This is a genomic window from Pseudomonas sp. NBRC 111133, assembly GCF_001320605.1.
GTDB classification, from domain to species: domain Bacteria; phylum Pseudomonadota; class Gammaproteobacteria; order Pseudomonadales; family Pseudomonadaceae; genus Aquipseudomonas; species Aquipseudomonas monteilii.
In genome coordinates this window covers 1-55594 of sequence record NZ_BCBJ01000054.1, presented here as the reverse complement: position 1 = coordinate 55594, position 55594 = coordinate 1, and the positions used below count along the sequence as shown (strand labels likewise).

54 protein-coding genes, 4 tRNA genes and 1 pseudogene (1 of these 59 cut by a window edge) are annotated in these 55594 nt (G+C 62.1%); 21 read left to right on the top strand and 38 right to left on the bottom strand.

Features of this window, described 5'->3' with window-relative positions:
* The 3 genes in view from APH36_RS10990 to dapA are tightly spaced (at most 15 nt apart) and all read right to left on the bottom strand, a layout consistent with a single transcriptional unit that may run on beyond the window.
* Positions 1–551, bottom strand: the 5' portion of a protein-coding gene (locus APH36_RS10990) for an MBL fold metallo-hydrolase (protein ID WP_060498635.1). Its footprint begins 208 nt before the window's first position; only the first 551 of its 759 coding nucleotides appear in the window; its start codon is at positions 549–551; its stop codon lies off the left edge, out of view.
* Complete coding sequence (gene bamC, locus APH36_RS10985) at positions 552–1673, bottom strand: outer membrane protein assembly factor BamC (protein WP_060498634.1); 1122 nt, start codon at positions 1671–1673, stop codon at positions 552–554.
* A 15-nt stretch (positions 1674–1688) separates the two neighbouring features.
* Positions 1689–2576 carry a 4-hydroxy-tetrahydrodipicolinate synthase gene (dapA, locus tag APH36_RS10980; RefSeq protein WP_060498633.1) on the bottom strand — a complete coding sequence of 296 codons (888 nt, stop codon included), beginning with the start codon at positions 2574–2576 and terminating at the stop codon, positions 1689–1691.
* Positions 2577–2835: 259 nt separating this feature from the next.
* Between dapA and APH36_RS10975 the strand changes: the two genes are divergently transcribed.
* Together APH36_RS10975 and APH36_RS10970 are read left to right on the top strand one after the other, a co-directional pair.
* A complete protein-coding gene (locus tag APH36_RS10975) occupies positions 2836–3396 on the top strand; it encodes a glycine cleavage system protein R (RefSeq protein WP_003254741.1) in 561 nt (186 codons plus the stop codon).
* Between the two features lie 10 nt (positions 3397–3406).
* Positions 3407–3880: a peroxiredoxin gene (locus APH36_RS10970; RefSeq protein WP_060498632.1), complete on the top strand. Its 474-nt coding sequence runs from the start codon at positions 3407–3409 to the stop codon at positions 3878–3880.
* 34 nt (positions 3881–3914) lie between these two features.
* Here the strand turns inward: APH36_RS10970 and APH36_RS10965 are convergent, their stop codons facing one another.
* Together APH36_RS10965 and APH36_RS10960 are read right to left on the bottom strand one after the other, a co-directional pair.
* Positions 3915–4985: an AI-2E family transporter gene (locus APH36_RS10965; RefSeq protein ID WP_019098477.1), complete on the bottom strand. Its 1071-nt coding sequence runs from the start codon at positions 4983–4985 to the stop codon at positions 3915–3917.
* A gap of 20 nt (positions 4986–5005) precedes the next feature.
* On the bottom strand, positions 5006–5245 hold the full coding sequence (locus APH36_RS10960; RefSeq protein WP_008097503.1) for a sulfurtransferase TusA family protein: 240 nt from the start codon (positions 5243–5245) through the stop codon (positions 5006–5008).
* Positions 5246–5366: 121 nt separating this feature from the next.
* Here APH36_RS10960 and APH36_RS10955 point away from each other — a divergent pair, with 121 nt between their 5' ends.
* Positions 5367–6803: a M48 family metalloprotease gene (locus APH36_RS10955; protein ID WP_016711983.1), complete on the top strand. Its 1437-nt coding sequence runs from the start codon at positions 5367–5369 to the stop codon at positions 6801–6803.
* A gap of 109 nt (positions 6804–6912) precedes the next feature.
* Here APH36_RS10955 and nadA read toward each other — a convergent pair whose 3' ends face one another.
* Both nadA and APH36_RS10945 read right to left on the bottom strand, forming a co-directional pair.
* Positions 6913–7971, bottom strand: coding sequence for a quinolinate synthase NadA (gene nadA / locus APH36_RS10950; protein WP_016711984.1), 1059 nt, complete (start codon positions 7969–7971; stop codon positions 6913–6915).
* A gap of 233 nt (positions 7972–8204) precedes the next feature.
* Positions 8205–9713, bottom strand: coding sequence for a YdgA family protein (locus APH36_RS10945; RefSeq protein WP_060498631.1), 1509 nt, complete (start codon positions 9711–9713; stop codon positions 8205–8207).
* A 441-nt stretch (positions 9714–10154) separates the two neighbouring features.
* Between APH36_RS10945 and APH36_RS10940 the strand changes: the two genes are divergently transcribed.
* The 4 genes and pseudogenes from APH36_RS10940 (at position 10155) to APH36_RS10930 (ending at position 14754) form a co-directional block, all read left to right on the top strand.
* Positions 10155–11507, top strand: coding sequence for an APC family permease (locus tag APH36_RS10940; protein WP_060498630.1), 1353 nt, complete (start codon positions 10155–10157; stop codon positions 11505–11507).
* Positions 11508–11573: 66 nt separating this feature from the next.
* Positions 11574–12782: pseudogene (locus tag APH36_RS33145) on the top strand (HAMP domain-containing protein); the annotation flags it as partial.
* Between the two features lie 102 nt (positions 12783–12884).
* A complete protein-coding gene (locus tag APH36_RS33140) occupies positions 12885–13640 on the top strand; it encodes a methyl-accepting chemotaxis protein (protein WP_374754789.1) in 756 nt (251 codons plus the stop codon).
* Positions 13641–13794: 154 nt separating this feature from the next.
* Positions 13795–14754: a cation diffusion facilitator family transporter gene (locus tag APH36_RS10930; protein ID WP_060498628.1), complete on the top strand. Its 960-nt coding sequence runs from the start codon at positions 13795–13797 to the stop codon at positions 14752–14754.
* A gap of 75 nt (positions 14755–14829) precedes the next feature.
* Here APH36_RS10930 and APH36_RS10925 read toward each other — a convergent pair.
* The 18 genes from APH36_RS10925 to APH36_RS10840 all read right to left on the bottom strand — a co-directional run bounded on the left by APH36_RS10925 (position 14830) and on the right by APH36_RS10840 (position 28493).
* A tRNA-Lys gene (locus APH36_RS10925) sits at positions 14830–14905 on the bottom strand.
* Positions 14906–14968: 63 nt separating this feature from the next.
* Positions 14969–15643 carry a 7-cyano-7-deazaguanine synthase QueC gene (gene queC, locus APH36_RS10920; RefSeq protein ID WP_060498627.1) on the bottom strand — a complete coding sequence of 225 codons (675 nt, stop codon included), beginning with the start codon at positions 15641–15643 and terminating at the stop codon, positions 14969–14971.
* A gap of 17 nt (positions 15644–15660) precedes the next feature.
* The gene (queE, locus tag APH36_RS10915) at positions 15661–16308 is read right to left on the bottom strand and encodes a 7-carboxy-7-deazaguanine synthase QueE (protein ID WP_060498626.1); all 648 of its coding nucleotides are present in this window, start codon (positions 16306–16308) and stop codon (positions 15661–15663) included.
* A gap of 168 nt (positions 16309–16476) precedes the next feature.
* Complete coding sequence (ybgF, locus tag APH36_RS10910; protein WP_016711991.1) at positions 16477–17283, bottom strand: tol-pal system protein YbgF; 807 nt, start codon at positions 17281–17283, stop codon at positions 16477–16479.
* A 6-nt stretch (positions 17284–17289) separates the two neighbouring features.
* Positions 17290–17790 (bottom strand): peptidoglycan-associated lipoprotein Pal, encoded by a 501-nt coding sequence (gene pal, locus APH36_RS10905; RefSeq protein ID WP_012273762.1) that lies wholly within the window; start codon positions 17788–17790, stop codon positions 17290–17292.
* Positions 17791–17844: 54 nt separating this feature from the next.
* Positions 17845–19116 (bottom strand): Tol-Pal system beta propeller repeat protein TolB, encoded by a 1272-nt coding sequence (gene tolB / locus APH36_RS10900; protein WP_019098470.1) that lies wholly within the window; start codon positions 19114–19116, stop codon positions 17845–17847.
* 26 nt (positions 19117–19142) lie between these two features.
* On the bottom strand, positions 19143–20261 hold the full coding sequence (gene tolA / locus APH36_RS10895) for a cell envelope integrity protein TolA (RefSeq protein WP_016711993.1): 1119 nt from the start codon (positions 20259–20261) through the stop codon (positions 19143–19145).
* Positions 20261–20713, bottom strand: a complete 453-nt coding sequence (tolR, locus tag APH36_RS10890) for a protein TolR (RefSeq protein WP_003254760.1) — start codon at positions 20711–20713, stop codon at positions 20261–20263. Before tolR ends, tolA begins: the two co-directional genes overlap by 1 nt.
* A 14-nt stretch (positions 20714–20727) precedes the next feature.
* Entirely contained in the window at positions 20728–21423 is a 696-nt protein-coding gene (gene tolQ, locus APH36_RS10885) for a protein TolQ (protein ID WP_010952367.1), read from the bottom strand.
* Between the two features lie 2 nt (positions 21424–21425).
* Positions 21426–21878: a tol-pal system-associated acyl-CoA thioesterase gene (gene ybgC, locus APH36_RS10880; RefSeq protein WP_016711994.1), complete on the bottom strand. Its 453-nt coding sequence runs from the start codon at positions 21876–21878 to the stop codon at positions 21426–21428.
* A 125-nt stretch (positions 21879–22003) separates the two neighbouring features.
* Positions 22004–23050 (bottom strand): Holliday junction branch migration DNA helicase RuvB, encoded by a 1047-nt coding sequence (gene ruvB, locus APH36_RS10875; protein ID WP_060498625.1) that lies wholly within the window; start codon positions 23048–23050, stop codon positions 22004–22006.
* Positions 23047–23664 carry a Holliday junction branch migration protein RuvA gene (gene ruvA, locus APH36_RS10870; protein WP_016711996.1) on the bottom strand — a complete coding sequence of 206 codons (618 nt, stop codon included), beginning with the start codon at positions 23662–23664 and terminating at the stop codon, positions 23047–23049. The genes ruvB and ruvA overlap by 4 nt, the downstream gene beginning before the upstream one ends.
* Before the next feature lie 109 nt (positions 23665–23773).
* A complete protein-coding gene (gene ruvC, locus APH36_RS10865; RefSeq protein WP_003254769.1) occupies positions 23774–24298 on the bottom strand; it encodes a crossover junction endodeoxyribonuclease RuvC in 525 nt (174 codons plus the stop codon).
* Between the two features lie 122 nt (positions 24299–24420).
* Entirely contained in the window at positions 24421–25167 is a 747-nt protein-coding gene (locus APH36_RS10860) for a YebC/PmpR family DNA-binding transcriptional regulator (protein WP_060498624.1), read from the bottom strand.
* Between the two features lie 113 nt (positions 25168–25280).
* A complete protein-coding gene (aspS, locus tag APH36_RS10855; RefSeq protein WP_019098464.1) occupies positions 25281–27056 on the bottom strand; it encodes an aspartate--tRNA ligase in 1776 nt (591 codons plus the stop codon).
* A gap of 93 nt (positions 27057–27149) precedes the next feature.
* A complete protein-coding gene (locus tag APH36_RS10850; protein ID WP_003254776.1) occupies positions 27150–27371 on the bottom strand; it encodes an FmdB family zinc ribbon protein in 222 nt (73 codons plus the stop codon).
* 92 nt (positions 27372–27463) lie between these two features.
* Positions 27464–27793 carry a ribbon-helix-helix domain-containing protein gene (locus tag APH36_RS10845; protein ID WP_060498623.1) on the bottom strand — a complete coding sequence of 110 codons (330 nt, stop codon included), beginning with the start codon at positions 27791–27793 and terminating at the stop codon, positions 27464–27466.
* Positions 27794–28019: 226 nt separating this feature from the next.
* On the bottom strand, positions 28020–28493 hold the full coding sequence (locus APH36_RS10840; protein WP_003254783.1) for a Dps family protein: 474 nt from the start codon (positions 28491–28493) through the stop codon (positions 28020–28022).
* 281 nt (positions 28494–28774) lie between these two features.
* Between APH36_RS10840 and APH36_RS33005 the strand changes: the two genes are divergently transcribed.
* Positions 28775–29368, top strand: a complete 594-nt coding sequence (locus tag APH36_RS33005; RefSeq protein ID WP_060498622.1) for a cold-shock protein — start codon at positions 28775–28777, stop codon at positions 29366–29368.
* A gap of 60 nt (positions 29369–29428) precedes the next feature.
* Here the strand turns inward: APH36_RS33005 and APH36_RS10830 are convergent, their stop codons facing one another.
* The gene (locus tag APH36_RS10830; protein ID WP_016712002.1) at positions 29429–29635 is read right to left on the bottom strand and encodes a SlyX family protein; all 207 of its coding nucleotides are present in this window, start codon (positions 29633–29635) and stop codon (positions 29429–29431) included.
* A 1-nt stretch (position 29636) separates the two neighbouring features.
* The gene (locus APH36_RS10825; RefSeq protein WP_060498621.1) at positions 29637–30056 is read right to left on the bottom strand and encodes an HIT domain-containing protein; all 420 of its coding nucleotides are present in this window, start codon (positions 30054–30056) and stop codon (positions 29637–29639) included.
* 693 nt (positions 30057–30749) lie between these two features.
* On the opposite strand from APH36_RS10825, the gene APH36_RS10820 reads away from it, so the two are divergent.
* From APH36_RS10820 to APH36_RS10810, 3 genes are all read left to right on the top strand, one after another.
* On the top strand, positions 30750–32018 hold the full coding sequence (locus tag APH36_RS10820) for an OprD family porin (protein ID WP_060498620.1): 1269 nt from the start codon (positions 30750–30752) through the stop codon (positions 32016–32018).
* Positions 32019–32177: 159 nt separating this feature from the next.
* Positions 32178–33893, top strand: a complete 1716-nt coding sequence (locus tag APH36_RS10815) for a proline--tRNA ligase (protein WP_060498619.1) — start codon at positions 32178–32180, stop codon at positions 33891–33893.
* 20 nt (positions 33894–33913) lie between these two features.
* On the top strand, positions 33914–34867 hold the full coding sequence (locus APH36_RS10810; protein ID WP_060498618.1) for a hypothetical protein: 954 nt from the start codon (positions 33914–33916) through the stop codon (positions 34865–34867).
* A gap of 27 nt (positions 34868–34894) precedes the next feature.
* Here APH36_RS10810 and dinB read toward each other — a convergent pair whose 3' ends face one another.
* Complete coding sequence (gene dinB, locus APH36_RS10805) at positions 34895–35953, bottom strand: DNA polymerase IV (RefSeq protein ID WP_164525228.1); 1059 nt, start codon at positions 35951–35953, stop codon at positions 34895–34897.
* 220 nt (positions 35954–36173) lie between these two features.
* On the opposite strand from dinB, the gene APH36_RS10800 reads away from it, so the two are divergent.
* The 5 genes from APH36_RS10800 to APH36_RS10780 all read left to right on the top strand — a co-directional run bounded on the left by APH36_RS10800 (position 36174) and on the right by APH36_RS10780 (position 40866).
* Positions 36174–36250 (top strand) — tRNA-Met (locus tag APH36_RS10800).
* Between the two features lie 134 nt (positions 36251–36384).
* A tRNA-Met gene (locus tag APH36_RS10795) sits at positions 36385–36461 on the top strand.
* Positions 36462–36594: 133 nt separating this feature from the next.
* Positions 36595–36671 (top strand) — tRNA-Met (locus tag APH36_RS10790).
* A gap of 260 nt (positions 36672–36931) precedes the next feature.
* Positions 36932–39574 carry a bifunctional lysylphosphatidylglycerol flippase/synthetase MprF gene (gene mprF / locus APH36_RS10785; RefSeq protein WP_060498616.1) on the top strand — a complete coding sequence of 881 codons (2643 nt, stop codon included), beginning with the start codon at positions 36932–36934 and terminating at the stop codon, positions 39572–39574.
* Entirely contained in the window at positions 39574–40866 is a 1293-nt protein-coding gene (locus tag APH36_RS10780; RefSeq protein ID WP_060498615.1) for a virulence factor family protein, read from the top strand. Before mprF ends, APH36_RS10780 begins: the two co-directional genes overlap by 1 nt.
* A 34-nt stretch (positions 40867–40900) precedes the next feature.
* On the opposite strand, the gene APH36_RS10775 is transcribed toward APH36_RS10780, so the two are convergent.
* The 3 genes from APH36_RS10775 to APH36_RS10765 form a co-directional block, all read right to left on the bottom strand.
* Entirely contained in the window at positions 40901–42811 is a 1911-nt protein-coding gene (locus APH36_RS10775) for a potassium transporter Kup (protein WP_060498614.1), read from the bottom strand.
* 152 nt (positions 42812–42963) lie between these two features.
* Entirely contained in the window at positions 42964–43290 is a 327-nt protein-coding gene (locus APH36_RS10770) for a helix-turn-helix domain-containing protein (RefSeq protein ID WP_060498613.1), read from the bottom strand.
* On the bottom strand, positions 43274–43528 hold the full coding sequence (locus APH36_RS10765; protein WP_060498612.1) for a type II toxin-antitoxin system RelE/ParE family toxin: 255 nt from the start codon (positions 43526–43528) through the stop codon (positions 43274–43276). Before APH36_RS10765 ends, APH36_RS10770 begins: the two co-directional genes overlap by 17 nt.
* Before the next feature lie 310 nt (positions 43529–43838).
* Between APH36_RS10765 and rimO the strand changes: the two genes are divergently transcribed.
* Positions 43839–45170 (top strand): 30S ribosomal protein S12 methylthiotransferase RimO, encoded by a 1332-nt coding sequence (gene rimO / locus APH36_RS10760; RefSeq protein WP_060498611.1) that lies wholly within the window; start codon positions 43839–43841, stop codon positions 45168–45170.
* Positions 45171–45227: 57 nt separating this feature from the next.
* Here rimO and APH36_RS10755 read toward each other — a convergent pair whose 3' ends face one another.
* From APH36_RS10755 to APH36_RS32080, 4 genes are read right to left on the bottom strand one after another with little or no spacing between them, the layout of a single operon-like run.
* A complete protein-coding gene (locus tag APH36_RS10755; protein WP_060498610.1) occupies positions 45228–45977 on the bottom strand; it encodes a hypothetical protein in 750 nt (249 codons plus the stop codon).
* Positions 45978–46031: 54 nt separating this feature from the next.
* A complete protein-coding gene (locus APH36_RS10750) occupies positions 46032–47681 on the bottom strand; it encodes a DUF5666 domain-containing protein (protein WP_060498609.1) in 1650 nt (549 codons plus the stop codon).
* Positions 47678–48472: a DUF6502 family protein gene (locus APH36_RS10745; protein ID WP_060498608.1), complete on the bottom strand. Its 795-nt coding sequence runs from the start codon at positions 48470–48472 to the stop codon at positions 47678–47680. The genes APH36_RS10750 and APH36_RS10745 overlap by 4 nt, the downstream gene beginning before the upstream one ends.
* Before the next feature lie 57 nt (positions 48473–48529).
* A complete protein-coding gene (locus tag APH36_RS32080) occupies positions 48530–49186 on the bottom strand; it encodes a hypothetical protein (protein WP_082426369.1) in 657 nt (218 codons plus the stop codon).
* A gap of 197 nt (positions 49187–49383) precedes the next feature.
* Between APH36_RS32080 and APH36_RS10735 the strand changes: the two genes are divergently transcribed.
* From APH36_RS10735 to tsaA, 4 genes are all read left to right on the top strand, one after another.
* A complete protein-coding gene (locus tag APH36_RS10735) occupies positions 49384–49836 on the top strand; it encodes a GNAT family N-acetyltransferase (RefSeq protein ID WP_060498606.1) in 453 nt (150 codons plus the stop codon).
* Between the two features lie 77 nt (positions 49837–49913).
* The gene (locus APH36_RS10730) at positions 49914–50624 is read left to right on the top strand and encodes an rRNA pseudouridine synthase (RefSeq protein ID WP_060498605.1); all 711 of its coding nucleotides are present in this window, start codon (positions 49914–49916) and stop codon (positions 50622–50624) included.
* A gap of 47 nt (positions 50625–50671) precedes the next feature.
* Positions 50672–51133 (top strand): DUF1456 family protein, encoded by a 462-nt coding sequence (locus APH36_RS10725; protein ID WP_060498604.1) that lies wholly within the window; start codon positions 50672–50674, stop codon positions 51131–51133.
* Between the two features lie 6 nt (positions 51134–51139).
* Positions 51140–51832 carry a tRNA (N6-threonylcarbamoyladenosine(37)-N6)-methyltransferase TrmO gene (gene tsaA / locus APH36_RS10720; protein WP_060498603.1) on the top strand — a complete coding sequence of 231 codons (693 nt, stop codon included), beginning with the start codon at positions 51140–51142 and terminating at the stop codon, positions 51830–51832.
* Positions 51833–51895: 63 nt separating this feature from the next.
* On the opposite strand, the gene APH36_RS10715 is transcribed toward tsaA, so the two are convergent.
* The 3 genes from APH36_RS10715 to APH36_RS10705 all read right to left on the bottom strand — a co-directional run bounded on the left by APH36_RS10715 (position 51896) and on the right by APH36_RS10705 (position 55547).
* Positions 51896–53218: a dicarboxylate/amino acid:cation symporter gene (locus tag APH36_RS10715; protein WP_060498602.1), complete on the bottom strand. Its 1323-nt coding sequence runs from the start codon at positions 53216–53218 to the stop codon at positions 51896–51898.
* Positions 53219–53526: 308 nt separating this feature from the next.
* On the bottom strand, positions 53527–54873 hold the full coding sequence (locus tag APH36_RS10710; RefSeq protein WP_016712022.1) for an ATP-binding protein: 1347 nt from the start codon (positions 54871–54873) through the stop codon (positions 53527–53529).
* The gene (locus APH36_RS10705) at positions 54870–55547 is read right to left on the bottom strand and encodes a response regulator (RefSeq protein WP_060498601.1); all 678 of its coding nucleotides are present in this window, start codon (positions 55545–55547) and stop codon (positions 54870–54872) included. Before APH36_RS10705 ends, APH36_RS10710 begins: the two co-directional genes overlap by 4 nt.
* Between the last annotated feature and the right edge of the window lie 47 nt (positions 55548–55594).

The window sequence follows — 55594 nt, the reverse complement described above, 5'->3', positions numbered from 1 at the left end:
TGCATGCCACCCACCCGCTGCTTCAAGAAGGCCGGGTAGTGACCGCGTGCCAGCAGGTCGCGGCAGTGGTTGGCCTCGATCAGCAATGCATCCAGGCCCTGGTAACGCTCCAGCAACAGCGCGTCATAAGAGCCCAGGTCGGTCAGCATGCCGAAGCGCCGCTGGCCATCGCTGATGACGTATTGCAACGGCTCGTAGGCATCATGCTCGACCCGCGCGGCGGTCACTTCCAGGCTGCCGATACGCAGGCTTTGGCCACAAGCGAGAAAACCGGCCACCTCCACCGGCCTGCGCATACCGCGCAGCGTGCCTTGGCTGAGGTAGACCGGTACATTGTAGCGCCGCGACAGCAAGCCCACCCCATGCACGTGGTCGGCATGTTCGTGGGTCACCAGCACCGCACTGAGCTGAGCCGCCGACACACCGAGCAGCGCCAGGCGCCGCTCGGTTTCGCGCAGGGAAAAGCCGCAATCGACCAGGATGAACGTGTCACCACTGGCGATCAGCGTGCCGTTCCCTTGGCTGCCGCTTCCGAGTACCGCGAAGCGCACTTAGCCCAGGTGGTCCTGAATGGCGCTCAGCACGCGGCGGGCAACATCGGCCGGGGCCACGGTGTTGATGTTTTTCTCGACTGTGACCTGCACGCTCTCACCCACCTTGCTCAGGCGAACCTGATAGCGCTCGGCACGGGCTTCACGCTCTTCCTTGGTTGGCTCGCTGCCGAACATGCGGCTGAAGAAGCCAGGCTGGTTCTGCTTGTCGTCCGGTTTTTCCGACAGGTTGATGTAGTACAGGCCCAGGCTGCGGTTGATGTCTTCAACACGCCACTCGCCCCCCTGCTCCAGGGCACGGCCTACGCCAGACCAGGCACGGTCCAGGTCGGAACCCAGGTACAGCACCGGGTTGCCGCTGCCGTCTTCGCTCAGGCTGACGCGGCTTGGCGCGTCGAAATCGCGCGCAGCCAGGAGCGATACCGAACCGCCTTTCTCGGCGCTGCGGTTCATGCTGGCAAGCATTTCGTCGACCAGCAGGGCATCGGCGCCCGTGTTGCTGGAGGTGGACGGGAAGTCAGGCTCGGCGGTGCTGCCGGCCGGGCGCTCGACGCTAACCACATACACCTCGGAGGTGTTGCGCTGCACGCCCGGCTCCATGCGCACACGTACGCGCACTTCGCTGTCACCGCTGCTGGCGGTGCTCGCCAGGCGCTGGCCAAGCGATGCCGACAACTCGTCGAAACGCTGCCAGGTGGTGTTGAACTCACCGGTCTGCGGGCGCTCTTCAGCGATGCGGAAGCCGTTGTCCTCGAAGAACTGGCGAGCCACCGGCCACACTTCGGCTGGCGAGTGCTGGGCCAGCACCCAACGGCTGCTGCCGCTGCGTTGCAGGCTGTAGTCGGTGACCTGGGCGGCACCGCCAGTCATGGGTTGCGGGCGCGGCACTTCGAACTCGCCCGTGACGTGATCGTCGGCGACGTTACGCGGAATGGGCAGCAGCGGGTCAAGGCGCTTGACGTTGCTGGCGTCCGGCGGCAGCTGCATCGGCGCAGTCGGGTGCGCCTGCAGGTAGTCGCTGCCGCGGTCGCGGAAATAGCCATCCTCGCCCCACAGCCAGCCACACCCACTGGTGCTGGAGATAATCAGGGCAAGGGCGGAAAGACCAGCCAGTCGCTTCATGCGGTGTACTTCCTCTTAAACCAGTACGCCGGACTGGCGCAAGGCAGTACGGACTTTTTCGTGGCAGCCTTCGCTCAGCCAGGTCAGTGGCAGGCGAATACCCTTTTGCATCAGGCCCATTTCGACGAGCGCCCATTTCACCGGGATCGGGTTGGCTTCGCAGAACAGGTCTTTGTGCAGCGGCATGAGTTTTTCGTTGATTGCGCGGGCCTTCTCGGCATTGCCCTCAAGGGCGGCCTCGCACAGATCGGCCATTTCGCGCGGGGCGACGTTGGCGGTAACAGAAATGTTGCCCTTGCCGCCCATCAGGATCAGCTCGACGGCAGTCGGGTCATCGCCGGACAGGACGATGAAGTCCTTGCTGACGCCATCGAGGATGGCCTTGGCGCGGACCAGGTCGCCGGTGGCTTCCTTGATGCCGATGATATTCGGCACGGTCGACAGGCGGATCACGGTCTCGGCCTGCATGTCGCAGGAGGTGCGGCCGGGTACGTTGTAGAGGATCTGCGGAATCTCGACGGCTTCGGCGATGTGCTTGAAGTGCTGGTACAGGCCTTCTTGCGTCGGCTTGTTGTAGTACGGTACCACCAGCAGGCAGGCGTCGGCGCCGGCATTTTTGGCGTTCTGGGTCAGGTGCACGGCTTCGGCAGTGGAGTTGGCACCGGTGCCGGCGATGACCGGGATCGGTTTGTTGCTGCGCTTGACGCGCTCGACCACGTGCTTGATGACCAGGATGTGTTCTTCGACATCCAGCGTGGCGGACTCACCAGTGGTGCCGACAGCGACGATCGCATGGGTGCCGTTTTCCAGGTGGAAGTCTACAAGTTTGTCGAGGCTGCCCCAGTCCACACGCCCTTGTGCATCCATGGGTGTGACCAATGCCACCATACTGCCCGCAATCATGTAACTGCTCCTGCCGGAAAAAGAGAGCCGTAATGGTACTGGGGGCATCGGCCTTGCACAAGCGAAGCAGGCAGGCGGAGCATTCCCCTCGGCGCCTTATTTCGCTACCCTTGATCCTTTGATCGGTGCAGCGCGGCCCGCCGGGCCGTCGACCTTGCTCCCCGCCAGCGTCCACGACCTCGCATGCGAGCCCCGGGCCCTGCCGACAGGAGGCTTTCGCCCGTCCTGTACCGACCGCTCATCGCTTTAGGAACGCTGCATGTCCACCCCCACCGTCCGCGAACAATTCCTTGTCATCAGTGCCCTGGGCCCAAACCCCATGGAACTGGCCAACGTCCTCAGCCGCGCTGCCTTCGAAAACCGCTGCGCGGTGGTCACCTCGCGCCTGAGCCGCCACGGCGAGACCAGCGCCCTGGTGCTGCAAGTGGGCGGCAGCTGGGACGCCCTGGCGCGCCTGGAGTCCACCCTGCCGGGCCTGGGCAAAAAACATGGCCTGACCCTGGACGTGGTGCGCAGCGCCGACCAGGAAGTGCGCCCGCAGGCCCTGCCGTACGTGGCCTACGTCAGCGCCGCCTACCGCCCGGACATCATCAACGAGCTGTGCCAGTTCTTCCTCGACCACCGCGTCGAGCTGGAAGCCATGACCTGCGACACCTACCTGGCCCCGCAGACCGGCAGCAGCATGCTCAACGCCCAGTTCACCGTGATCCTGCCAGCCGGCACGCAAATCAGCTGGTTGCGTGACCAGTTTCTGGACTTTGCCGATGCGCTGAACCTGGACGCGCTGATCGAACCTTGGCGCCCACAGAACCCCATGTAAGGAAATCACCATGGCTGTAGCACTCGACCAACCTGTTGCCGACTTCCAGGCCCAGGCCACCAGCGGGCAAACCGTCAGCCTGGCCGAACTCAAGGGCCAGCAAGTGGTGGTTTACTTCTACCCGAAGGACAGCACGCCGGGCTGCACCACAGAAGGCCAGGGGTTCCGCGACCAGTATGACGCCTTCGCCGCCGCCAACACCGTGGTGTTCGGCGTGTCGCGCGATGGCATGAAGTCGCACGAGAACTTCAAGGCCAAGCAAGGCTTCCCGTTCGAGCTGATCAGCGACAAGGACGAAGCCCTGTGCCAGCTGTTCGACGTGATCAAGCTGAAGAAGCTGTACGGCAAGGAATACATGGGCGTTGACCGCAGCACCTTCCTGATCGACAAGAAGGGTGTACTGCGCCAGGAATGGCGTGGGGTGAAAGTGCCTGGGCATGTGGATGCCGTGTTGGCAGCAGCCCAAGCGCTGAACAAGGCTTGAGATCGTTTGGGGCCGCAACGCGGCCCCAATCACATCAAAGCATCGGTGAAACGCTAGGCTCCTGCCGCGGCCAGGCATCCAGCACGGCCTTGATCAGAGTCGCCAGCGGGATGGCGAAGAAAATCCCCCAGAACCCCCACAACCCGCCGAACAGCAGTACCGCGCAAATGATCGCCACCGGGTGCAGGCTTACCGCCTCGGAGAACAGCAGCGGTACCAGCACGTTGCCATCCAGCGCCTGGATGATCGCGTACACCGTCATCAGGTAGATGAACTGGTCGCCCCAGCCCCACTGGAACAGCGCAATCAGCGTCACCGGCACCGTCACCACCACCGCCCCCACGTAGGGCACCACCACCGACAGCCCCACCAGCAGCGCCAGCAGTGCGGCGTAGTTGAGCCCCAGGCTGATGAAGGCAATGTAGGTGGCAATACCGCAAATCAGAATTTCGATGCCCTTGCCACGGATGTAGTTGGCGATCTGCCGGTTCATCTCGCTGCCCACCCGGTTCAGCAGGGTGCGCTGGCGCGGCAGATAGCCGCTCACCCAGCGCCCGATCAGTTCGCGGTCCTTGAGGAAGAAGAACACCAGGATCGGCACCAGCACCAAATAGATCATGGCATTGACCAGCAACGGCAGGCTCGACAGCGAGAAGGTCAGCGCCCACTGGCCAAACTTGCCGATTTCGCCACGCACCGACTCGATGGCATGCAGCACCTGCTCGTCCGATACCAGATGCGGGTAGCGCTCGGGCAGCAGCAGCAACAGCGACTGCCACTTGCCGAGCATGCCCGGCAGCTCGTTGAACAGGGTAATAAGCTGGTGCCACAGCAGCGGCACCAGCACGAGCATGAACAGCGCCAGCGCGCCCATGAACAGGGCGAACACCAACATTACCGCCAGCCGCGTCGGTACCCGCACACGCTCCAGGGCGTTGACCAGGCCCTGCATCAAGAACGCCAGCACCATACCCGCCAGCACGGGCGCGAGCATGCCGCCCAAGGTGAGAACGGCCGTGAAAGCCAGAAACAGAAGGACCGCCAGCACCACTGCTTCTTCATCGGAGAAGTAGCGCTGCATCCAGTCGCGAAGCACTTTGAACATTGACGATCCTTGGTAAAGACTCAGGCCTTGCGCAGCCAGTACGTATAGGTGCCGGCCTCGGCCGTTTCCCGCAGCAGGGTATGACCGGCCAACTGGGCGAAAGTGCGAAAGTCACGCTGCGACCCGGCATCCGTGGCGATCACCTTGAGTACCGCGCCACTGGCAAGGCGGTTGAGCTCCATCTTGGCTTTGAGCAGCGGTAAAGGGCAATTCAGCCCGCTGGCGTCCAGTTCGGCATCGCAGGTCAGGGTGTCACTCATCGCAGGGTCTCCAAAAGCGTTGCCAGACTGCTTGCTGACAGGGTCGGCTAGGATAGCGCCACTGGTCGCCAACGTGTGAGCCCGCTACAGTAGGTATCTTTGACCGACGCGAGCTTCATGCATGAATCTACTGCGCCCTACCCTGCTGACGCTGGCCTGCCTGATGGCCCTTCCCGGCCATGCTGACGACCTGCCATCACTGGGTGACGCCAGTTCCGCGATCGTTTCGCCGCAACAGGAGCACCAACTGGGCCGCGCCTGGCTGAGCCTGCTGCGTGGCCAGGTCAACCAGCTGAACGACCCACAGCTCAAGGACTATGTCGAAACCAGCGTGTACAAACTGGCCGAAACCAGCCAGCTGCAGGACCGGCGCCTGGAATTCATCTTGATCGACAGCCGCGAGCTAAACGCCTTTGCCGCCCCGGGTGGCATTGTCGGGGTCAACGGCGGGCTGTTCCTCAACGCCCAGACCGAAGGCGAGTACGCCTCGGTACTGGCGCACGAACTGGCACACTTGTCGCAGCGCCACTTCGCCCGAGGCGTCGAGGCGCAGCAGCGCATGCAGCTGCCGATGATGGCGGCGTTGCTGGCCGGTATCGTGCTGGCTGCCGGTGGCGCCGGCGATGCGGGCATCGGCATGATTGCCGGTACCCAGGCGGCGGCAATCCAGGAACAGCGCCGCTTCTCGCGCCAGAACGAACAGGAAGCCGACCGTATCGGTATCCAGAACCTGGAAAAGGCCGGCTACGACCCGCGCAACATGCCGACCATGTTCGAGCGCCTGGCACGCCAGTACCGCTATGACGCCAAGCCGCCTGAGTTCCTGCTGACCCACCCGGTGACCGAATCCCGTATCGCCGATACCCGCAACCGGGCCGACCAGGCGCCCAAGGGCGGCATTGAAGACAGCATGCGCTACCAGCTGATTCGCGCCCGGGTGGCGCTGACCTACGAAGGTACACCGGGGCTTGCGGCCAAGCGTTTCCGTGCCCAGCTGGACGAAGACCCGAAGCTGGACGCCGCGCGTTACGGCCTGGCCTTGGCTCAGATCAAAGGCGGGCAGCTGAACGAAGCACGTGAAATGCTCAAGCCGCTACTGGCCAAGGCACCCAACGACATCACCTACAACCTGGCGCAGATCGACTTGGACATCACCAACAATCGCCTGGCCGACGCGCAGCAGCGGGCCGAGCGGATGCAGGGGCTGTACCCGGGCAACTACCCCCTGAAACAGGTCCGCGCCGATTTGCTGGTGAAGCAGAACAAGCCTGCCGAAGCGGAGAAGGTGCTGAACGAACTGGTCAAGAGCCGGCCGGATGACCCGGACGTGTGGTACGACATGGCTGAAGTGCGGGGCTTGTCGGGCAATACCATTGGCCTGCACCGCGCACGGGCCGAGTATTTCACCCTGGTGGGGGACTTTGACCAGGCGATCCAGCAACTGGATTACGCCAAACGCCGGTCGGGCAGCAACTTCCCGCTGGCTTCGCAGATTGACCAGCGCCAGCGCGAGATCATGGAGCAGCAACGCATGGTTCGGGAAATGATGGGGCGCTGAGGGCCCTTTCGCGGGCTCGCCCGCTCCCACAGGGATTGCACCGCCTGCGAGCGCGGCGCTGTATCTGTGAGAGCGGGCGAGCCCGCGAAGAAGACGACGCGGTCTGTCGTCAGGCGTTACCGGACAGTTTCAGCCTTGCAGCCTGGGTAAAGTCCAGCATTCGGTTCAACGGTTTGATCGCCTTGGGCACCAGCGCCGGGTCGACGAAAATCTCATCACCGCCATTACGCAAGCAGTGCAGCACGCGCTCCAGGGTATTCATCGCCATCCACGGGCAGTGCGCGCAACTGCGGCAGGCCGCGCCATTGCCGGCAGTAGGCGCTTCGACGAATTCCTTGTCCGGGCACAGCTGCTGCATCTTGTAGAAGATGCCACGATCGGTGGCGACGATGAAGGTCTTGTTCGGCAGGGTCTGCGCTGCCTTGATTAGCTGGCTGGTAGAGCCCACTGCGTCGGCCAGTTCGATGACCGCTTCCGGCGACTCAGGGTGCACCAGGATCGCGGCGTCCGGGTACAGCGCCTTCATGTCGGCCAGCTGACGCGATTTGAATTCTTCGTGAACGATGCAGGCACCGTCCCACAGCAGCATGTCGGCACCGGTCTGCTTCTGGATGTAACGGCCCAGGTGCTGGTCCGGCCCCCAGATGATGGTCTCGCCGTTATCCATCAGGCTCTCGACAATTTCCAGAGCGCAGCTTGAGGTCACGACCCAGTCAGCACGGGCCTTCACGGCGGCGGACGTGTTGGCGTAAACCACCACGGTGCGTTCAGGATGCTGGTCGCAGAACGCAGAAAACTCTTCCACCGGGCAACCCAGGTCGAGCGAGCAGGTCGCCTCCAGGGTCGGCATCAGCACGCGCTTTTCCGGGGTGAGGATTTTTGCCGTTTCGCCCATGAAACGCACGCCAGCCACGATCACGGTCTCGGCCGGGTGGTTCTTGCCGAAGCGGGCCATTTCCAGCGAGTCGGACACGCAGCCGCCGGTTTCTTCAGCCAGCGCCTGGATGACCGGGTCGCAGTAATAGTGGGCAACCAGCACTGCGTTCTGGGCCTTGAGCTCGGCAGCGATGGCCGCACGGTATTCGGCCTCCTGCTCGGCTGTCAGCGGGTTGGGCTGCTTGGCGTCGAGGTGGGCCTGAACCAACAGGCGTTCGGAAATCTGGGTCATGATCGCTGGACCTGCAGGCGCGCGTGCGCGTCAAATCGAGTGTATCACCCGGCCCTGACAGATCGGCTAAGGGTGCCGGACGGCATACTGCCCGCCACGGCCCTCTGCGGGCACGGATTATTATCGGAGGCCGAAGGCTACAGACAATCCAGCGAATTCTAAAGTGGTTTTTGTGTTGGCTGCACCAGCCCTTTCGCGGGTTTACCCGCGAAGAGGCCAGTACAGGGTGGCGATCAACCCTGCGGCGACAACGCAGCCAGGTGCGCCGCCATCAGCATGGCGAACTCTTCCACGGTCATTTTCCTGCCGTTGAAGTCAACCATGCCATCGGCATAGTGCAGGCTGCTCACCACATCATTACCTTCGACAGTCGCCATGCCACTCTGCAGCGCCATCATGCCAACCATCTCCCCCGCCTGACTCGACTGCATGGCAATAGCCTGAGCGTCAGTCTGACCCTCCAGCAGGGCCTGCAAGGTCGCCAGGTCACCCATCATCGGCTTGGACAACGAGAGCTTGCTCTTCACCTCGGTGATCATCTGCTTGCTCAGCTGGTCCGGCGGCAGGTCGAAACTGACCGGGGCAGCAAAGTCCATCGACAGGTTGAAGCGGCTCTCGCCATTTGCGGTCTTGAACGACAGGTTTTCTATCGCCACCTTCGGTTTTGCCGCCAGCAGTTGCTTCAGATCCCCTTGGAACCTTGCCTTTTCCGCGTCATCCATCTGGATCTGCGGCACGGGTTGGCCCGCAGCAGAGGCAGCTTCAAATTCCGGCAGATGCGCCTGGTACCACTTCGACAATGCCTGCAGCGCCGGTGCATTGACCGAGGTAATGCTCACCGCCATCTGTGCCTTACCCACTGCACGACCATCCCAGGTGATGTCGCCAACCTTGTACTCCACGCGACCGCCCACGGTATCCGGGCCATCAAGGGTCTGCAGGGCATTTTGCTCAAAGCCCTTGATCAGCAGCACCTGCTGTTTGGGCCCCAGAGTGACCTTGGTTTCAGCCAGCACCAGGTCGGCATTACCGACATAGATGGCGTCGTGCGCGGTGGCTGTCAGGTTACCGCCAAGCTTCAGGCCTTTGAGCTCGAACGTGGCAGGCGGCTGGTCGTCACGCACCAGTTTCATCACAAAGCGGTCGGCCTGGCCGTGGAATCTGGATGCCTTGCCTTCCTTGTCGCCACTGACCTCCAGCTGCATACCCGAGAAGTCGAGGCTGTTGCCGTCCGCTTCGTCGAGCTTGACCGGCGCCAGCCGCACCTGGCTGACCACATTACCGCCGTAGCCCAGGCTGGTTTGGGCGCTGACCGGCGCCTGCTCACCCGCTGCGGCAAACCACGCTGCGGTGGCTTCGTCCTTTTGCAAACTACTGTTGCTGACCGCCAGCACCGGCATCAGCTTGAACGCCTTGACCCGCGACCAGGGGAACGGGCCGTGCTCGATCTGGTCGGTCACGCCCACGTCGAAACTCAACACCTCGCCGTCACCCACATTGATGTCGCGTGCCTTCAGGCGGTACTGGGCGGTACTGCTGAAGAAATGCTGCTCCAGCGACACCCGCTCGATGCTCATGCTGCCACCAGTGGTCACCAGGGCTTTCTTCAGCTCGGCGTTACTGCGGGCAAGGGCATTGTCCAGCTCGGCCGGCAGCTGCTTGCCGGTGTACCAGGCGCCAGCGGTGGTTGCGACGGCAATGGCGATAGCCAGGCCGGAAAGGATGCCAACTGATTTCTTCATGAATAGAACCGAATGCTGTCCGTAAGGGCTTGTTGGGCGACCAAAGGCCGCGCAGCGAAGATTACCACTGCAACAGGTGACACAGGCGGGTGCGGATCGAGAAATGGCATTTTTGGGAAGCGTCTGACACCCAGCCCAACGACGCTGCCCAATCGTTAATTTTTACGAACATTCAAGTTGATCAAAATCGCAAAAAACTGCGCAAAAACCGAACAAAACAGCCTTTAAATCGATAAATGTTTCAATTCAGTAACATCTTGTCATGTTTAACTTGACACCCACCTACCCATCGTTTTTTATTTTCACCACTTTGCGCGTCCCCCGCGCCTTCCGCCGCTCCAACATAAAAGGTGAACAACATGGAGCCCACCCGCTCGCCCTTGACGCATGCGCAATACACCGTGCCCGCCGTTTACGCCCAGCCGCAGGAGCCATGCCAGCATGCAGCATGACCACAGCGCTACCGGCAACGGCCAACTTCGCAAAACCCTGCGTCTCTGGCATGTGATCATCATCGGCCTGGCCTACCTGACGCCGATGACCGTGTTCGACACCTTCGGCATCGTCAGCGGGATTACCGCCGGCCACGTACCCAGCGCCTACATCCTGGCGCTGGCCGGCATCCTGTTCACCGCCGTGAGCTACGGCACCCTGGTAAAGCGCTTCCCGCAGTCGGGCTCGGCCTACACCTACACCCAACGCGCCATCAACCCGCATGTAGGCTTCCTGGTCGGCTGGTCGTCGCTGCTGGATTACCTGCTGCTGCCGATGGTCAACGCGTTGCTGGCCAAGCTTTACCTCTCGGCCATGTTCCCGGAAGTACCAGAGTGGCTGTGGGTGGCCGGTTTCGTCACCCTGATCAGCCTGATCAACATGCGCAGCGTGAACCTGGTGGCGCACTTCAACCTGTTGTTCGTGGGTGTGCAGGTAGCCATCATCGCGGTGTTCATCTACCTGTGCGTGCGCGGCCTGGACCACGGTGAAGGGCTGGGTACCGCCTGGAGCCTGGTCCCCTTCGGCGACAGCCAGACCCAGTTCAGCGCCCTGGCCGCTGGCGCGACCATCCTGTGCTTCTCGTTCCTGGGGTTTGACGCGGTTACCTGCCTGTCCGAGGAAACCCGTGACCCGAGCAAGACCATCCCACGTGCCATTTTCCTCACTGCGCTGATCGGCGGCGTGGTGTTCATCACCGTGTCGTACTTCATCCAGGCTTATTTCCCGACCATGGCGCGCTTCCACGACCATGAAGCGGCCCTGCCGGAAATCGCCCTGTACGTGGGTGGCAAACTGTTCCAGTCGATTTTTATCGCCTGCACCGTGATCAACACCATCGCCTCTGGCCTGGCCTCGCAAACCAGCGTGTCGCGCCTGCTGTACGTGATGGGCCGCGACAACGTGATCCCGGCCAGCGTCTTCGCCCGCCTGCATTCACGCTACAAGACACCCGTGCTGAACATTGCGGTAGTGGGGCTGATTTCGCTGTCGGCAATCTTCTTCGACCTGGTGACCGCCACCTCGATCATCAACTTCGGCGCCCTGGTCGCGTTCAGCTTCGTCAACCTGTCGGTGATCAACCACTGCTACCTGCGCGAAGGCAACCGCAAAGGCCTGGCCAACCAGCTGAAATACCTGGTACTGCCTACCGTCGGCTTCTGCATCATCGTCTCGCTGTGGCTGGACCTGAATGCGCATTCGCTGATGTTTGGCGGCATCTGGGCTGCGCTCGGGCTGATCTACCTGGGCTGGCTGACCAAAGCCTTCCGGTCGGCACCGCCCAACTACGTCGCCGAATGACCCACGCTGCCAACAACGCCCGCGCCTGACTGCGGGCGTTGTACTTGTTCGAAAAGGAAAGCCCTCATGCCGCTGCGTCGCCTCTCCATCCAATGGAAGATCACCCTGCTCGCCGGCTTGTGCCTGCTGGCCATCGTCGCCTTGCTGGTGGCCACTTCGCTGACCCAGGCACAACGCAGTGCCGCGCTGGTCAACCAGGCCAACACCGCCATGCTCGACAGCAGCGCCCGCCAGCGCCTGCAGGCCCACGCTGAAACCCAGGCCCTGCGTATCCAGCGCTACTTCATGGACGCTTACCAGTACGGCAATGGCTTTGCCCGCCTGGTACAGGTACTGAAGGACCGTGGCGGCAGTGACCTGCGCGCCGAGCTGACCCGCCAGGCGCATGCCAGCCTGGCCGGCAACCCGGACGTGATAGGCCTGTACCTCGTATTCCAGCCCAACGCGCTGGACCAGCAGGACAGCCAGTTCGTCGGCCAGGATGCCGCAGGCAGCAACGACAGCGGGCGTTTCTCGTTGTACTGGTCGCAGCCAAGCCACGGCGCACTGGAACGTGAGGCCATGCCGGAATCGATGCTCGGCGATGCCAGCATCGGCAGCAACGGCGCGGCGAAGAACCGCTGGCTGACCTGCCCGCAGGACACCGCCAAAACGTGCATGCTCGAGCCGTATCTGGACGACGTCAACGGCCGCCAGGTGCTGATGACCAGCATCGCCCTGCCGCTGCTGGAGCACGGCAAGGTGATCGGCGTGGTCGGCCTGGACATTGGCCTTGCCAACCTCCAGCAACTGAGCGTGGAGGGCCGCCGCGAACTGTTCGATGGCCAGGGCCAGGTGAGTATCGCCAGCGCTGCCGGCCTGCTGGCAGGCAACAGCCGCGACGACAGCGCGCTCGGCCAGCCCATGGACAAGGCGGTAGCCGACGGCCTGCTGCGCGTGGCCCACCCCTTCACGCCAATCCCTGATGCAGCGCCGTGGCAGGTTTTGCTGGAGTTGCCAGAAAGCGTGCTGCAGGCACCCGCCGTGGCCCTCAATCAACGCCTGGACGCACACAACCAGAGCGCCAACCTCACCAGCCTGCTGATCGGCCTTGGCGCGGCGGTGATGGGTTTGCTGCTGGTATGGCTGACCGCACGCGGCGTTACCCGGCCCATCCTGGCCGTGGCTGCGCGTCTTAAAGACATCGCCAGCGGCGAAGGCGACCTGACCCGCCGCCTGGAATACGCCCGCGACGACGAACTGGGCCAGCTCACGGGGTGGTTCAACCGCTTCCTCGACAAGCTGCAGCCGATCATCGCCCAGGTCAAAGGCTCACTGCAGGAGGCCCGCAGCACAGCCGACCAGTCAGCCGCCATCGCCAGCCAGACCAGCAACGGCATGCAACAGCAGCACCGGGAAATCGAGCAGGTGGCCACGGCTGCCAACGAGATGAGCGCCACCGCGCTGGATGTCGCCCACAACGCCTCGCAGGCGGCTCAGGCCGCGCGCGCCGCCGACCAGGCCAGCCGCGAAGGCCTGCAGCTGATCGACAGCACCCGCCAGGGCATCGACCGCCTGGCTGCCGGCATGGACACCGCCATGGACGAGGCACGTGCCCTGGAAGACCGCAGCGGGCGGATCGGCTCGGTGCTGGAAGTGATCCGCACCATCGCCGAGCAGACCAACCTGCTGGCGCTGAATGCCGCCATCGAAGCGGCCCGTGCTGGCGAGGCCGGGCGCGGTTTTGCCGTGGTCGCCGATGAAGTACGCGGGCTGGCCCAGCGCACGCAGGTGTCGGTGGAGGAGATTCGCCAGGTCATCGAAGGCTTGCAGCAAGGTACCCAGGATGTCGTGGGCGCCATGCACGAAGGCCAGCGCCAGGCACAGGACAGCGCAGCGCGCATGGAACAGGCACTACCGGCACTGCAGCGCATTGGCGAGGCGGTGACCGTGATCAGCGACATGAACCTGCAGATTGCCTCGGCCGCGGAAGAGCAGAGCGCGGTGGCTGAGGAAGTGAACCGCAACGTCGCCGGCATTCGGGATGTGACCGAGTCGCTGGCGGGCCAGGCCGACGAATCGGCACGCATCAGCCAGGCGCTGAACCGGCTGGCCAATCAACAACAGGCGCTGATGGAGCAATTCCGCGTCTAGTCTGTGAAGGCCAATGCACCTTCTTCGCGGGCTTGCCCGCTCCCACAGGTCCGCTGCCGACTTCAAGGTCTGTGCAAATCCTGTGGGAGCGGGCGAGCCGGCGAAGAGGCCACCACAGACTCCACAGCATTATCGTTTTTACTGAGCACACTTCATGCAAACCGCAACCCGATCCACCTTTTTCGACATCACCAGCGAACAGGGCCTGTTACGCACCTCGATTGCCGTCACCCTGTTCATCGCCAGCATCGGTATCGCCTTCGGCGTGGCCTCCGGCTCCTACTCCATCGTCTTCGACGGCGTCTATTCGCTGGTCGATGCCAGCATGAGTGGCCTGTCGCTTGTTGTGGTCAAACTGATCACTTCGCATACCACCAGCGTGCAGATGTCGCGCAAGCTGCGCGAACGCTTCACCATGGGTTTCTGGCACCTGGAACCCATGGTGCTGGCACTGAACGGCATTCTGCTCAGCGGCGTGGCCATCTACGCATTGATCAACGCCGTCAGCAGCCTGCTGCAGGGCGGCCGTCACCTCGAATTCGGCATTGCCATGATCTATGCGGTGCTGACCGTGATCACCTGCGTGACCATCGCCGTGGTCGAAGCCCGCGCCAACCGCAAGCTGAAATCAGACTTCGTGCGCATGGACGTCAAGGGCTGGGTGATGTCGGCCAGCATCACCGCCGCGCTGCTGATTGCGTTCTGCTTTGGTTACGCGGTGCAGGGCACGTCGCTGGAGTGGGTATCACCGTACATCGACCCGGCCGTGCTGGCGCTGGTGTGCCTGGTAATCGTGCCGTTGCCGATGTCGGTGGTGCGCCAGGCGCTGTCAGAAATATTTCTGGTCACTCCCGGCGACCTCAAGCTGCATGTGGATGAGGTGGCCAAGGCCTTCGTTGCCCGCCACGGGCTGCAGTCATACCGCGCCTATGTGGCCAAGGTCGGGCGCTCGCGGGAGATCGAGCTGTACTTCATCGTGCCAAAGGCCATGGCGGCGAAGACCATCGATGAATGGGATGCATGGCGCAACGAGATTGGTGATGCCGTAGGTGGCGAAGGGCCGGACCGCTGGCTGACGGTGGTGTTCACCGGGGATCCGGAGTGGGCTGAGTAAGCTGGGAGCGCATGACGCGCCGAGAACGAAAAAGCCCGCGACCGTTGCCGGTAGCGGGCTTTGACGTACTGAGTATGGTGGGTCGTGTAGGATTCGAACCTACGACCAATTGGTTAAAAGCCAACTGCTCTACCAACTGAGCTAACGACCCGTTGGATGGCGCGTATAATACTGATTTCTAACGGGAAATCAACACTCCATCAAAGGTTTTTTGTCAAACATACCGTGTCGGGTCTTCGACACCGGCTGCCTTAAAGCCATCTGCACGCAGGCGGCAGCTGTCACATTTGCCACAGGCACGGCCGTCATCGTCGGCCTGATAGCAGGAAACAGTCAAACTGTAGTCCACACCGCGGGCGATACCAGCCTGCACGATCTGCGCCTTGCTCATGTTCTGCAGCGGCGCCTGAATGCGGAAGCCCTGCCCCTCTACACCCGCCTTGGTCGCCAGGTTGGCCATACACTCGAAGGCCTCGACGAACTCGGGGCGGCAATCCGGGTAACCGGAGTAATCCACGGCATTGACGCCGATAAAGATGTCGCGCGCCTCCAGCACTTCTGCCCAACCCAAGGCCAGCGACAGGAATACGGTGTTGCGGGCCGGTACGTAGGTGACCGGGATACCTTCACTGGGGGCTTCCGGCACGTCAATGCTGCTGTCGGTCAACGCCGAACCACCAATACCGTCAAGGTTAAGGCCAATCACCTTGTGCTCGACCGCACCCAGGTCGCGGGCCACGCGTGCGGCAGCGTTCAACTCGGCACGGTGGCGCTGGCCGTAGTCGAAGCTCATGGTGTAGCAGCTATAGCCTTCTGCTTTGGCCATGGCGACCACGGTGGCGGAGTCCAGGCCGCCGGACAACAGGATTACTGCGCGCTTTTCTGTCATGTGTGCTTGCTCCTCAATCAACGTCCGGGTTCGTCGTTCCACAGCAGCTTGTGCAACTGCAACTGGAAGCGTACAGGCAGGTTGTCCGCTACGATCCAGTCTGCCAGGTCGCTGGCATTCACCTGATGGTGGCTCGGCGAGAACAACACCTCGCCAGCACGCTCGGCCAGGTTGTACTGGATCAGCTTGGACACCGCCCAGTCGTAGTCCTCTCGAGAACAGATGACGAACTTGACCTGGTCATTGCGGGTCAGCAGCTCGATGTTCTCGTAGCGGTTACGGTGCGACTCCTCAGAGCCCGGGGTCTTCAGGTCGACTACGCGGCTAACGCGCGTGTCGGTGCCAGCGATATCCAGCGCGCCGCTGGTTTCCAGCGACACCTCGTAACCGGCGTCGCACAGACGCTGCAGTAACGGCAAGGCATTCGGCTGGGCCAACGGCTCGCCGCCGGTGACACAGACATAACGGGGCTTGAAGCCGGCAACCTGCTCAAGGATCGAATCGAGGGTGCGAATGGTGCCGCCGGTGAAGGCATAAGCACTGTCGCAGTATTGGCAACGCAGGGGGCAACCGGTGAGGCGCACGAAAACCGTGGGCAGCCCAGCCGTTCGCGTTTCACCCTGCAAAGAGTAAAAGACTTCGGTGATGCGTAGTGTGTCTTGCATGCTCGCCACGGGCGTGACAGCTAAACAGGCTGTCCGCCTCCGTCAGGCACTGTCGCGGACTCGACATAGCGTTATCCGCGGCAGCGTGTTTACGAAAAAAGGGCAGTGATTCTAACGAAAAAACCCGCGACTGGCGCGGGTTTCTTTCGAAAGGTACAGCTACAGCGCTTAGAGCTTCTGCAGGTCACGCTGAGCCAGTTGCGCGGCAGAGGTGCCGGGGTACTGGGTGATGACCTGTTGCAGGATGCCCTTGACCTTGTCGGTGTGGCCCATGCGGCGCTCGACATCGGCCAGCTTATAGAGCGAATCCGGCACTTTGCTGTGTTTCGGGTACTTCTGGCTGACCTGGGCAAAGGCCTGGCTGGCACCTTGCAGGTCGCCCTTGGCCAGGTTCACTTCACCCAACCAGTACTGGGCATTGCCGGCGTACTGGCTGTTGGGGTACTTGCGCAGGAAGGCATTGAACGCCTGGCTGGCCTTGTCGAAGTCTTTCTGCTTGATCAGGTCGAAAGCGGCATCGTAGTAGAGCTTTTCTTTCGCCGGATCACCGGGCTCGCTACTGGCGGCCGGTTGTTGCGCAGCAGCACCTGCTGCTGCATCGGGGGCGGCATTGGAAGCACCACCACCGGAGGAATTGTCAGGGGTTGCGGCAGGCGCAGCGCCACTGTTGATGCGACGGTCCAGGTCCTGGTATCGCTCCAGGTTTTCCTGCTTCATGCGCGACACATCGTTTTGCAGCTCTTCGATGATGCCTTGCTGGCGGGAAAGCTGGTCCTGCATCTGTTGCAGCTGCATGAACAGCTGGCCCTGTGCAGAGGCAGGGGCCGAAGCCCCCGACCCGGCATAGGCGCCGCTCGTGCCATAACCCGCAGGCGGATAAGCGCCTGCGTTGTCATCTACTACAGGGACCTCAGCCCAGGCCGCAAGCGGCAGGCTGAGTGCGAGGACGGTTACTACACGGCGGCACATACGCATAAGAACTTACTTACGCAGTTCTACGCGACGGTTCTGAGCCCAGGACTGCTCGTCGTTGCCGGTGGCAACTGGACGCTCTTCGCCGTAGGAAACCAGTTCCAGCTGAGCAGGGGAAACGCCCTGCAGAACCAGGTAGCGCTGAACGGCTTTCGCACGACGCTCACCCAGAGCCATGTTGTACTCGCGGGTGCCGCGCTCGTCGGTGTTGCCTTCCAGAACAACGCGGTTGCCGTTGGACTTCAGGTCCTTGGCGTGAACGTCCAGAGCGCGCATGGCTTCTGGCTTCAGGTCCGAGCTGTCGTATTCGAAGTAGAAGGTGGTGATTGCGCGCAGGGCAGCTTCTTCGCTCAGGGAGCCGTCAACTGCGCCAGTGTTGGCACCGTAGCCAGCGTTCGGGTCTACAGCAGCGCCTTCGCCTGCGTTGTCACCGCCCTTCGAGGAGCAACCTACAGCTACGGCCATGGCCAGAGCCAGCGCAGCAAATTTACCAAACTTCAGCATTTCCATCGTGAAACTCCTAATGAAACCCCAGTGTGTTAAGCAAAATGTATTACGCCGCAATCAGTTCAGGTAAGGGGACCAGGACGGTTCTCTGACTTCGCCTTGAGCGGTAGGAAGTGGGAGCCTCACGCGGCCATTAAGCGACACGAGCATCAAGACTCCCCGGCCCTGCTGGCGGGTGGCGTAGATTAGCATGGTGCCGTTAGGCGCAACAGTGGGAGACTCATCAAGACTTGTTTCAGACAGAATCTTTACACTTCCGCGCTGCAAGTCCTGTGCCGCCACTTTAAAGTTGGTAAAGCCCTGTTGGCGATGGATCATCACCAGGGTTTTTTCGTCTGCCGAAAGTTTCGGGTTGGCGTTGTAGTTACCCACGAAGGTTACGCGCTCGGCACCACCGCCACCGACCGACTGTTTGTAGATCTGCGGTTTGCCGCCACGGTCGGAAGTGAAGTAAAGCGTGTTGCCATCTTTACCCCAGAATGGCTCGGTATTGATACCCGGGCCTGCGGTAACACGGCTGATCTGGCGCGAAGCCACGTTCATCACGTAGATGTCCGGGTTGCCGTCTTTCGACAATACAAACGCCAGGCGCGAACCGTCCGGCGACCAGGCTGGCGCACCGTTCAGGCCTTCGAAGTTGGTCACCTGCTCGCGGCGGCCGGTATCGATGTTCTGGATGAAGATGCGCGGGCGCTTCTGCTCGAACGACACATAGGCGATACGCTTGCCATCTGGCGCAAAGCGCGGCGACAGGATCGGCTCACGCGATTGCAGCAGGGTAACTGCACGCGCACCGTCGTAGTCCGAACGCTGCAGGGTGTAGCGGGTGTTGTTAGTGGAGAAACGCTCGGCCGTCACGTACAGCATGCGGGTGGAGAACGCCCCCTTGATGCCGGTGAGTTTCTCGAACGACTGGTCGGCAATGTAGTGCGCCATGTCGCGCAACTGGTCGGTGCTACCCGCGACGCTGCCGGTCAGCACTTGCTGCTCGGTAGCGACGTTGAACAGCGCGTACTGCACCTGCAGGCGACCGCCTGCCGGCACGATGCTGCCCACCATCACGTACTGTGCACCCAGTGCTTTCCAGTCGCGGAAGATCACTTCGCTGGCCTGCGACGGCTGGCTGATCATGTTCTGCCGCGGAATTGGCGAGTAGTAGCCTGAGTTGCGCAGGTCGTTGCCGATGATATCGGCAATGTCTTCTGGCAACACGCTGCCGCCCTGCAGACCGAACGGCACTACCGCGATGGGCGTTGCCCGGTCGCTGCCGCTGGTGACCAGGATGTTCTTTTCCTCTGCCACGGCCATGCCTGCCACGCAGCACAGCATGACCAGCAGTCCTCTAAGACGTTTAATCACAACGCTAGATCCTCAGGTGTAAATGTCATCTTGAACGAACGATATTGGTTGAAATCGCTCGGCTTCATACCCTGCATCTCGGTCAAACGACCAATGTTCTTCACCGCAGCCACCGCCGAACTGTCGTACGGGCCGTCACCACTGGAACGGGCCACGCTGACACTGGTGATGGTACCGTCCGGCAACATGTTGATCTGCAGGACCACCGTCATGCCCTTGCGCGCGGAAGGCGGACGCGCCCAGCCTTCGGCCGCGCGCATGCGGATCAGGTCGTCGAAGTCGCCGGCCACCTGGTCACCCTGCTCGTCGGCCAGCGCTTGCTGCCGCTCGGTGGTGTCGGACAACAGCTCGGCCAGGGCCTGGGCTTTCTTGTCTTCTGCCGCCTTACGGGCCGCTTCCTGTGCCTTTTTCTTCTGGGCGTCTGCAGCGGCCTTTTTCTTGGCCTCTTCAGCTGCCTTCTTCTTCGCGTCCTCGGCCGCCGCTTTCTTCTTGGCGTCCTCGGCTGCTTTCTTCTTGGCCTCTTCGGCTGCCTTTTTCTTGGCGTCCTCGGCGGCTTGTTTCTTCGCCTCTTCAGCGGCCTCTTTCTTGGCCTCTTCTTCGGCTTTTTTCTTGGCTTCTTCCTCGGCCTTCTTCTTGGCGATGTCGGCCTGCTGCTTCTCGGCGGCCTTCTTCGCCTCGTCGGCCTTCTTGGCTTCGGCGGCTTTCTTGGCCTCGGCAGCCTTGGCGGCTTCGGCGGCCTTGGCAGCGTCCTCGGCTTTTTTTGCCTCGGCGGCTTCGCGGGCCTCTTCGGCCTTTTGAGCAGCGTCGGCTTTCTTTTGTTCCGCGGCCTTCACGGCTTCCTGCTCGACCTTCTTCTGCTCCAGCTGCTCGACCTCGGTCTGGCGCGAAGCCGTTTTCTTCGCTTCCCCGGCAATCTTCTGATTGGTCTGGGTAGTCGCCTGGCTCTTGGACTTGAGCTGGTAAAGGGTAGCCTGAACAATCGGCTTGGATGGCGGCAGCTCAGGCGTCATGGCAAAACTGACGAACAGCAGGGCGAACACCAACACATGCAGGCCGATGGCCCAGACACTGGGCCAGAAGTAGCTTTCCGAGGCGGATGGCTCTCGCTGTTGCATCAGGGCGCCTCGGTAATCAGGCCAACGTTACCGACACCGGCCTTCTGCAACCCGCCCATGGCACCCATGACCGCGCCATAGTCGACAGCCTTGTCGCCACGAATGAACACCTGGGTCTGCTTGCCCTGGTCACGGCCGGCAGCAATGATCTTGGTCACGGCGTCGGTCATGGCGGGCAAGGTCATGGCCTTGTCCATCTGCTTGTCGGTATCGACTTCGCTGCCGAGGTTCCAGTAATAGGTTTTATCGGCCTTGATGGAGATGGTGAGGATCTGGACGTTGTTGTCCTGCGGCAAGGCTTCGCTGGAAACCTTGGGCAAGTCGACCTTCACGCCCTGGTTGAGCATGGGCGCCGTCACCATGAAGATGACCAGCAGCACCAGCATCACGTCGATGTAGGGCACCACGTTCATCTCGGCGACGGGCTTGCGTTTGTGGCGAACTCGGGCCATGGGCTTCTACCTGATTACTCTTCGCTGGTGTGCACTTTGCGGTGCAGGATCGCCTGGAACTCGTCGGCGAAGGTGTAGTAACGACCGATCAGCACTTCACTGCGCGCGGCGAAACGGTTGTAGGCGATGACCGCCGGGATTGCCGCGAACAGGCCAATGGCGGTAGCGATCAGCGCTTCGGCGATACCCGGGGCAACGGTGGCCAGGGTGGCCTGCTGGGCGCTGGCCAGGCCACGGAAGGAGTTCATGATGCCCCACACGGTACCGAACAGGCCGATGTACGGGCTGGTCGAACCAACCGTGGCCAGGAATGGCAGGCTCTGCTCGAGTTTTTCTTCCTCGCGCGAAATGGCCACGCGCATGGCACGGCCAACGCCTTCCATGACCGCATCCGGGTCAACGCCCGGCTGCTGGCGCAGGCGCGAGAACTCCTTGAAGCCGGCACGGAATACCTGCTCTACACCGGAGTCCGGGTCTGGGTTGCTGCCTGCCTGGCGGTACAGCTTGGACAGGTCGATGCCCGACCAGAAGCGCTCCTCGAAGGCATCCAGCGCACGACGACCGGCGCGCAGCATGGTGCTGCGCTGGAAGATCATGATCCATGAAGTGACCGATGCGGCCACCAGGGTCAGCATTACCAGCTGTACCACCACGCTGGCATTGCTGACCAGACTCCACATGGAGGTATGGTCGACGACGTTAGCTTCCACGCTTATTCTCCTGCATTCGATTGATTACCCGAGCCGTCCGCCGCAAAGGCGTCGCGCAGCTGGGGGGGTATGGCTCGGGGTTTGAAAGTGTCGGCGCGCACGGCGGCCACCAGGAACTGCCCTTCGCAAAGCAGCGTTTCATCCTTTTCCCGCCAGACCTGCTGCACGAAACGCAGGCTGGCGCGATTGAGTTCAAGTACTTGCGCGGTTACCCGCAATTCGTCATCCAGCCGCGCCGGCGCGTGATAGCGCGCTTCGCTGGAATGGACCACGAACAGCAGGTTGTCTTCGGCCAGTTGCGACTGGGAAAAGCCCAGGTGCCGCAGGCGTTCGGTGCGCGCGCGCTCCATGAATTTCAGGTAGTTGACGTAATACACCACGCCGCCCGCATCGGTGTCTTCGTAATAGACGCGACAACGGTGTGCGAACGGTTCGAGCTGATTTTGCGCGCGCATACTCTAGTGCTTACTCCTCAGCTTGCCAATCCGCTGTGGCAACTGTTTTTTCTTCATTAATGTCTTATTGCCAGCGCACCCTGGGCATGCCAGCGGTAGGACCACGAAAAGTCGCATTCGATCTGTCATTCATCGCCTGGTTCCGAAAAATCACCGCCCTCCCCCAGGCGCCCGGGAATATTCAGGCCAAAGTGCAGGTAGGCATGCCGGGTAACCACGCGGCCGCGTGGCGTGCGCATGATATAGCCTTGCTGGATCAGGTACGGTTCGAGCACATCCTCGATGGTGTGGCGCTCTTCGCTGATCGCCGCCGCCAGGTTGTCCACGCCTACCGGGCCACCATCGAACTTCTCGATCATGGTCAACAGCAGGCGGCGGTCGGAATGGTCGAAACCGCGCTCGTCGACGTCCAGCAGGTTCAGCGCCATGTCGGCCACGGCCTTGGTGATCTGGCCCTTGCCGCGCACCTCGGCGTAGTCGCGCACGCGGCGCAGCAGGCGGTTGGCGATACGCGGCGTGCCACGGGCACGGCGGGCAATTTCGTAGGCGCCCTGATCGTCGATGACCAGGCCAAGGATGTTGGCCGAACGGCTGACGATGGTGGCCAGGTCCTTATCGCTGTAGAACTCCAGGCGCTGGACGATGCCGAAGCGGTCCCGCAGCGGGTTGGTGAGCATGCCGGCACGGGTGGTGGCACCCACCAGGGTGAACGGTGGAAGGTCGAGCTTGATCGAACGGGCGGCCGGGCCTTCGCCGATCATGATGTCGAGCTGGAAGTCCTCCATGGCCGGGTACAACACCTCTTCGACGACCGGTGACAGCCGGTGGATCTCGTCGATGAACAGGACGTCGTGCGGTTCGAGGTTGGTCAGCATGGCCGCCAGGTCACCGGGGCGTTCCAGGATCGGGCCCGAGGTGCTTTTGACCGAAACGCCCATTTCCTGGGCGATGATGTTGGCCAACGTGGTCTTGCCCAACCCGGGCGGCCCGAAGATCAGCGTGTGGTCGAGCGACTCGTTGCGCCCACGGGCGGCCTGGATGAACAGGGCCATCTGCTCGCGCACGACCGGCTGGCCGATGTACTCGTCCAGCCGCAGAGGGCGGATCGCCCGATCCTGGACTTCTTCACGGTCGCGGCCACTGGCGGCGATCAGGCGGTCGGCTTCGATCACTTGGTAATCATCCCTTTCAGGCTGCGGCGGATCAGCTCTTCACTGCTCAGGCCGGCCTTGTCCTTGATCGCGGCGATTGCCTTGCTGGCTTCCTGCGGCTTGTAGCCCAGCGAGACCAGTGCGCTGACCGCATCGGCCTCGGCAGTGGACTCGCTGGCAACCGGCAACGGACCATCGGACACCAGGGTAAACATGGCGGGCGAGGTTTCCCAGGCCTTGAAGCGGTCTTTGAGCTCGACCAGCAAACGTTCGGCGGTTTTTTTGCCGACACCAGGCACGCGCACCAAGGCCGAAGTATCCTGGGCTTGCACGCAGCGCACCAGTTCGTCGACTTCCAGGCCGGACATCAGCGCCAACGCCAGCTTCGGGCCCACGCCGTTGAGGCGGATGAGCTCCCGGAACAGCTCGCGCTCGCGCTTTTCGGCAAAGCCGTATAGCAAGTGTGCATCTTCGCGCACCACCAGATGCGTGTGCACGGTGACGCTTTCGCCCACCTTGGGCAGACGGTACAGCGTGGTCATGGGAACTTCCAGTTCGTACCCCACGCCGTTGACGTCGATAATCAGGTGCGGCGGCTGTTTTTCCGCCAAGGTGCCGCGCAAACGTCCAATCACGTTCCGATCCTTCCTCTCGGGGAGCCGGTCAAAGACCGCTCAACCCTATCAGCAAATGCAGCGGGTGAACGCATCACCCGAACAAAATGTGTATCAGCGCATGAAGCGCCTACAGACGCAAGCGCCCGCCGCGTCGCCGTGCCGTGCTCAGGCCGTGCGGCACCAGGCTTGAGCGGGTATGGGCATGGCACAAGGCGATGGCCAGCGCGTCGGAGGCGTCGATCTGCGGCTTCTGCGTCAATTTCAGCAGGTGCATGACCATCATCATCACCTGTTCCTTGTTGGCCCCGCCCGTGCCGGCTACTGCCTGCTTGACCTGGGTGGCGCTGTATTCGGCGATTTCCAGGCCGGCTTCGGCGGCCGCGACGATGGCCGCACCGCGGGCCTGGCCGAGCTTGAGCGCCGAGTCGGCGTTACGGGCCATGAACACCCGCTCGATGCCCATGGTCACCGGGCCGTGCTGGGCGATGATTTCACTGACACCACGAAAAACAATCTGCAGCCGTTCGTGCAGCTCGCCGCTGCCGGTGCGGATACAGCCCGACGCCACGTACTCGCACCCACGGGCGGTCTGGCGTACCACGCCATAGCCGGTGATGCGCGAGCCGGGGTCGATACCAAGAATCAGAGTCATAGTACCTGTTTGTTCAAAATGTACCGGCCCTTTCGCGGGCAAGCCCGCTCCCACAAAGACCGCACGGCCCCTGTGGGAGCGGGCTTGCCCGCGAATAGGCCCTCAAGGCCAACGAAAGAACCTTAGCCGAGGTTTTCCATGATCTCATCGGAAATCTGGGCATTGGAGTAGACGTTCTGCACGTCATCCAGGTCTTCGAGCATGTCGATCAGCTTGAGCACCTTCTCGGCACCCTCCTGGTCAAGCTCGGCGCTGGTGGTCGGCTGCATGACGATTTCCGCGTCAGCGGCCTTGAAACCCGCCTCTTCCAGGGCGTTGCGCACGGCATAGAAGCTGTTGAACGAGGTGAACACTTCGAACGAGCCGTCGTCGTTGGCCACAACGTCGTCGGCATCAGCCTCCATTGCTGCTTCCATCAACGCGTCTTCGTCCACGCCCGGCGCAAAGCTGATCTGGCCTTTGCGCTCGAACAGGTAGGCCACCGAACCGTCGGTACCCAGGTTGCCACCACACTTGGTGAAGGCATGACGCACGGCGGCGGCAGTACGGTTGCGGTTGTCGGTCATGGCTTCGACCATGATCGCCACGCCGCCCGGACCGTAACCTTCATAGCTGAGCTCTTCGACGTTGTCGCTTTCGTTGGTGCCGGCACCCCGGGCCACAGCGCGATCGATGATGTCGCGGCTCATGTTGGCGCCCAGGGCCTTGTCCAGCGCCAGGCGCAGGCGCGGGTTGGATGCCGGGTCAGCACCGCCTTGCTTGGCCGCAACGGTCAGTTCGCGGATCCACTTGGTGAAGATCTTGCCTCTCTTGGCATCCTGGCGCTCTTTGCGGTGCTTGATGTTCGCCCACTTGGAATGACCAGCCATAACGACTCCGAATCCTTTGTTTCACAAACAGCCCCGCCCCTGTACGGGGCGGGACGGAAAAATACCTGCGCCGAAACGCAAAGGCGCATCCATGTGGATGCGCCCGGGACTGCTTACTCGACCTTGGTCTGTTCGCGCAGTCGGATGTGCAGCTCGCGCAGGGCCTTGGCGTCGACCATGCCAGGGGCCTGGGTCATGACGCATGCAGCGCTCTGGGTTTTCGGGAAGGCGATCACTTCACGGATCGACTGGGCGCCGGTCATCAACATGACCAGGCGGTCCAGGCCGAAGGCCAGGCCACCGTGAGGCGGTGCACCGAACTTCAGGGCATCGAGCAGGAAGCCGAACTTCTCTTCCTGTTCTTCTGCCTCGATACCCAGCAGGCGGAATACCGCCTGTTGCATCTCTTTGCGGTGAATACGGATCGAACCCCCACCCAGCTCGGTACCGTTCAGAACCATATCGTAGGCACGCGACAGGGCCGTGGCCGGGTTGGCCTCGAGCTCTTCCGGGGTGCACTTCGGCGCGGTGAACGGGTGGTGCAGCGCGGTGAAGCTGCCGTCTTCGTTTTCTTCGAACATCGGGAAGTCGACAACCCACATCGGTGCCCACTCGCAGGTCAGCAGCTCGAAGTCGTGACCCAGGCGAATACGCAGCGCGCCCAGGGCTTCGCTGACCACCTTGAACTTGTCGGCACCGAAGAACACGATGTCGCCGTCTACGGCACCGACGCGGTCGAGGATGGTGTTGAGGTTGGCCTCAGGAATGTTCTTGACGATCGGCGACTGTAGGCCTTCAACGCCCTTGGCGCGCTCGTTGACCTTGATGTAGGCCAGGCCCTTGGCACCGTAGATGCCAACGAACTTGGTGTACTCGTCGATCTTGCTGCGCGGCATGCTGGCACCGCCTGGCAGGCGCAGGGCAGTCACACGGCACTTCGGATCGTTGGCCGGGCCGGCGAACACCTTGAAGTCGACGTCTTTCAGTTGGTCGGCAACGTCAACCAGTTCCAGCGGGTTACGCAGGTCTGGCTTGTCGGAGCCGTAGCGGCGCATGGCTTCTTCGAAGGTCATGTGCGGGAATTCACCGAACTCCAGGTCCAGCACTTCCTTGAACAGCTTGCGGATCATGCTTTCGGTCAAGCCCATGATCTCGCTTTCATCAAGGAAGCTGGTCTCGATGTCGATCTGGGTGAACTCCGGCTGACGGTCGGCACGCAGGTCTTCGTCACGGAAGCACTTGGCGATCTGGTAGTAGCGGTCGAAGCCGGCCACCATCAGCAGCTGCTTGAACAGCTGGGGCGACTGCGGCAGGGCGAAGAAGCTACCGGCGTGGGTACGGCTTGGCACCAGGTAGTCACGCGCACCTTCCGGCGTGGCACGGGTGAGGATCGGGGTTTCGACGTCGAGGAAGCCGTTTTCGTCGAGGAAGCGGCGGATGCTGCTGGTGATGCGCGAACGCAGGCGCAGCTTGTCGGCCATTTCCGGGCGACGCAGGTCGATGAAGCGGTAGCGCAGGCGGGTTTCCTCGCCAACGTCGGAGTACTCGTTCAGCGGGAACGGCGGGGTTTCCGCTTCGTTGAGCACGTTCAGCTGGTAGCCGAGGATCTCGATGGCGCCGGAGGCCATGTTGGCGTTCACCGCACCGTCAGGGCGCTTGCGCACCTTGCCGGTGATCTGCACGACGTATTCGCTGCGCACGCGGTCGGCGGCGGCGAAGGTTTCGGCGCGATCCGGGTCGAACACGACCTGGGCCATGCCTTCGCGGTCACGGATGTCGAGGAAGATCACCCCGCCGTGGTCGCGGCGACGATGGACCCAGCCGCAAAGGGTGACTTCCTGGCCGTCCAGGCTCTCGTTCAGTTGGCCGCAATAATGGCTGCGCATCATGATGGTGGTTTCGCTTCTCGTGATTCGTGTATTCGGTGGAGGCCTTGGCCGCCCGGAGGGCTAATACTGCAAGACCCGGTCACAGCATTCAACTCAGTCGGCCTTGTCGCCGCCTGCCAGATTCTTTTTTGCCCCGGTCTTGAAGTCGGTTTCGTACCAACCATTACCGCTCAGGCGAAAGCCTGGCACCGACAGCAGCTTTTTCAGCGCTGGCGCCTGACAGGCCGGGCAATCGGTCAGCGGCGCGGCGCTGATCTTCTGCAGCACTTCCATGCGGTGCTCGCAGGATGCACATTGATAGTCATAAAGGGGCATGGGTGTCTCTCGTCAACCACAACGCTGGCTGCCGGGGCAGCAAAAAGCGGGATTATATATGGTTAACAGGCACTGCGCAGCCCGCCCGGCGATCAGCGCACACTTGGCGGGTTTTGCAGCCAGGCGACGCAGATGACCCGGATCAGCCCACTGAAGTTACGCACCCCACCCTGGCGCAAGTGCACTTCGCGGTCCACGTAGGACAACACCGCACTGACCGAACAGCGGTTAGCAGCGGCGATACGCTCCAGGATACCCCAGTAGACGGCCTCCAGGCGCAAGCAGGTGGAAAACCCGTTCAACCGCACCGAGCGCGACACCGGCTGGATCTGCAACATGTCGAAATCCGCCTTGAACGGATCAATGCACTGTTTTCCTGGCCAACCACCCTGACCAGCCACACGCTTGCTTGCTTGCGTCATGCGCCCAACTTCCTCGTCACCGGTAACAGGCGATCAATGAAGCGCTGACGGGCGATCTTAAAGCAGCGGCAAAATCTTCCTGCACAAACACCTAACCACTTGGCGCGACATAGAGCCTGTGGGAGCGGGCTTGCCCGCGAAGCAGGCAACGCGGTGGATGGCACCGGCTGCGCCGGTGTTCGCCGGCACGCCCGCTCCCCCGGGTTTATGTCACGGCTCAGGGCAATTATTTGCCGTCGAGCAATACCCGTAGCATCCACGCGGTCTTTTCGTGAACCTGCATGCGCTGGGTCAGCAAGTCGGCGGTAGGTTCGTCACTGACCTTGTCCACCACGGGGAAAATGCTGCGCGCCGTGCGCACCACGGCCTCCTGCCCCTGCACCAGCTGGCGGATCATCTCGTCTGCCGGGGGTACACCTTCCTCCTCCTTGATAGACGAGTGCCGCGCATAGAATGCATACGACCCCGGCGCCGGGAAGCCCAAGGCCCGGATCCGCTCGGCGATGGAGTCGACCGCCAGCGCCAGCTCGTTGTACTGCTCTTCAAACATCAGGTGCAGGGTGCGGAACGACGGGCCGGTGACGTTCCAGTGAAAGTTATGGGTTTTCAGATACAGCACGTAAGTATCCGACAACAGGCGGGACAGCCCGTCGACGATGGACTTGCGATCCTCTTCGCTGATACCGATATCGATTGCCATGAAGCTCCCCTTTCCATAAGGCTTGAGACTCAAGCGGACGTGGACCACTGTAGCAACACTTCCCCCCTGCCGCATGTGACATGGCGCAACACATTGCCCGCCGGGCGGCCTGCGGTTTGAGTAGCCTGCGGCTTTACTGTTAAATAGGCACCGTGCCACCCGTGCGGACTGTCATTGCCGGGTGCATAGGCTGGCCTGCCACGTGTCCGCGCTCTACACCTCATGCGCACCGTGCTGCCCGCTCTTCCTGTGATCGGCCTTATCAACTGTGAGCCAACCCCATGTTCAAGATCGTCCATCTGGTGACGGGCGTGGCAGCCTTGCTGCTATCGCTCATACCCAGCCTGAAAACCGACGCGACACCCTTCCTGCAACAACCTGACGCGGTCTACCTGACACTCCTCGGCCTGCTCAACCTGGTCCTGGCCCCGGTCGTGCCCCTGTACTACCGCGGCGCGCGGCAGCAGTTGCAGCACCTTGCCTGCGCCCTGCTGGTGGTGGCGGTGGTGCTGCAAACCCTGACATTGCTGGCCCGCCCGGAAATGGGCAACCTCGCGGCACTGGTCTGCGCGGCACTAGCAGTGGCAGTGCACCTGGCCGTGGGCTTTGCCCGCAGCCCGCGCAAGGCACGCAACAGCCAGCATGCCGTTCAGGAAGCCGGCAACCGCGATACCGGCACCGTCAAGTGGTTCAACACGTCGAAAGGCTTTGGCTTCATTTCCCGCGATTCGGGTGATGACATCTTCGTGCACTTTCGCGCCATTCGCGGCGAAGGCCATCGCATTCTGGTCGAAGGCCAGCGCGTTGAGTTTTCGGTAATGCACCGCGACAAAGGCCTGCAGGCCGAAGATGTGGTTGCGGTCACCCGCCGCTGATTGCCGCTTCATCCAGAGGCATATTTACCGGCATGCCGGTGAATATGCCTCAGCAACGCATCAATAATGAGGCGGTGGCGCCTCCTCCCCTTCGCTGCCGTACTGGCCGACCATCTCTTCATAACGCTTGATCAGCTCGGCCATCTGCGACTGCAGCCGCTCGATCACTCGCGCCTGCTCGACCACCACGTCATTCAACGCCTGGATAGTGTCATCCTGGAACGCCTGGCGGGTTTCCAGTTCGACAATACGTAACTCCAGCGACATCTCAGGCCTCCTGATAACCAGCAAGTTGCAGCCCACGCAGGCGCTGGCGAATGGCATTCAGCTGATCGTCGCTGTAGGCCACCGCCGGGCACTTGCCCCACACCGGTGCCGGCCAGGCAGCGTCGTCGCGCTGGCGCACGATCACGTGCATATGCAACTGACTGACCACGTTGCCCAAGGTGGCCACGTTCATCTTGTCGGCGCTGTAGCTGGCTTTCAGCGCCTCAGCCAACAGGGTTGTTTCCTGCCACAACTGCTGCTGCTCCGCCGCATCCAGCTCGAACAGTTCGCTGATACCGGCGCGCTTGGGCACCAGGATGAACCATGGGTAGTTGGCATCCCTGCTCAGCAGCAACTGGCACAGTGCAAACTCCCCCAGCACCAGGGAATCCTGCTGCAAACGCGAATCGAGGACGAACACGGCATATCTCCTTCAGGCAAAACCAACCCGCTTTAAGCGGAAATCAGGCCTGCAAGGATACCTTGCACACTCCCGGTAACACAGCGCTACTTTTCGCACCAAAATGAGGCCTTCTGCCCACGCTCTCCACACCTGTCACCCCACAAACGACTCTGGATGAACAATTTGCGGTAACACATTGACTTTAATGGCAGCTTTTTAAATTTTAATGATTCTCGACTCCAACATGAGCGCAAGCCGGCTTCACCCCGTGTTTACGGGACTTTCCGACCCTCGGTAGTAGGTTTTGTGAAAATTTCATGAAGTGTTGCGAATTTTGAGCACGCTTGTTGCATTCCCTTCACGCCAAGTCGGCACGACATCTGCAATGGCAGGTGAACGCGACAAATAACAACAGCGGCATTGGTTACCAGGGAGCTCCCCTAACCGGAACCGGTAGTTACAGGTTTGTTACGGTGACAGGAACAGCGCTGGCGTTGTACGACCCTTAAACCGGGGGCGTGATTTGCGACATGGAAATACCTAAAAGCGACAGGGTGAAAAAGTTCCGAAAAGAGTGCTTATAGCCATATCGCCAACAACAGTCAGCGTGCTATACATTTTCGCCGACATAACAAGAAAGAGCTGCACCCTATAACTAAAAGATTTGGGACGCAGCAGTACTCTTCCTAAAAACCAAAGGAGCAAGTCACGATGCGCGTGATGAAGTGGAGCATGATCGCCCTGGCCGTTACGGCGGGGACCTCGCAGTTGGCAATGGCCTCGGCACAAGACGAGTCCAAAGGTTTTCTCGAAGACAGCAAGCTGAGCGTCAAAACCCGCATGCTGTACTTCAGCCGTGACTTCCGAAACAACCCTGCGGGCACCCAGAGCCGTCGCGAAGAAACCGGTCTGGGCTTCCTCGGCACCTTCGAGTCCGGCTTCACTCAAGGCACCGTGGGTGTGGGTGTGGATGCCATTGGCATGCTCGGCCTGAAACTGGACAGTGGCAGAGGCCGCGTCAATACCGGCCTGTTCCCGAACGACTCCGACGGTCGAGCGCAGGATGATTACTCCAAAGGCGGCGGCGCGGTTAAGTTCCGCATCTCCGATACCGTGCTGAAAGTAGGTGACCAGTTCACCGCTCTGCCGGTCTTCGCCACCGACGACAGCCGCCTGCTGCCAGAAATCGCTCAGGGCACTCTGATCACCAGCAACGAGATCAAGGGCCTGACCCTGCACGCTGGCCATTTCACCAGCCTGACCGGCCAGGAGCAGACCAACCGCGACAGCCTCCGCCTGAAGGAAGCCAACGTTGTAGGTGGTACTTACGCCTTCACCGACAACCTCAGCACCAGCCTGTACTACTCGAAGGTCGAAGACTACTGGCGCAAGTACTACGCCAACGTAAACTGGGCACTGCCGATCTCGGACAAACAAGGCCTGGTGTTCGACTTCAACATCTATGACACCAAGAGCGAAGGTTCGGCCGAGTATCGCGCATTCGATGGAGACAAACTGGACAACCGCGCGTTCAGCCTGTCGGGCGCCTACAACATCGGCGCTCACACCTTCACCCTGGCCTACCAGAAAGTCACCGGTGACGGCGACTATGGCTATGGCGTGGACGGTGGCGGCACCATCTTCCTGGCCAACTCCGTGGCGCGTTCCGACTTCAACGCCGAAGACGAGAAATCCTGGCAGGCTCGCTACGACCTGAACTTTGCCGAATACGGCATCCCAGGCCTGACCTTCATGACCCGTTATGTACGCGGTTCCGACGCCAACGTCGCCGGCACCAGCAACGGCAAAGAGTGGGAACGCGACGTCGATATCAAGTACGTGCTGCAGAGCGGCCCGGCGAAAGACCTGAGCTTCCGCGTGCGCCAAGCCACCTACCGCTCTTCCGATGGCACCTACTACGATTCCCCATCGATCGACGAACTGCGTCTGATCGTGGAGTACCCGCTGAGCATCCTGTAAGCCTGGCTTGCAGTGCCCCGCACCTGAAAAGCCCGGCGATCACGCCGGGCTTTTTCTTGGCTGACAAGTGTCACGCCCTGGGGCATCCTGTACGCCTTCGTTTCACCCCCGTACAATGCGGGGCTATTTCAACGTCTTAGGCAATCGACACGGCTAACCATGCGCACCAGTCAATATTTGCTCGCCACCCAGAAAGAAACCCCTGCCGACGCAGTGGTCATCAGCCATCAGCTCATGCTGCGCGCCGGCATGATCCGCAAACTGGCCTCCGGCCTGTACACCTGGCTGCCGATGGGCCTGCGGGTAATGCGCAAGGTCGAGGCCGTGGTACGCGAGGAAATGAACGCCGCCGGCGCCCTGGAAGTGCTGATGCCGAGCATCCAGCCTGCCGAACTGTGGCAGGAGTCCGGCCGCTGGGAACAGTACGGCCCAGAGCTGCTGCGCCTGAAGGACCGCCACCAGCGGGATTTCTGCGTTGGCCCGACCCACGAAGAAGTCATCACCGACCTGGCCCGTAACGAGCTGTCCAGCTATAAACAGCTGCCGCTCAACATGTACCAGATCCAGACCAAATTCCGTGACGAGATCCGCCCGCGCTTCGGCCTGATGCGTGGCCGCGAGTTCATCATGAAGGACGCCTACTCGTTCCATGCCGACCAGGCTTCCCTGCAGGAAACCTACGACCGCATGCACCAGGCGTACAGCAACGTGTTCACCCGCCTGGGCCTGGACTTCCGCCCAGTGCAGGCCGACACCGGCTCGATCGGTGGCAGCTATTCGCACGAATTCCACGTACTGGCCGAGTCCGGCGAAGACGACGTGATCTTCAGCGACAGCTCCGACTACGCCGCCAACATCGAGAAGGCCGAGGCCATCCCGCGTGAAACCGTGCGCCCTGCCCCTACCGAGGAGCTGCGACTGGTCGACACGCCAAACGCCAAAACCATCGCCCAGCTGGTGGAAAACTTCGGCCTGGCCATCGAAAAAACCGTCAAGACCCTGATCGTGCGCGGCGCCGAAGAAGGCAAGCTGATTGCCCTGGTCGTTCGTGGTGACCACGAGCTGAACGAAATCAAGGCCACCAAGCTGGAACAGGTTGCCGACCCACTGGTCATGGCCACCGAAGCCGAACTGCGCGACGCCATTGGCGCCGGTGCCGGCTCGCTCGGCCCGTTGAACCTGCCACTGGAATGCATCATCGACCGTTCGGTTGCCCTGATGAGCGACTTCGGCATCGGCGCCAACATCGACGACAAGCACTACTTCGGCGTCAACTGGGAGCGCGACCTGCCAGTTCCACAAGTTGCCGACCTGCGCAACGTGGTCGAAGGCGACCCAAGCCCGGACGGCCAGGGTACCCTGGTGATCAAGCGCGGCATCGAAGTGGGCCACATCTTCCAGCTGGGCACCAAGTACAGCGAAGCGCTGAAGTGCCAGGTACTGGGCGAGAACGGCAAGCCGGTAACCCTGTCCATGGGCTGCTACGGCATCGGCGTGTCCCGCGTGGTCGCCGCTGCCATCGAGCAGAGCTATGACGACAAAGGCATCATCTGGAACGACGCCCTAGCCCCGTTCCAGATCGCCCTGGTCCCGCTGCGCTACGAAACCGACGTGGTCCGCGAGGCAACCGACAAGCTGTATGCCGAACTGACCGCCGCCGGCTTTGAAGTGCTGCTGGACGACCGCGACAAGAAAACCAGCCCAGGCATCAAGTTTGCCGACATGGAGCTGATCGGCATCCCGCACCGCATCGTCGTCAGCGATCGCGGCCTGGCCGAAGGCAACCTTGAGTACAAGCACCGCACCGAGCAGGACGCCCAGGCGTTGCCGCTCAGTGAAGTGCTGAGCTTCCTGCAGGCCCGCGTTCGCCGCTGATAACCAATGCACGAGTGATCATGTTCAAGCGAAGTACCTTTACCCTGGGGGGCGCCGCACTGTGCGGCGCCCTGCTCGTCAGCGGCTGCGCCAACCAAATGTCCCAGCGCAGCGACCATGAGGAGCGCGTCGAGCGCAAACTGCTCGAGCACACCCTGCAGATCGATGTCGGCGAGCCGAAGGTGATGGAGCTTCCGCAACGACGTGTGCGTGTGCATGAGCAGAAGCGCTTCGAAGTCACCGAGTTCGAAGTTACCCGTCGTTACGACCGCTACACGCCGTATCAGCCCTGGCGCGAGATCTACGAGATCCCGCTGGGTGCAGTGGCCGTGGTGGCGGGCGTCGGGGCCAACGTGGTCAACGTCTTCGCCTTGGGCAACCTGCCGCAAAGTATCACTCACGACTGGCTCAGCTACGGCGTGGACGGGCTCAACCCGTTCATGAACGTGCCGTCCAACGGCCGCGCCCAGCAGAACCTGGCCGGGATCAGCGAGGTGCAGAAAGGCAAGCGTGAGGAATCGACCAGCGTGCCCTGGAGCGAACGCCTGGTCGAGGTCAAGGCTGGCAAGATGACCCACGAACTGACTACCGACAGGAACGGCGTGCTGCGCCTGAACCTGCTCGACAGCCCGTTCTCGGAGCAGAACCTCAACCACATCGGCACCCTGCACCTGCAGGTACTCGACGAGGACAACGCGGTGCGTGGCGATGCCAGCCTGCTGGTCAGCGCCACCCTGCGCAACAAGCTGCTCGAAGCCCATGAGCTGATCTTCGATGACCTCGAAGATGACGATGTCGGCCAATGGGTCCACCGGGTCAAGCGCCTGTCCGAGCTCGGCCTTGAAGAAGAAGCCAGTGAAATGGAACAAAGCCTGATCGAGCTGACCCGCAACGATCCAGAACTGCAGCAGGAGTTTCTGCAGTCGCTGACCAAGGCCACTGGCCGTTTGGTGGCTGATCCGGGCGCGCAATAACACACTGGGGCCGCGTCGCGGCCCCTTTCATTTGGGCGGGAACAGTTCCAACTGCTCATGCGCCCCGCGCAAATCGCGCAACCTCACCCCCACGCCCAGCAAGCGTACCGGCTTGCCTCCACGGGCGAACGCCTGCCCCAGCAACTGTCGATAGCTTTCCAGGTCTCTGCCCGCCCCGGCCTGCTCCATGGTTGTCTGGCTGAAGTCGTGGAACTTCACCTTGACGAAGGGTTTGTCCGGCCGGTAACTGCTGTCCATGCGGGCGATGCGTTCGTTCAGGCTTTCCAGCAGCTCGGGCAGCCGCGCCAGGCAGCTGGCCAGGTCTGGAAGGTCGGTGTCGTAGGTGTTTTCCACACTCACCGACTGTCGACGGCTGTCGTTGTGCACCGCACGTTCGTCGATCCCCCGCGCAAGCCCCCACAAGCGCTCGCCAAAACTGCCAAACTCGCGCACCAGCGCCAGGCGCGACCATTCGCGTAGTTCCAGACAGGTTTCAATACCCAGCCGTGCCAGTTTGTCTGCCGTCACCTTGCCCACCCCGTGCAACCTGGCCACCGGCAAGGCAGCCACGAACGCCTCCACTTCACCCGGGGTAATCACGAACAGGCCATTGGGCTTACGCCAGTCGCTGGCGATCTTGGCCAGGAACTTGTTCGGCGCCACCCCCGCCGATACGGTGATATGCAAGGTACGGGCGACCCGCCGGCGAATATCCTCGGCAATACGCGTGGCGCTGCCCGAGTACCACTGGCTATCGCTCACGTCCAGATAGGCTTCGTCCAGCGACAACGGCTCGATCAACTCGGTGTAGTCGCGGAAAATGCTATGGATTTCGCGCGAGGCCTCCCGGTAAGCCTCGAAGCGCGGCTTGACGATCAGCAAGTCGGGGCACAGTTTAAGTGCATGGCGCGACGACATGGCCGAGCGCACACCATAGGCACGCGCCTCATAGTTACAGGTGGCGATCACCCCACGGTGGTCGGGTGAACCTCCCACCGCCATGGGGCGCCCGGCCAGACGCGGGTCGTCACGCATCTCGATCGCAGCGTAAAAGCAATCACAGTCGACGTGGATGATCTTGCGCAAGGACATGGATGACCGTCAGCACTGTAAATTCATACAGATAGTATCGCATGCGCCCTGCCCTGAAACAGCTACCCGCGCCAGCATTCGACAATTGGCCTGAAAGCCGCGCCGCGCCTGAGCTGCATCTTGCCAACGAGTGCTAAGGGTTTGAACAAAAAAGGTTTTTCCTGAATATTTGCTTGACAGCAGGAAGTAAATCCGTAGAATTCGATCTCACAGGCGCGGGATGGAGCAGCCTGGTAGCTCGTCGGGCTCATAACCCGAAGGTCGTCGGTTCAAATCCGGCTCCCGCAACCAGATTCGAGAAAAGGCCACTGTTAACGCAGTGGCCTTTTTCTTTGCCTGCTGAAAGGCAACTTTAAAAAAAGCTCGAAAAATCAAAGCGTAGCGCTTGACATACACATTACAAACTGTAGAATTCGCCCCACTGACGCGGGATGGAGCAGCCTGGTAGCTCGTCGGGCTCATAACCCGAAGGTCGTCGGTTCAAATCCGGCTCCCGCAACCAGATTCAAGAAAAGGCCACTGTTAACACAGTGGCCTTTTTCTTTGCTCGCTCAAAAGCACAGCGAATAAAAACGCTCAAACTGAAGCCGAATGCTTGACATTCAATTGGCAGACTGTAGAATTCGCCCCTCTGACGCGGGATGGAGCAGCCTGGTAGCTCGTCGGGCTCATAACCCGAAGGTCGTCGGTTCAAATCCGGCTCCCGCAACCATATTCGTCAGAACAAACCCCGCCTGTTTAACAGCAGCGCGGGGTTTGTTGTTTCTACGCCCCTGCATTTCATCGCTTCATTTTCTCCGCCCCTCCAGCCATCCCGCAGGTTTGAGGCATCGTCCCCAGGATGAACTATCTTTAACCCTGCCAGGCCGCTGAAAGCGCCTGAGGCCGGAGTAATATTGGATACGTTTTCCTAAGGGACTTTCACTTGGCCGCACCTTCCCTCTACCTCGCGCAGCATGCCCGGGGCAACTCATGACTTCCCATAACCCCGAACCTCAGGTGCCGCTCGCCTCGGCACTGCCCGGTGCCGTGCAACGCCTGCCCTTGCTCGAACGCCTGAGCCGCTACCGCCAGCCCATCGGCCTGGCAGTGACCTTGGTGCTGTTCACCATGGCTTTGATTGCCTGCCGCCACCTGCTGAGCGAGCTGGATATCTATGCCTTGCACGACGCCATGCTCAGTGTGCCGACCCAGTCGTTGCTGGGCGCCTGTGTGGCGACGGTTGCGGGCTTCGTGATCCTGCTGGGTTACGAGTGGTCGGCCAGCCGCTATGCCGGGGTGAAGTTGCCAGTGCACAGCCTGGTGCTGGGCGGCTTCAGTGCCTTTGCCATCGGCAACGCCATCGGGCTGTCGATGCTGTCAGGCGGATCGGTGCGCTACCGGCTCTATGCACGCCAAGGGCTGGGGGCTGGCGAAGTCGCTCGCATGACGGTGTTTGCCAGCTTGTCGCTGGGCTGCGCGCTGCCTCCCCTGGCAGCCTTGGCGACCTTGAGCGACCTGCCGGCAGCCTCGGCTGCACTGGGGTTGGCGCCGGGCTTGCTGGCAGGCATCGCCACCGCCGTGCTGGTAGCCTCTGCCCTGCTGGTGTTCGGCTTGTACCGCCGGCGCCTGGCCGAGCAACCGCTGTCGAACAACCTGCTGGTACAGCTGGGCCGCCGCACGCTACGCCTGCCAGGCACACGGCTGGCGGCCCTGCAACTGCTGATCACCGCGCTGGATGTGGCAGCCGCCGCCACCGTCCTGTATCTGCTGCTGCCCGAAGCACCACCTTTCGGGGCATTCGTGCTGGTGTACCTGCTGGCGTTGGCCGCTGGCGTACTCAGCCATGTGCCGGGCGGCGTCGGGGTGTTCGAAGCGATCCTGCTGGCAGCCTTTGCCGACCAGCTCGGTGCTGCACCGCTGGCGGCCGCCCTGCTGCTGTACCGGCTGATCTACGTGGTACTGCCATTGCTGCTGGCCTGTGTACTGTTGCTGGCCAACGAAGCCCGGCGCCTGCTGTTCGCCCAGCAGGCCATCAAGGCAGCTTCCGGACTGGCCGCACCGATCCTGTCGATTCTGGTATTCCTGTCCGGCGTGGTGCTGCTGTTCTCGGGCGCCACACCCGAAATCGACACGCGCCTGGAACACATGGGCTTCCTGGTGCCGCACCGGCTGATCGATGCCTCGCACTTCGGCGCCAGCCTGATCGGCGTGCTGTGCCTGCTGCTGGCCCAGGGCCTGCGTCGGCGCCTGTCCGCCGCCTGGTTGCTGACTACCGTGCTGTTGTTGGTGGGCGCCCTGCTGTCGCTGCTCAAGGGGTTTGACTGGGAAGAAGCGTGCCTGCTGACCTTTACCGCGACCCTGCTTGCCCTGTTCCGTCGCTCGTTCTACCGCCCCAGCCGCCTGCTGGAGCTGCCCTTCTCGCCGGTGTTCCTGGTGGCCAGTGCCTGCGCAGTCGGCGCTTCGGTGTGGCTGCTGCTGTTCGCCTACCAGGATGTGCCCTACAGCCATCAGCTGTGGTGGCAGTTCACCCTCGATGCCGATGCCCCACGCGGCCTGCGCGCCGCCATGGGCAGCGCCTTGCTGCTGGCCGCGGTGGCGCTGACCTGGCTGCTGCGCACCGCCCCTCCTGTGATCCACCTGCCCGACGAAGCGGAACTGCAGCGCGCCAACCGTATCTTGCTGGCTTCCGACCAGCCCGACGGCGGCCTGGCCCTGACGGGCGACAAAGCGTTGCTGTTCCACCCGCGTGGCAATGCCTTCCTCATGTACGCGCGGCGTGGCCGCAGCCTGGTGGCCCTATACGACCCCATCGGCCCGGCCCAGGAACGCGCCGAGATGATCTGGCAGTTCCGCGATCTGTGCGACCTGCACCACGCTCGCCCGGTGTTCTACCAAGTACGTGCCGAAAACCTGCCGTTCTACATGGACATTGGCCTGACAGCGCTGAAGCTGGGTGAAGAAGCCCGTGTCGACCTGCGCCGCTTCGATCTGGAAGCCAAAGGCAAGGAGATGAAAGACCTGCGCTACACTTGGAATCGCGGTGGTCGCGACGGCCTGAGCCTGGAAATCCATGAACCCGGCCACGCCCCGCTGGCAGAGCTGAAGGAAATTTCCGATGCCTGGCTCGGCGGCAAGAACGTGCGAGAGAAAGGCTTTTCGTTGGGGCGCTTCAGCCCGGACTACCTGCAACACTTCCGCATCGCGCTGATTCGCTTTCAGGGCCGCCCGGTAGCCTTCGCCAACCTGCTGGAAACCCATGGCAACGAACTGGCAAGCCTCGACCTGATGCGTGCGCACCCCGAGGCCCCCAAGCTGACCATGGAGTTCATGATGATCGGCTTGATCCTGCACTACAAAAGCCATGACTACGCCCGCTTCAGCCTTGGCATGGTGCCGCTTTCCGGCCTGCAACCGCGGCGAGGTGCTCCCTTGACCCAGCGCCTGGGTTCGATGGTGTTCCGCCGGGGCGAGCAGTTGTACAACTTCCAGGGGCTTCGCCGCTTCAAGGACAAGTTCCAACCGGACTGGGAACCCCGCTACATGGCCGTGCCGGCCGGGCTCGACCCGCTGGTAGCACTGGCCGACACTGCCGCCCTGATTGCAGGCGGCCTGACTGGATTGGTGAAACGTTGATGACCCGACGCTATTGGCTGTACCTGCTGGTTCCCCTGCTACTGGCCGCCCTGGGTGGCGCGCTGGCGTTCTGGCTGTGGACGCGCCCGGCCCCCGAGGCGCGCCTGGAGCAACTGAGCCTCAATGACACCCACATCACCCGGGTGACACCTGGCGTGCACGCCAAGGCCCGGGTGGCCATTGGCGTACCGCAGGACCAGGCATTGACCGACAAGCAACTGCTGGACCTGAGCCAGGCCGGCGAAGCCCAGCTGGTGCAGGTGGTGCTGCCGCCGAACGACTGTAGCAAACAGCAGCAGGCCATGGACCAGGCCCTGGCAGAGCTGTCGGAAAAGCCGACGCTGGTCGCCGGCATAGGCCCTGGCGCCGCCCAGGCCTGGCGTTGGCTGGCCAGCCAGAGCGATGACAAGGCGCGGGCCATTTCAGTGGACTTCAGCCTGGAGCAACCCGGCTGTCAGGCCCCACTGCCCAAGGCGGCACCTCATGGCCACTGGAACGTCGCCTGGAACGACAACCCGGATGACGCCAGCGCCGCTTTCGTACGTGACCAGGCGAACGCCGAAACCAGCATCAGCGACTACGACATTCACCTGCCACAAGTGCTCAAGGCCCAGCTGACCCAGGCCCTGGTTGGCCGTGACGGCAACGCCCTGGCTATTCCGGTGGTCGAGGTACCGGCCGGGCAGACGACCGACACAGTCACTCTGTTCCTCTCCGGTGATGGTGGCTGGCGCGACCTGGACCGTGATGTGGCCGGGGAAATGGCCAAGCTGGGCTACCCGGTGGTAGGCATCGACACGCTGCGCTACTACTGGCAGCACAAGACCCCGGAGCAAAGCGCCGCCGATCTGTCCGAGCTGATGCAACATTACCGGCAGAAGTGGGGCACCAAGCGCTTCGTGCTGACAGGTTATTCGTTCGGTGCCGATGTGCTGCCAGCCATCTATAACCGCCTGCCGGCAGAGGACCAACAGCGTATCGATGCCGTAATGCTGCTGGCGTTTGCCCGCAGTGGCAGCTTCGAGATCGAGGTCGAGGGCTGGTTGGGCAAGGAAGGTCAGGAAGCACCGACCGGGCCAGAGATGGCCAGGCTGCCGGCGTCCAAGGTGGTGTGTGTGTATGGCGTTGAAGAAACCGATGAAAGCGGTTGCACGGAAAAGACGGCGGTGGGTGAGCGCCTGAAACTGCCAGGCGGGCACCACTTCGACGAGAACTATCCGGCGCTGGCCAAGCGCTTGATTGGTGAGATCGAGACGCGCCAAGGCAAATCGAGCGTCGCCGAACAGAACTGACAATAATTGGGGCCGCTTTGCGGCCCCTTGACCATTAGATCTCGACCTGGGTCCCCAGCTCGATCACCCGGTTCAGCGGCAGGTTGAAGAAGCGCAGGTTACCGTTGGCATTCTTCAACAGGAACGCAAACAGGTTGCCCCGCCAGCGCGACATCCCCTCCAGCCGTGAAGCAATCACCGTTTCGCGGCTGAGGAAGTAGGTGGTGCGCATCGGGGTGAAGTCCAGCTCATCGAGATGGCACAGTTTCAACGCAGCCGGCACGTCCGGTTCGTCCATGAAGCCAAAGTGCAGCAACACGCGGAAGAACCCGTCACCGTAAGCTTCCACTTCGAAACGCTCCTGCTCCGGCACGCGCGGCCGGTCTTCGCTGACTACCGTCAGCAACACCACTTGGCTGTGCAGCACTTGGTTATGCAACATGTTATGCAGCAGCGCATGGGGTACAGCGTCGGCCCGCGCAGTGAGGAATACCGCCGTACCTTCGACCCGATGTGGCGGCTGAATACGGATACTGCTGATGAACAGCTGCAGCGGCAGCGCGCCTTCGTCGATACGCTCGACCAGTATCTGCTTGCCGCGCTTCCAGGTACTCATCAACAGGAACAGCACACCACCCGCCAACACCGGGAAGGCACCGCCCTGGACGATTTTCGGCACGTTGGCAGCGAAGAACAGCCCGTCAACAAACAGGAAACCCACCAGGATCGGCACCGCCAGCACAGGGGGCCATTTCCACAGCAGCAACATGACGGCCGACACCAGAATAGTGGTCATCAGCATGGTGCCGGTCACCGCCACACCGTAGGCCGCCGCCAGGGCGCCGGACGACTCGAAACCGATCACCAGCAGCACCACCCCGACCATCAGCGTCCAGTTCACCGCCCCAATGTAGATCTGCCCCTGCTCGTCGCTGGAGGTGTGCTGGATCTGCATGCGTGGAATGTAGCCCAGCTGGATGGCCTGGCGGGTCAGGGAGAACGCCCCCGAGATTACCGCTTGCGAGGCGATCACCGTGGCCATGGTCGCCAACCCGACCAACGGCAGCAACGCCCAGCCCGGTGCCAGCAGATAGAACGGGTTACGAGCTGCGTCCGGGTTTTGCAGCAATAGCGCACCCTGGCCGAAATAGTTGAGCACCAACGCGGGCAGTACCAGAATGAACCAGGCCCGGGCGATCGGCTTGCGGCCAAAGTGGCCCATGTCGGCGTACAGCGCCTCGGCACCGGTCAACGCCAGCACCACTGCGCCGAGAATGGCCACGCCCATGCCGGGGTGCACGATGAAGAAATTGATCGCCCAACCCGGGTTGAAGGCCTTCAGCACTTCCGGGCTCTGCGAGATGCCATGTACGCCCAGTGCGCCCAGCGCCACGAACCAGGTGACCATGATCGGGCCGAACAGCTTGCCAATCTTCTCGGTACCGTGCTTCTGCACCAGGAACAATGCCACCAGCACCACCAGTGAAATCGGCACCACCCAGTGGTCGATACCGTCAAACGCCAGGCCCATGCCCTCCACCGCCGACAGCACCGACACCGCCGGGGTGATCATGCTGTCGCCATAGAACAGCGAAGCGCCGATCAGGCCGCAGATCACCATCAGCGTACGCAACCGCGGGTAGGCCGCCGTGGCACGCCGCGCCAGCGCGGTCAGCGCCATGGTGCCGCCCTCGCCCTGGTTGTCGGCACGCAGGATGAACATCACGTACTTGAACGACACCACCCACAACAGCGACCACAAGATCAGCGACAGGATCCCCAGCACGCCATCATGGTTGACCGGCACCCCATAACCGCCGGTGAAGACTTCCTTCAGGGTGTACAACGGGCTGGTGCCGATATCGCCATAAACCACCCCGACCGCCGCCACGAGCAGGCCCAGCGACCGCGCCGCGCCCTGCTTCCCCTCGTGCCCGCCCTCGGCGTGACTGCTTGCCTGAACCATCGACCACTCCCGCAGACGGCCTTTTAGGCCAGTAGAATTCTCACCTGCGCCGAGGTAACACTGACACCCCGGACGCAATGGCGCGAAGCATAGCGCAGCGTTCGTCGATTTTCTGCTGGTCCACCTTTGTCAGAGCGAGATGGCGGCAAAAACTAAAGGTCCAGACACTGCATGGGTATGCCCAAGGCAGCGGCAATCTTTTCGCGAGTAGCCTTACGCGGGCGCTCTGCTGTTTCTTGCTGGGCATAGGCTGACTGCGAGATCCCCAGGCGCTGGGCGACTTCAGCCTGAGTCAGGTCAAGATGCCTGCGCCAGGCAGCAATGGCAGTCATGCCGTCCTTCACCATATAGCCAACCACCTCGTTGGGCACCAAGTCCGGTTGCGGGCGGCTGGCGATGTAATCGGCATAGGGCAACACGACAAAGGCAGGACGACCGTCGGCGCCATTGATGATCTGTACATTAGTAGGTGTGCTCATCGCGCTTCTTGACCTCCTCGATGCTGACAATTTTCACGCCTCCATCCCAGTCGAACAGAACCCGGTAGTTACCTACCCTTAGCCGGTAACCATAATGGTGGTTGACCAGCGCCTTGACGCTTTGAGCGTGCGGCATGTGCGCCAACGCCTGAACGGCGTCGTAGACCTTGGGTTGATCAACCTTGTCGATTTTCCTGAGTTGCTTCACTGCGTTGCGTGACCAGTTGATCGTATTCATATCCACGCCAGTCTTATAAGAAAACTATAAGAATTGAATAAGTTCAAGAAAAGGTTTCATAGGCGTGAAAGAGGGTGATGACAGGAGCTCATCGGTTCAAGGGGAGGCATTGCCTGGCTGTGTTTCGAGGTTTTACCAGTCGTGCACAGTCCGGTTGGCTTGCATAGCGCAGCGTTCGTCGTATTTCTGCTGGTCAAGCGACGTCACGCTCGCTAGAATTGCGCACTTTTTGATCAGAGGCGCCCAAAGCGCCCGTCAAGATCGCCCCCGATTCCGGCCGGGCGACCTGCATTCAATACCGAGGTTAGTCATGTCCACCACGCCCGCCACCCCCAAGGTAGGTTTCGTAAGCCTGGGTTGCCCTAAAGCCCTGGTCGATTCCGAGCGCATCCTGACCCAGCTGCGCATGGAAGGCTATGAAGTCGTGCCCACCTACGAGGACGCCGACGTGGTGGTGGTCAACACCTGCGGCTTCATCGACAGCGCCAAGGCAGAATCGCTGGAAGTGATCGGCGAAGCGATCAAGGAAAACGGCAAGGTCATCGTCACCGGCTGCATGGGTGTCGAAGAAGGTAGCATCCGTGATGTGCACCCGAGCGTGCTGTCGGTCACCGGCCCGCAGCAGTACGAGCAGGTGGTCAACGCCGTGCACGAAGTGGTACCGCCACGCCAGGACCACAACCCGCTGATCGACCTGGTGCCGCCTCAGGGCGTCAAGCTGACCCCGCGCCACTACGCGTACCTGAAAATCTCCGAAGGCTGCAACCACAGCTGCAGCTTCTGCATCATCCCGTCAATGCGCGGCAAGCTGGTCAGCCGCCCGGTGGGTGAAGTGCTGAGCGAGGCCGAGCGCCTGGTCAAGGCCGGGGTGAAGGAGATCCTGGTGATTTCCCAGGACACCAGCGCCTATGGCGTCGACGTCAAGTACAAGACCGACTTCTGGAACGGCCGCCCGGTCAAGACCCGCATGCTCGAATTGTGCGAAGCGCTGAGCAGCCTGGGCGCCTGGGTACGCCTGCACTACGTGTACCCGTACCCGAACGTCGACGACGTGATCCCACTGATGGCCGCCGGCAAGATCCTGCCGTACCTGGACATCCCGTTCCAGCACGCCAGCCCGAAAGTGCTCAAGTCGATGAAGCGCCCGGCCTTCGAAGACCGCACCCTGGCGCGCATCAAGAACTGGCGCGAACAGTGCCCCGAGCTGGTGATCCGTTCCACCTTCATCGTCGGCTTCCCGGGCGAAACCGAGGAAGACTTCCAGTACCTGCTGGACTGGCTGACCGAAGCCCAGCTGGACCGCGTGGGCTGCTTCCAGTACTCGCCAGTAGAGGGCGCACCGGCCAACGACCTGGGCCTGGAAGAAGTGCCGGACGACATCAAGCAGGACCGCTGGGACCGCTTCATGGCCCACCAGCAGGCCATCAGCGCCGCCCGCCTGCAACTGCGCATCGGCAAGGAAATCGACGTGCTGATCGACGAAGTCGAGGAGCAAGGTTCAGTTGGCCGCAGCTTCTTCGATGCCCCGGAAATCGACGGCAGCGTGTTCATCGACGGCGATCATGGCTTCAAGCCAGGCGACAAAGTGCGCTGCCGTGTGGTGGATGCCGACGAGTACGACATGTGGGCCGAGCCTATCTGAAGCGGCTGAAACACTGAAAAGCCCCTGCCCCGGTAAGCCGGCGCAGGGGCTTTTTTGTCAGAACGTGCGAAACAGCATCAGCCCCCCCTCTGCATCCGGGCTGGCGTCCGAAAAGCCTTTGACCGCATACAGTTGCACTTTCCATTGCGGGTTGAGCTTGTGGGTCAGGAACAAGGTCAGTTCCTTGATCTGCGACCCTGTCGAGACCACCTTCTGCCGCCAGTCGTAGGACGCGCCCGCCGACGTGCCCGTAGCCACAGGCATGGCAAAGCCGAGGCTGGCGAATACCGGGTCGTCGAAATCGCTGTTGGGTGGGTCGCCGAACTTCTTCCAGCCCAGTGTCGCGAAGCCGGTGACCGAGCCAAAGCCCTTGGTGATGTCGACCTGGGCAGTGTAGTCGTATTCGCCGGTACCCAGGCACTGGTCTTCATCAGCGGTGGGGAATTTGACCTTGCCGATCAGGTCCAGCATCAGGCCGCCGTCGATGCCATCGAGCAGGGCGTACCCGGCGCTGGCAACCGTGTCGCCCAGCCCGCTTTCCACATCCCGGCAACCGCCGGGCAAGGGGTCACCATTCGGGCCGACTTCCGGGTTGGTGATGCGTAGCCAGGGAACGGTGACCTTGTAGGTCATGGGGCCGGTTTCATACTTGCCGACCACGGGCACGTACCAGATTTCCGACGTGGTGCCCGTGCCATAGTCGCCGCTTGAATAGTCCATGCCGATGGCCGCGCTGAAGGTGTCAGCCAAGGTTGATACGCTGGTGCATGACAGCAGGCAGGCGAGAAGCGGGAGGGTCGGTCTCATCGGCACCTCGGTATCCCGTCGGGAAGTGTGAGCGGACATACCCAGCCTAGTTGCCTAACGCCCGGAACGCTCCGGATGCTCGACTTTTTCGGCGGTCTCTATCCTCTCCGGTTTTTCGACTTTCTCGACTTTTTCAACCTTCTCGACCTTTTCAGGCTTTTCGACTTTCTCCACCTTTTCGACTTTCTCTACTTTTTCGGGCTTCTCGACTTTTTCAACCTCCTCGACCTTTTCAGGCTTCTCGACTTTCTCCACCTTTTCGACCTTCTCAACCTTCTCAACCTTCTCAACCTTCTCGGCCTTTTCTACCTTTTCGACTTCGACCCGCTCTACCCGGTCAGAACGGCCACTGTTGCTGCTTTCAGGCTGCTCTACCGTTTCGACAGGCTCTGCCTTGCCAGACTTGTCCACGTTGTCTGACTTGCCGTGCCCGCTGGCGTCCTCAATGTCGCTGCCACCGCTGTGATCCTCACGGCCTTCGGTGCCAACAGCGGTCGCTTCGCGTGTGCCATGGCCACTGTTGCCTGAACTGCCGGAATCACTGCTGCCGTGCTCGCTGCCACGCCCCGAATGGCCTCTGTCCGGGTTGTCGGCGCGGCCATCCTGGAACTCCACACGCGTTGCCCGCAGTTCGTGAGCGCCATTGAATACACCACTCACCCGCACACGCTGATCGAGCGCCAACGCCGCCGCCGGTTTACCAACGATCACAGTGCCCTGCCCCAGCGTCACATTGATGCCTGCAACCACCAGTTGCCGAGCCTGCGCGCGCTGCACCAGCCCTTCGACCACCGCCTGCTGCACACGGCCAGCAAACGGCAGGCTAGGGTCAGGGCGGGTTTGCGCCACTTCCAGTTGACGCCCGGTCCACTGGCCGCGCACCAGCAGTTCCCGTGCCGGAGCTACGCGGGTACCCAGTTGCAGCCCTTGAAGGCTACCAGGGCGATCAATCGCCCCAATGGCACTGGCCTCTCGCAGCCCCGGGGCCCGTTCGATACGGGTCGCCACCACTTCGCCCCTGGCATCGCGCAAGCCGCTGACCCGGACCGGCTCGCCCGGGCGCAGCCCTTGCGCCACCCGCGCGCCTGCGGCAAGGCGCACCGGTTGCCCCATCACCCGCAGCGGGGCCGAAGCGCTGGGGAGCGCCGTCAGCGGCCCTTCGTAAGCGTTGAGGATCGAGATACGCCCAGCCTGCAGGCCGCGCTGGGTGGCAATGGCCTCCACCGCCACAACCTGCCCGATGGCCAGGTGAGCACTGCTGGCCGGTGCACCGTTCTGACTCACCGGTACGTCTTTGCCATAGTGCACTTCCATGCCATTGACGCAGATCGAGGCAAACCCGGTGATGGTGCCGACAATGCCGGTACCGCCCGGGCGCAGGATTGGCGCACCGGTACCGCCAACACCGCCACTGCTGTGATCAAAGTAGGTGCCGTCCACACCCTCCGCCACTGCACCCGTACCGCCTGTGCCACCGGGGCGCTGCGGATGCGGTGCGCCAGTGCCGCCAACACCACCGTTTTCACTGCGCACACCGGTGCCGCCCGTCCCTCCCGGAAACTGCACGCCTGCGGCACCGGCCATCCCCACTTCATCACGGCTGACACACACCGGCGCTGCGGCCACCTCGGCAGGCGCCATCAGGTTCAACCCGAAAACCAGGGCGAGCGTGATAGCACTGAGGCAGCGCGCAAGAGAAGTCATGGGCCGGGTGTCTTCGACAAATCGGGCTGGGTAGCTTCAGTGTAGAAATAAAGCCCTACGGTGATGCGCTGACGCTGCTCGACGGCGGGCTCATCAGCGCCCTCCAGCTCTGCTGCAAGCCGGCTGAAAGCAAGCAGCGTCTGCATGCCATTCGTGGAAACCACTTCACGCACGTGTTCGACGCTGGCCAGGCTCAAGGCATCATAGTGAACGCTGCGCTCAAAGAACGGCTGGCCTTCGCCACTGAGGTTGTGCACCGCTGCGCAGGCATGGTCATGCAGGTTGTGGCCAAAGTAGGCGGCTTTTTCATCGAAACCCGTCTGCGGCACGAATGCCTGGGCCTCCAGGTGCACACAATCCTGCTCGTCGAGCCGGACGATGCCAAGGCGTAACCACTCATCCAGCACAACCCGGCCACGGATATCGGTGCTGACCTTGGCCACCAGGGCATCGAATGAACAGTCGCCGCCGACACTGGCCAAACGCGGCAGTGCCAGCGCCTGGCCAGGTGCCGAGCAGAACGGCGGGCTGGTGGTCCATACATTGACCAACTGTGCACCCAGGGTGATGTTTGCCGGCAAGGCTGCGAGCGCCGTGCCGCCTTCACTGCGAATCCGCCGGACATCCTTGCGGTGCACGCCTGTGAGCAGGCTGACACGGCTGTCGGTGGGCGGGGTGCCGTCCAGGCGAAACTCGCGGTGGGCTACGTCGACGAACACGTCCTTGAGCAGGTCGGCGAACACCGTGTAGGTCACCCCCTTGCGCAACATCAAGCGCACCAGCGGACGCATGACACGCCGCAGTGCGCTTAACATCGAAGGGGGAGAAGTTGGGCTGATCAACGCCTGTCAGCTCCTGCTGTTGTCATCACCCGGTTCGCCACCCACAGGGTTGCCGCGATCGTCACCAGGTTCACCACCCACGTGATTGCCGTGATCATCGCCAGGCTCGCCGCCGACATGATTACCATGATCATCCCCGGGCTCACCGCCAACATGGTTGCCATGATCGTCACCGGGCTCACCGCCAACGTGATTGCCGTGATCGTCACCGGGCTCACCACCCACGTGATTGCCATGATCGTCACCCGCCTCAGCATGGTTGCTGCTGCGACCAGCGTTTGAATTGCCGTCGTGGCCGCTACCACTGTTGCCGGCATGGCCGCCACCGTCTCCGCCACTGCCATGGCCACCACCGCCACTTCCGCTGCCACCACCGTGGCCACCACCACCACCGCCACTTCCGCCACCACCACTTCCACCGCCGTGGCCTCCGCCTCCGCCACCACTCCCACCACCGCCGTGGCCTCCGCCGCCACCGCCACTTCCACCACCACCGTGACCGCCGCCTCCACCGCCGCCGTGACCACCGCCACCGCCACCATCTTTGGCATAGGCGCTGGAGCTGTGAGAAATCGTGTCAGGGATCAACACAATGGACGTCGAAAGCACGCCAGCTACGGCAACGGCCAGTAAGGCCTTCTTGAACAGCAGGTGGATTTGCATAGTCCGTCTCCAGGTTGTCGCCACGAGAACGCCAAATCAGTAAAAGTCTTGTTGTCAGTTTTAGTTTTTCTTTGCGTGGGATTTTTTCCCACGCTTAATTAATAGACCCCTACCCCCCGCCGTTCAAGCGCTACACAGACAAGCCGACCGGTGGTTGGGCTGCTATGTTTTCCCTATCGCCATGGAGGACCACCGGCATGCCTGCGCCACTGACGTTGCAAACGCCGCGCTTGAGCGACTACAGCGAGCTGGTACAGGTGTGGGAGGACTCGGTACGCGCCACCCATCACTTCCTGCCAGAGGGCTACATCCTGCTGCTGCGCGACCACGTGCTGCGCCGCTACCTGGATGCGGTGATGCTGGTCTGCTGCAAGGACCGGCAACGTATCTGTGGCTTCGCCGGGGTCGCCAACGGGCGCGTGGACATGCTCTTCGTCGCACCTGAGTACCGCGGCCAAGGGGTTGGCAAGCGCCTGCTGCACTATGCGATCGACGAACTGAACGCCGAACGCCTGGACGTCAACGAGCAGAACCCGCAAGCCCTGGGCTTCTACCTGCATGAAGGTTTCGAAGTGTTCGGCCGTTCAGACACCGATGGCCTGGGCCAGCCCTACCCGCTGCTGCACATGCGCCTGCGCAAAACGGCGTAAATGACACAGATTCCCAGCCCCTGCGCCGCGCAGGCAGGTACAATGCGGGTCTTTCCCTGCCTTTGCGAATTACCGTCATGTCTGAACCCGTCCGCCTGTCCAAACGCCTCATCGAGCAGCTGGGTTGCTCCCGTCGCGAGGCCGAGTTGTATATCGAAGGCGGCTGGGTGACGGTCGATGGCGTGGTCGTCGAGCAGCCGCAGTTCAAGGTTGAGCAACAGCGCGTCGAGCTGTTACCGGGCGCCCGCGCCGAAACGCTGGAACCGGTGACCCTGCTGATGAACCAACCCGCCGGTATCGACAGTGAAACCGCCCGCGCCAGCATGAACATGGGCAACCTCAGCGAGGCTCACCGCGAAGGCGTGCGCGCCCTGCACGGGCATTTTGCCCGGCAGGAGTGCGTGGCGCCGCTGGAGCGCGGCGCCACCGGCCTGCAGGTATTCACCCAGGACTGGCGGGTAACGCGTAAGATCAACGCCGACCTGCGCCGCCTGGAGCAGGAGTTCATCGTCGAAGTGCGCGGCGAAACCACGCCCCAGGCGCTGGAACGCCTGGCGCGCGGGGCCACGCGCAATGATCGCGAACTGCCTAAGACCAAAGCCAGCTGGCAAAACGAGACCCACCTGCGCATGGTGCTGAAAAACCCGCAGCCCGGGCAAATCGCCGAGCTGTGCGCCTACCTGCGCCTGGAGCTGGTAAGCATGCGCCGTATTCGCCTGGGTGGCGTATCGATGGGCAAACTGCCGCTAGGCCAATGGCGCTACCTGGCCACTACCGAACGTTTCTAAGCAATACGCCACGCACACGCGTGGCACCTGAACAGGATTCTGCAGCAATGAACCACAACGATGTCCTGCGCAGCCTGCGCTACATGCTCAAGGTGAACGACGCCAAGATGGCTGAAATCATCGGGCTTTCCGGCCTCGAAGTGCATCCTCTGGTGCTGGCCACCTACCTGAAGAAAGAAGAAGAGGAAGGTTTCGTACGTTGCCCTGAGCGGGTGATGGCGCACTTCCTCGATGGCCTGGTGATTCACCGCCGCGGCAAGGATGACAGCCGCCCACCGCTGCCGGTCGAGCTGCCGGTGACCAACAACCTCATCCTCAAGAAGCTGCGGGTGGCCTTCGAGCTCAAGGAAGACGACCTGCACGCGATCCTCAAGTCGGTCAACTTCCCGGTCAGCAAGCCAGAGCTCAGCGCGCTGTTCCGCAAGGCCGGCCACGACAACTACCGCCCGTGCGGTGACCAGCTGCTGCGCAACTTCCTCAAGGGCCTGACCCTACGCGTGCGCGGCTGAGTGGCCATGCAGCACACGGTTGCCCCGGTCGGTATTGTGCGCTCCTGCTTCAAGGAGAAGTTCGCCATCCCGCGCCAGCCGCAGCTGGCGCCTGCGGCGCGCGGCGTGCTCGAACTGCTGCCGCCGTTCGACCAGGGTGATGCGGTCGAAGGCCTGGAGCAGGTCAGCCATGTCTGGCTACTGTTCCTGTTCCACAAGGCCCTGGAAGACAAACCCCGCCTGAAAGTGCGGCCACCGCGCCTGGGCGGCAACAAGAGCATGGGTGTGTTCGCGACCCGCGCCACCCACAGGCCCAACGGCATCGGCCAGTCAGTGGTGCGTCTGGAGGGGGTAGAGCCTGGCCGCCTGTTGCTGTCCGGGATCGACCTGCTCGATGGCACGCCGGTACTGGACATCAAGCCCTATGTGCCCTACGCCGACAGCATCCCGGGCGCCAGCAACCAGATGGCCAGTGAAGCACCCGCTGCGATTGCCGTGCAGTGGGGTGAAAACGCCCTGCCCCAGGCTCGCGAGCACGCACTACGCCTGGCTGAGCCACTGGTAGAGCTGATCGAGCAGTGCCTGGCCCAGGACCCACGACCGGCCTATCAGATACCACCGGCCGAACGGGTGTATGGGGTGAAGTTCTGGGATGTGCAAGTGAGGTGGCATTACCCGCAGCCGGAGGTGATCCGGGTGCTGGAAGTGGTGCTGGCCTGAACGCGGCACGAACATGAAAAAGGCGACCTCAAGGGTCGCCTTTTTCATTTAACCATCCCGCGATCAGCGAGCCGGGCCTTCGGCCACGCCCAGGTCATCGGTAGGACGGGTATCGACCAGCGGAGCACCACCGGAAGCCAGCTCCGAAGCGAGCTTGTCGTTGTCCATTTCCTTGACCCACTTGGCAACCACCACGGTAGCAACGGCGTTACCTACCAGGTTGGTCAGGGCGCGGGCTTCAGACATGAAGCGGTCGATGCCGAGGATCAGCGCCAGGCCAGCAACTGGCAAGTGGCCAACAGCCGACAGGGTGGCGGCCAGCACGATGAAGCCCGAACCGGTAACGCCGGCAGCACCTTTGGAGGCCACCAGCAGCACCAGCAGCAGGGTGATCTGGTGAGTGATGTCCATGGTGGTGTCGGTGGCCTGGGCGATGAACACCGCGGCCATGGTCAGGTAGATCGAGGTGCCATCCAGGTTGAACGAGTAACCGGTCGGGATCACCAGGCCGACAACCGACTTCTTGGCACCCAGGCGCTCCATCTTGGCCAGCATGCGTGGCAGTGCCGATTCCGACGAGGAAGTACCCAGCACGATCAGCAGCTCTTCACGGATGTAGCGGATCAGCTTGAGCACGCTGAAGCCGTGGGCGCGGCAGATACCGCCCAGCACCACCAGCACGAACAGCAGGCAGGTGATGTAGAAGCAGGCCATCAGGTAGCCCAGTTGCACCAGCGAGCCAACGCCGTACTGGCCAATGGTGAAGGCCATGGCGCCGAAGGCACCGATCGGAGCCAGCTTCATGATCATGTTGATGATGTTGAACATGACATGGGCAAAGCGGTCAATCATGTCCAGCAACGGCTTGCCATAGCTGCCCAGGCGGTGCAAGGCGAAGCCGAACAGCACCGAGAACATCAGCACTTGCAGGATGTCGCCGTTGGCGAAGGCGCCGACCACGGTGTTGGGGATGACGTTGAGCAGGAAGCCGACGGTGGTCTGCTGCGCGCCGGCGGCGGCGTAGGCAGCCACGCTGCTGGCGTTCAGGGTGCTGACGTCGATGTGCATGCCAGCGCCTGGCTTGACCACGTTGACGACGACGAGGCCGATGATCAGGGCGATGGTGGAGACGATTTCAAAGTACAGCAGCGCGTAGCCGCCGGTCTTGCCGACCGACTTCATACTCTGCATGCCGGCGATGCCGCTGACCACGGTGCAGAAGATGATCGGGGCGATGACCATCTTGATCAGTTTGACGAAGCCGTCACCCAAAGGTTTGAGGGCGACGCCCGTTTCCGGGTAGTAGTGGCCGAGCAGAATGCCGATGGTGATGGCGACCAACACCTGGACATACAGGGATTTGTACAGCGGCTGACGTGTCGTCATGGCTCATTTTCCTCAAGTGTGCCGGCCCACCCTTCCCAGGGTGATGGGGCACCTGAATCGCTAACCCTCCTGCACCCGGAGGGATTTGTCGTTGTGTTCGAGCTGCCTGGGCAGGCCTCTGAAGGGATCAATAGCAAGGGTGGTGCCAAAATGCCCACGAAGGGTGCAGAGGCCGTATTTGCTAGGGATAAATGCCCAACGACGGGGCGATTTGCCTGAGGAAGGCTGGCGGATTTCCGCCCGGTGGCGGGATTTGTACAGGGGGTATGGCGGGAATCCGCCCGATACGATTTGCCTGTGCCGGCGAATCAATCGAGGTTGAAGGTGATCCTGAACGCGGCCCCACCCAATGGCGAATCCCCAAGGCTCAGCTCGGCGTCGTAGCTGTCGACGATATCCTTGACCACCGCCAGCCCGATACCCTGCCCCGGGTGCTGGCTGTCCAGCCGTTCCCCCCGCTCCAGGATGCGCTCACGCTGATCGGCCGGCACCCCCGGCCCATCGTCCTCGATACACAAGGTCAACTGCCCGGGCGCCTGCTCCAGGCTTACCCGCACCTGGCCCAGGCTCAGCCGGTAGGCGTTTTCCAGCAGGTTGCCGAGCATCTCCAGCAAGGCGCCCTGCTCCATCGGCACCTGTGCCGCATCAGGCACCTCCAGGGCCACGTTCACCTGTTTGTCCCGGTAAACCTTGGCCAGCGTGCTGCACAAACTGTCGAGCAACGGCAGCAGCCTCACGCTGTGGCGCACCAGGCCGCTCTTGCGCAGGCTGGCGCGTTGGAGCTGGTAGTCGATCTGCTGGCTCATGCGCTCGATCTGGCTTTGCAGCACCCGCGCCTGCTCGCGCTCGCCGCTGCGCTGCTGCAGGCTCTCGCCCACACCTTGCAACACCGCCAGCGGCGTCTTCAGGCTGTGGGCCAGGTCATCCAGCGAATCGCGATAGCGCGTGCGTTGCTCGCGCTCACTGCGGAGCAGGCGGTTGAGCGAACGGGTCAAGCGCAGCAACTCGCGAGGGTGCTCGCCGCTCAGGCCGTCGCGTGCGCCCGATTCCACCTCATCCAGCTCGTGGCTGAGCCGCCGCAAGGAACGCAGCCCCCAGGTCAAGCCCGCCCATAACAGCACCATCAATGCCAGCAAGGCAGCACCAAAGCCCAGGTAGAGCTTTTCTCGCAGGCCATTGAGGGTGGCCTTGTATTCGCTCACCGGCTGCAGGGCGACAATGCTGTAAGCGGCACTTTGGCCGCCCAGCAGCTTGATCTCGACGTCGTAAACGAAGAATTCTTCGCCGTCGGACTGGTGAATGCGGGCAAACTCGTTACCCCGCCCGTCGTAGCGCGGGCTGTAATTGATGTGCCGATCGGCAGTGGCCCGCGACTGCCAGACCAGGTTGCCGTCGCGGTCGAAGATGTAGCCCAGCAGGCCGGTATACGGCAGGTTGTAACGCTCGTCCGGCAGCAGCGTCGGCATCTGCAGTTGGCCATGCTCGATGCGCGCGGCGGAAATCAGTGTGGTCACATCCGAGGCCAGCCGCTGCTCGATCGATTCCTGCAGGGCCAGGCTGAAGGCTTTCTGCAAGGCCGGCAACAGCGCCAGCATGAACAGCAGCGCCAGCACGGCGGCGGCCAACATCAGGCGTACCCGCAGGGAGCGGATCATCGGCAGCGCTCTGTGAACAGATAGCCCAGGCCGCGCACGGTGTCGATGGGTTTGAAGCCGTGCTCGCCCTCAAGCTTGCGGCGCAGGCGGCCGACCAGCACCTCGATGACATTGGGGTCGCGCTCCTCGTCCCCCGGGTACAGCTGCTCCATCAGGCGCTCCTTGGCCACGACCTGCTGATGATGGCGCATGAGGTATTCGAGAATGCGGTACTCGTAGGCCGTCAGCGCCAGGGGGTGTTCGTCGAGGGTGGCCTGTTTGCGGTTGAGGTCGAGCACCAGGGGGCCGGCGTCGATGGTCGACTGGGTGAAGCCGCTGGATCGGCGCAACAGGGCATTCAGGCGAGCCTCCAGCTCTTCGAACTGGAACGGCTTGACCAGGTAGTCGTCAGCACCGGCCGCCAGGCCCTCGACCTTGTCCTGCCAGTTGCCACGGGCAGTGAGGATGAGGATGGGGAAGGTCTTGTCCTGGCTACGTAGGCGCGTGATCAGCTCCAGGCCACTGATGCCGGGCAGGCCCAGGTCGATGATGGCCAGGTCGAAGTGGTATTGCCCGGCCTGGTACAGGGCCTCTTCGGCGTCGGCAACGGCCTCGACCACATGGCCGCTTTCGCCCAGTCGGGTGTAGAGGTGATGGCGAAGCAGAGCTTCGTCCTCGACCACCAGCAGTTTCATGTGCAGCTCCTTATGTGTATTGCCTGTAGCAGCCCTTTCGCGGGCAA

Excerpts from the sequence above, each read along its gene's own strand:
- bamC (WP_060498634.1), bottom strand. The coding sequence starts at position 1,673 with ATGAAGCGACTGGCTGGTCTTTCCGCCCTTGCCCTGATTATCTCCAGC.
- dapA (WP_060498633.1), bottom strand. The coding sequence starts at position 2,576 with ATGATTGCGGGCAGTATGGTGGCATTGGTCACACCCATGGATGCACAA.
- APH36_RS10975 (WP_003254741.1), top strand. The coding sequence starts at position 2,836 with ATGTCCACCCCCACCGTCCGCGAACAATTCCTTGTCATCAGTGCCCTG.
- APH36_RS10970 (WP_060498632.1), top strand. The coding sequence starts at position 3,407 with ATGGCTGTAGCACTCGACCAACCTGTTGCCGACTTCCAGGCCCAGGCC.
- APH36_RS10965 (WP_019098477.1), bottom strand. The coding sequence starts at position 4,985 with ATGTTCAAAGTGCTTCGCGACTGGATGCAGCGCTACTTCTCCGATGAA.
- APH36_RS10960 (WP_008097503.1), bottom strand. The coding sequence starts at position 5,245 with ATGAGTGACACCCTGACCTGCGATGCCGAACTGGACGCCAGCGGGCTG.
- APH36_RS10955 (WP_016711983.1), top strand. The coding sequence starts at position 5,367 with ATGAATCTACTGCGCCCTACCCTGCTGACGCTGGCCTGCCTGATGGCC.
- nadA (WP_016711984.1), bottom strand. The coding sequence starts at position 7,971 with ATGACCCAGATTTCCGAACGCCTGTTGGTTCAGGCCCACCTCGACGCC.
- APH36_RS10945 (WP_060498631.1), bottom strand. The coding sequence starts at position 9,713 with ATGAAGAAATCAGTTGGCATCCTTTCCGGCCTGGCTATCGCCATTGCC.
- APH36_RS10940 (WP_060498630.1), top strand. The coding sequence starts at position 10,155 with ATGCAGCATGACCACAGCGCTACCGGCAACGGCCAACTTCGCAAAACC.
- APH36_RS33140 (WP_374754789.1), top strand. The coding sequence starts at position 12,885 with ATGCAACAGCAGCACCGGGAAATCGAGCAGGTGGCCACGGCTGCCAAC.
- APH36_RS10930 (WP_060498628.1), top strand. The coding sequence starts at position 13,795 with ATGCAAACCGCAACCCGATCCACCTTTTTCGACATCACCAGCGAACAG.
- queC (WP_060498627.1), bottom strand. The coding sequence starts at position 15,643 with ATGACAGAAAAGCGCGCAGTAATCCTGTTGTCCGGCGGCCTGGACTCC.
- queE (WP_060498626.1), bottom strand. The coding sequence starts at position 16,308 with ATGCAAGACACACTACGCATCACCGAAGTCTTTTACTCTTTGCAGGGT.
- ybgF (WP_016711991.1), bottom strand. The coding sequence starts at position 17,283 with ATGCGTATGTGCCGCCGTGTAGTAACCGTCCTCGCACTCAGCCTGCCG.
- pal (WP_012273762.1), bottom strand. The coding sequence starts at position 17,790 with ATGGAAATGCTGAAGTTTGGTAAATTTGCTGCGCTGGCTCTGGCCATG.
- tolB (WP_019098470.1), bottom strand. The coding sequence starts at position 19,116 with ATGCTGTGCTGCGTGGCAGGCATGGCCGTGGCAGAGGAAAAGAACATC.
- tolA (WP_016711993.1), bottom strand. The coding sequence starts at position 20,261 with ATGCAACAGCGAGAGCCATCCGCCTCGGAAAGCTACTTCTGGCCCAGT.
- tolR (WP_003254760.1), bottom strand. The coding sequence starts at position 20,713 with ATGGCCCGAGTTCGCCACAAACGCAAGCCCGTCGCCGAGATGAACGTG.
- ybgC (WP_016711994.1), bottom strand. The coding sequence starts at position 21,878 with ATGCGCGCGCAAAATCAGCTCGAACCGTTCGCACACCGTTGTCGCGTC.
- ruvC (WP_003254769.1), bottom strand. The coding sequence starts at position 24,298 with ATGACTCTGATTCTTGGTATCGACCCCGGCTCGCGCATCACCGGCTAT.
- APH36_RS10860 (WP_060498624.1), bottom strand. The coding sequence starts at position 25,167 with ATGGCTGGTCATTCCAAGTGGGCGAACATCAAGCACCGCAAAGAGCGC.
- aspS (WP_019098464.1), bottom strand. The coding sequence starts at position 27,056 with ATGATGCGCAGCCATTATTGCGGCCAACTGAACGAGAGCCTGGACGGC.
- APH36_RS10850 (WP_003254776.1), bottom strand. The coding sequence starts at position 27,371 with ATGCCCCTTTATGACTATCAATGTGCATCCTGCGAGCACCGCATGGAA.
- APH36_RS10845 (WP_060498623.1), bottom strand. The coding sequence starts at position 27,793 with ATGACGCAAGCAAGCAAGCGTGTGGCTGGTCAGGGTGGTTGGCCAGGA.
- APH36_RS10840 (WP_003254783.1), bottom strand. The coding sequence starts at position 28,493 with ATGGCAATCGATATCGGTATCAGCGAAGAGGATCGCAAGTCCATCGTC.
- APH36_RS33005 (WP_060498622.1), top strand. The coding sequence starts at position 28,775 with ATGTTCAAGATCGTCCATCTGGTGACGGGCGTGGCAGCCTTGCTGCTA.
- APH36_RS10830 (WP_016712002.1), bottom strand. The coding sequence starts at position 29,635 with ATGTCGCTGGAGTTACGTATTGTCGAACTGGAAACCCGCCAGGCGTTC.
- APH36_RS10820 (WP_060498620.1), top strand. The coding sequence starts at position 30,750 with ATGCGCGTGATGAAGTGGAGCATGATCGCCCTGGCCGTTACGGCGGGG.
- APH36_RS10815 (WP_060498619.1), top strand. The coding sequence starts at position 32,178 with ATGCGCACCAGTCAATATTTGCTCGCCACCCAGAAAGAAACCCCTGCC.
- APH36_RS10810 (WP_060498618.1), top strand. The coding sequence starts at position 33,914 with ATGTTCAAGCGAAGTACCTTTACCCTGGGGGGCGCCGCACTGTGCGGC.
- mprF (WP_060498616.1), top strand. The coding sequence starts at position 36,932 with ATGACTTCCCATAACCCCGAACCTCAGGTGCCGCTCGCCTCGGCACTG.
- APH36_RS10780 (WP_060498615.1), top strand. The coding sequence starts at position 39,574 with ATGACCCGACGCTATTGGCTGTACCTGCTGGTTCCCCTGCTACTGGCC.
- APH36_RS10775 (WP_060498614.1), bottom strand. The coding sequence starts at position 42,811 with ATGGTTCAGGCAAGCAGTCACGCCGAGGGCGGGCACGAGGGGAAGCAG.
- APH36_RS10770 (WP_060498613.1), bottom strand. The coding sequence starts at position 43,290 with ATGAGCACACCTACTAATGTACAGATCATCAATGGCGCCGACGGTCGT.
- APH36_RS10765 (WP_060498612.1), bottom strand. The coding sequence starts at position 43,528 with ATGAATACGATCAACTGGTCACGCAACGCAGTGAAGCAACTCAGGAAA.
- rimO (WP_060498611.1), top strand. The coding sequence starts at position 43,839 with ATGTCCACCACGCCCGCCACCCCCAAGGTAGGTTTCGTAAGCCTGGGT.
- APH36_RS10755 (WP_060498610.1), bottom strand. The coding sequence starts at position 45,977 with ATGAGACCGACCCTCCCGCTTCTCGCCTGCCTGCTGTCATGCACCAGC.
- APH36_RS10750 (WP_060498609.1), bottom strand. The coding sequence starts at position 47,681 with ATGACTTCTCTTGCGCGCTGCCTCAGTGCTATCACGCTCGCCCTGGTT.
- APH36_RS10745 (WP_060498608.1), bottom strand. The coding sequence starts at position 48,472 with ATGCGTCCGCTGGTGCGCTTGATGTTGCGCAAGGGGGTGACCTACACG.
- APH36_RS32080 (WP_082426369.1), bottom strand. The coding sequence starts at position 49,186 with ATGCAAATCCACCTGCTGTTCAAGAAGGCCTTACTGGCCGTTGCCGTA.
- APH36_RS10735 (WP_060498606.1), top strand. The coding sequence starts at position 49,384 with ATGCCTGCGCCACTGACGTTGCAAACGCCGCGCTTGAGCGACTACAGC.
- APH36_RS10730 (WP_060498605.1), top strand. The coding sequence starts at position 49,914 with ATGTCTGAACCCGTCCGCCTGTCCAAACGCCTCATCGAGCAGCTGGGT.
- APH36_RS10725 (WP_060498604.1), top strand. The coding sequence starts at position 50,672 with ATGAACCACAACGATGTCCTGCGCAGCCTGCGCTACATGCTCAAGGTG.
- tsaA (WP_060498603.1), top strand. The coding sequence starts at position 51,140 with ATGCAGCACACGGTTGCCCCGGTCGGTATTGTGCGCTCCTGCTTCAAG.
- APH36_RS10715 (WP_060498602.1), bottom strand. The coding sequence starts at position 53,218 with ATGACGACACGTCAGCCGCTGTACAAATCCCTGTATGTCCAGGTGTTG.
- APH36_RS10710 (WP_016712022.1), bottom strand. The coding sequence starts at position 54,873 with ATGATCCGCTCCCTGCGGGTACGCCTGATGTTGGCCGCCGCCGTGCTG.
- APH36_RS10705 (WP_060498601.1), bottom strand. The coding sequence starts at position 55,547 with ATGAAACTGCTGGTGGTCGAGGACGAAGCTCTGCTTCGCCATCACCTC.